Here is a 55,351-nt window from a genome sequence, read left to right as displayed (position 1 = left end):
CGCATCTTCACCGTGACCCAGGTACTGGAGCAACGCTACAACCCCACCGCACGCCAGGCCAGCGCCGTCATCATGCTGGCTTATGCACTGATGATCGGGGTCACCTCGACCCTGGCCATGGCCACCGTCCTGCAGGTGCTGCTGGACCTGCCGTTCTGGGCTTCTCTGATGCTCGGCGGCGGCGTGGTAGTGCTGTACTCGACCATCGGCGGCATGTGGTCGCTGACCCTGACCGATATCGTCCAGTTCGTGATCAAGACCGTCGGCCTGATGTTCATCCTGCTGCCAGTGTGCCTGTACAAGGCCGGTGGCTGGGACACCCTGGTGGCCAAATTGCCAGCGGCCAGCTTCCAGCTGACTACCATTGGCTGGGACACCATCATCACTTACTTCCTGATCTACTTCTTCGGCATCCTCATCGGCCAGGACATCTGGCAGCGGGTGTTCACCGCCCGTGACGAAAAGGTCTGTCAGCGTGCCGGTACCGCCGCTGGTGTGTATTGCGTGCTGTATGGCCTGGCCTGCGCTGCGATCGGCATGGCTGCGCATGTGCTGATGCCCGACCTGGCCAACCCGAACAACGCCTTTGCCGAGATGATCAAGACCACCCTGCCCGATGGCATCCGTGGCCTGCTGATGGCTGCGGCCCTGGCGGCCATGATGTCCACCGCCAGCGCCGGTCTGCTGGCTGCCTCGACCACCGTGACCGAAGACCTGCTGCCCAAGCTGCGTGGCGGCAAGCAGTCGAGCCTGGGTACCAGCCGCCTGTTCACCCTGCTCACCGGCCTGGTGGTGCTGGGCATCGCGCTGGTGGTGAATGATGTGATCAACGCCCTGACCCTGGCTTATAACCTGCTGGTCGGCGGCATGCTGATCCCGCTGATCGGGGCGATCTTCTGGAAGCGTGCGACCACCGCAGGCGCGATTGCCAGCATGTCGCTGGGCTTTGCCACCGCCCTGCTGTTCATGTTCCTGGACGGGCTGGAGGCCAATACGCCGATCTACTACAGCCTGGCAGTAGGGCTGGTGAGCTTTGTGGGCGTGAGCCTGGTGTCGCGCAAGTCGGTGGCGGCGGTGAAGCTGGCCTGACTGCTGTACCGGCCCTTTCGCTTGTAGCGGGCTTGCCCGCGCGAAAGGGCCAGTACAGGCAATAGACAATCAGCAGACACAAAAAGGCCGCTGCACCCACTCGGGTGAAGCGGCCTTTGTCGTTAATCAGCGCCGACGCGGTTGACGTTTGCGCTGCTCTTCATCAGTCGGGATCGGCACCGGCTGCAAGGGTGGTGGAATCAGCCCCAAGGCGACAGCCAGGTCATGGAGCCAGTTTGACAGTGGTTTATTCATAATGCCCCCTTGACGGGTCAGCCTCACGGCAAATCAATCCTGCGATGTTTCATACAGATCATAGCCCGATGTCCTGTATTACGCATTCCTCTGTTCCTACAGATAAGGGCGATTTTGACTCGGATCAAGCCGTGGCAGCGCATTCCGACGACTGGTTAATCGTTTCGCTTTGTTGCAGGTCGATCCATGCCTGCAGATTAGCCCCGCGCATACCTTGGCGCCACATCAGCCAGGTGACCGCCTGATCGAAAGGTGCCTGCAGCGGGTGCACCCTCACCCGATCACGCCCAGGCAGGCTGTCGAGCATCGACTGGGCCATCATCGCCACACCCGCACCCGCGATCACACAGGCCAGCATGCTCTGGTACGACTCGATCTCCATCACTCGCCCCATCGGCGTATGGGCATGGGCATACCAGGCCTCCAGGCGCATGCGGTACGAGCAACCCTGGCGGAAGGTGAACACCGCCTTGCCCGCCACGTCCTTGGCTGTGAGTACCGCCGGGTGTTCGGGGCTGGTGATCAGTACCAGTTGCTCATCGCACAGCGGCACGCCATCCAGCCCGGCAAGGCTCGGTGGCCCGTCCACAAGAGCAGCATCCAGGGTGTGGTTCAGCAGCCCTTCAAGCAACTCGCCGCTGGGTGCAGCACGCACTTGCAGGTTCACCTGCGGGTAAGCCTGGTGATAGCGCGCCAGCAACGCTGGCAGGTGGGTCGCCGCCGTGCTGTACATGGTCCCCAGCACGAAGTCCCCAGCCGGCTGACCGCCACGCACGGCGCCCAGCGCTTCGTCGCGCAAGGCGGACATACGGTTGGCATAGTCCAGCAGCACCTTGCCTGCTGGCGACAGTTGCAGGCGCTGACGTTCGCGCAGGAACAGATCGACGCCCAGCTGCTCCTCGAGTTGGCGCAGGCGCGTGGAAAGGTTTGATGGCACCCGGTGCAGGCGCTCTGCGGCGCGGGTAACCGAGCCCTCCTCGGCCACGGCCTGGAAGATACGCAGTTGGCTGAATTCCACGGCATTCTCCAAAACAGAACAACTTGATCATCATTATTCAATTTTATTGAAAAATAAACCGCCCTAACCTGCCATCTATCGCTTACCCGCGTAGGAGACCTGTCATGTCGCCACTCATTCAACTGCTCGCCAGCGCCGTGGCGCTGATGATGGCCATGGGCATCGGCCGTTTCGCCCTCACCCCGCAACTGCCGCAACTGATTGCCGAAGGCCAGTTCGACCTGACAGTCGCCGGGCTGGTCGCGGCGGCCAATTACCTGGGCTATTTCGTGGGCGCGGTGGACGCCATGTTCGCCCGCTCGCCAGGCCAGGTACGGCGGCGCCTGCATGGGGGGCTGTGGCTGTGTGTGCTGCTGACCCTGGCCTCCTGGGCTGCCAATGGCTTCTGGGGGCACCTGCTGCTGCGCTTCGGCACAGGCGTAGCCAGCGCCTGGGTGCTGGTGATGATCACCAGCCTCAGCCAGCAAGTAGCCACTGCGCACAACCGCCAACGTCTGGGAGCGCTGGTATTCGCCGGGCCCGGCCTCGGTATCGCCGTGACCGGGCTACTGGCACTGGTTGCGCATGTGCTGGGGCTTGGCTCGGCAGCCCTGTGGCTGATCTATGCCGTGGCTGCGCTGGTGATGCTGCTGGCCGTGCGGCCGTGGTTGCCACGGGCATTGCAAGCGGCACCGACTCAGTCGCCAGTACGACAAGGCCCGACGCGCAGTGTCGGCACTGGCCGCCTGGGGTTGGTGTATGGCCTGTATGGCATGGGCTACATCCTGCCGGCCACCTTTCTGTCACAGATGGCCAATCAGCAGTTTCGCGGGCAGTGGCTGGCGGACCTGTTCTGGCCGGCGTTTGGCCTGGCGGCGGCGTTGGGCGTCTTGCTGGTGAGCGTGCGCCGTGGTGGCCGCACTTCAACCTGGTTGACCGCCACCCTGTGGTTGCAAGGGCTGGGTGTGCTGGCCTGCCTGATGGGTGGGGGTATCGGGCTGGCGCTGGGTGTTGCGCTGTGTGGCGGGCCGTTCCTGGCCTGCATGCAACTGGTCATGCAACGCTCGCGCGAGTTGGCGCCACAGGCCACACAGCGCAATGCCGGGCTGCTGACCGCATGCTTTGCCTTGGGGCAGTTGAGTGGGCCGCTGCTGGCGGCGCTCAGCAGCCACTACAGCGGTGGGCTGCAACCCGCATTGATGCTGGCGGCGGGCGGGTTGGTGGTGGCTGGCGGGCTGGTCCATTTGCCGGGTGATGCACAACAAGGAAGCGCCTGTCAGGCCAAGGTTGCATCCTGAGCCGGTACAGGCAACCCATCACCCTACCAACCGCCGCAATTGTTGTTTCACCCAAGGCTCGGCACTGACCAGGATCACACCCAACAACACCATCAACGCCCCCACCACGAAATTCGCACTGAGCGGCTCATCCAGCAGCAAAACGCCAAAGGTTACCCCAAACAATGGGGTAATGAAGGAAAACACCGCGAGGTTCGACGCCAGGTATTTGCGCAGCAACCAGAACCAGGTGAGGTAGCTGATGAACGACACCACAATCCCCTGGAACAATACACTGCCCATCGCCAGCGGCGTCAGCGACACCGCGCCGATCTGCCCGCTGAGCAGGGCGATCAGCAACAGCCCGGCAAAACCGACCGCCAGCTGATAGAACAGGGTCAAGGTCGCTGGCGCCTCCGACAACCGCGAGCAGCGCACCACCACCGTGGTCGCGCCCCAGGCCAGCCCGGCGATCACGCCAAAGGCATCACCCAGCAAGGTGCGGCCGTCCATGTGCTCGAACGAAGAGCCACCGGCAAAGGCCATGGCAATGCCGCCGAAGGCCAGCAGAATGCCCAGCCACTGCAGCAGCCGCAAGCGTTCACTGGGTAGACGAAAATGCAGGCCCAAGGCGGTAAATACCGGCGCGGTATAGAGGAATACCGACATGTGCGCCGCCGAGGTCAGTTTCAGCCCTTCGGCAATGAACAGAAACTCCACCCCGAACAGCCCGCCCGCCACCAGCCCTGCGCGCCAGGTGCTGCCGACCTGCTCCCAGCCACCCCGCCAGCACAGCATCAGGCCTACCAGCACAGCGGCAATCCCATTGCGCAGTGCTGCTTGCATCACCGGCGCGATGTCGACGGCAGCGGTCTTGATCAGTACCTGCTGGCAGCCCCAGATCAGGCAAAGGCCCAGCATTACCTGGAAGGCAAAGGCGTCAGGGTTCTTGCGGACCGCGCTCATAAGCGGGCCTCTGGGGTGATCGTAGGCATGGGCAAGGCTCGGCAGCGTTCAGAAGCTACCGATTATCGGGTTTTGAACGCTGCACTTGCCAGCCTTAAAACGACCTCAAGCAATCTGTGCCTTCGCAGATACCCGCTCGAACGTCGTTTCGTCCAGCGCATCCTCCTGCTCATCCAGCACCTGGCGCGGGTGCTCGAAGCCGGGGATGCTGCTGTCGATCAGGCTCATCAAGCGCGAGCCGCGTTCGGTCAGGACGAAGTTTTCGCCATTGCCGCCGTCCTCTTCAGGTCGGCATTCAATGAATCCGCGCTCGAATAGCAGCTTTTCATACTCGCATGCACGGGTTTTCAGGTGATCCACGTCACCCACCGGCTCACCCTTGGCGGCCAGTGCAGCAGCATGCTGCTCGGCATAGGGGCGGGGCGTGAAGCTGTGACCGGCGCCGTTCTGCACTTCGTGCAGCAAGCGTTCGATCAGGTCCCAGTCGTAGGCGATGCTCATGGCTACGGGCTCCTGCTGTGGACGAAAGGGGTACACAGGTTGGGACCTGCCAAGGTTGCCAAGCGTTCCGAAGCGCTTAGCGCTGGCGTTGTTGCGCTTGCATGTACTGGCGCAGCAACTGATTGATGCGGGTCTGTTAGCCGCTGCCCTGCTCCTTGAACCAGGCGAGGACATCTGAGTCCAGTCGAATGGTCACCGTCTGCTTGGCGGGAACGTGCAGCTCGGCCTGGCGGAAAAAGTCCTGGTCCAGTTCAGGGATATCTGATGTATCGATATCCTTGTCGTCCTGTCGGGCCAGGCGGCTCCAGTCAGTTCTCGATGATTTGGTCATAGTACCTGGCCTCCCGTTTGGTGGCTTTTCTTGCAGAAATGATGCGTAACACCTCACCCCGCCTCTCCGTGTACACGACGACACCTATCAGCGCCTTTAGCCATTCAAAGAACATGGGACGACCTGTATTTACAGCTGTACATACAACACCCCCTCTTTTCTTTCGAGACTAGAGCGACGTAGCGTGCTGCTCAACAGCGCTGGAGGGACACGGGAACGTTTCAGAAACGGACTACCACCACCAAAGAAATCTTCCATCGGTCGCAAGCCCTGAACTTCCCTGCACCCACAGCCCTCCACCGGGCATCACCACCGCCGGAGGTTGGAAGGATGAAACCGCTACTGCCCATAGCCTGTGCCACTGCCCTGCTCTGCGCCCTGCCCGCTTGGGCATGCACACCTGAAGAAGCAACGCAGAAACGTGAGGAGCTGGCCGGGCTGGTTACTCAGTTGACTGAGCAGAACCCGCAAAAGGCCAAGGAGATCAATGATGAGCTTCAGGGGATGGATCTGGGGACGGCGAGCAAGGACTTGCCCGACAAGTGTCAGCTGATCGACCAGCGGATCAAGGAGTTGAAACAGGCAGAGAAAAAAGCGGAGTGATCGTTCGTCGCCTGCGCACGCCCTTCGCAGATGCGAGTTTGCGTCGCTTCTGCAAAGGGCCGGCGTGAGTCTTATTCAGCAGCAGGCTTGCGCTTCTTCAGCGGTGCCAGGCCGTCAGCACTGGCCAGAGGCGCGTTGGCCTTCGGCTTGGCAGTAGGCTTGCGCTTGGCTGCGGCTTTCTTGTCGCCGGTCTTCTTCTCGACCTTTTTCTTCTTGCTACCGGCCGCCTTGCCCGAGGCCTTGACCTTCTTCGGCCCGTTGTAGGTGCCCTTCACTTCCTTGATGACCCGGCGCTCGAACTGCTGCTTGAGGTAGCGCTCGATGCTCGACATCAGGTTCCAGTCGTTGTGGGTGATCAGCGAGATCGCCAGGCCTTCGCCACCGGCACGGCCGGTACGGCCCACACGGTGGACGTACTCGTCACCGCTGCGTGGCATGTCGAAGTTGATCACCAGGTCCAGGCCGTCGATATCCAGGCCACGGGCTGCCACGTCGGTCGCCACCAGCACTTTGGAGCTGCCCTGCTTGAAGCGCTCGATGGCCAGCTTGCGGTCCTTCTGGTCCTTTTCGCCATGCAGCACGAAGGCCTTCACGTCCTTGGCCACCAGGTGACCGTAGATGCGGTCGGCCATGGCGCGGGTGTTGGTGAAGATGATCGCCTTGTCGAAGGTTTCGTTGGCCAGCAACCACTGCGCGATCTGCTCTTTATGCTGGTCGTGGTCGGCGGTAATGATCTGCTGGCGGGTGCCTTCAGCCAGTTGCGAGACACTGTTGAGCATCAGGTGTTCAGGGTCTTTCAGCACCTTGCCGATGATGTCGCGCAGGGCCGCGCCACCGGTGGTAGCCGAGAACAGCAAGGTCTGCTCGCGGTTTTCGCACTCTTTGCACAGGCGCTCCATGTCTTCGGCAAAGCCCATGTCGAGCATGCGGTCGGCTTCGTCCAGGATCAGGACCTGCACGTGGGACAGGTCGAGGTTGCCGGCATTGAGCTGCTCGAGCAGGCGACCCGGGGTGCCGATCAGCACGTCAGGCACCTTGCGCAGCATGGCGGCCTGTTCCTTGAAGTCTTCGCCGCCAGTAACCAGGCCCGACTTGATGTAGGTGAACTGCGAGAACAGCTGCACCTGCTTGAGGGTTTGCTGGGCCAGTTCACGGGTCGGCAGCAGGATCAACGCGCGAATCTCGACACGCGGACCGCTGAGGTCGACCAGACGGTTGAGCAGTGGCAGTACGAAGGCCGCCGTCTTGCCGCTGCCGGTCTGTGCAGTCACACGCAGATCCCGCCCTTGCAGGGCCAGGGGGATGGCCGCGGCCTGCACCGGGGTTGGCTCGACAAATTTAAGCTCGGCCACGGCTTTAAGCAGGCGTTCATGCAGGGCGAATTGGGAGAACACGGAGGTAACCTCAGACAAGTGCGGGAAATTCAGTTGCATAGGGTAACGTTTTCTGCCGCCTTAGCCGAATTTCTTTTGGCAACTTTGTCGCTATCCGCGCTCTAATACGGCTTCGTTTCGCAACAAGACTGTACGCAAGCCCATGGATATCCAACGAATCTGGCGTGACTCCCTCGACCTGTGGGGCACCCTCGACCAACATCCCATGCTGCACGCCGCCATCGGTCTGGCGGTACTGCTGCTCATCTCCCTGGTAGTCGGCCGCCTGGCGCGCTTCCTGATACTGCACGGCGCGCGCCTGCTGGCCCGCCAGCCTGCGCTGAAGTGGCTGGACGACTTGCGCCACAACAAGGTGTTCCACCGCCTGGCGCAAACAACCCCGTCCCTGGTGCTGCAATTCGGCCTGAAGCTGGTGCCTGAGCTGTCCGACACCGCCCAGCACTTCCTCGGCAATGTCGCCCTGGCCTTCACCCTGCTGTTCATGACCATGGCGCTGTCATGCCTGCTGGATGCCCTGCTCGACATCTATGCCCGTACCGAACATGCCCGCACCCGCTCGATCAAAGGCTACGTGCAACTGGCCAAGATGATGTTGTGGATCTTCGCCTCGATCATCATCGTCGCCACCCTGATCGACCGCTCGCCGCTGTTGCTGCTGTCCGGCCTGGGTGCGATGTCGGCGGTGCTGCTGTTGGTGTACAAGGACACCCTGCTGTCGTTCGTCGCCAGCGTGCAGTTGACCAGCAACGACATGCTGCATGTGGGTGACTGGATCGAAATGCCGCAGGTAGGCGCCGACGGCGACGTGGTGGACATCACCTTGCACACGGTGAAAGTGCAGAACTTCGACAAGACCATCGTCTCCATCCCCACCTGGCGCCTGATGAGCGAGTCGTTCCGCAACTACCGTGGCATGCAGCAGTCCGGTGGCCGGCGCATCAAGCGCAGCCTATTCATCGACGCCGCCGGCGTGCGCTTCCTCACCCGCGAAGAAGAACAGCGCCTGAGCCAAGTGCAGCTACTGAGTGACTACCTGGCAGGCAAGCGCCAGGAACTGCAAAACTGGAACGAGGCGCTGGGGCCGGTGGCGGACCTGTCAGCCAACCGCCGCAAGCTGACCAACATCGGCACCTTCCGCGCGTTTGCCCTGGCCTATTTGAAGAACCACCCCAATATTCATCCGAACATGACCTGCATGGTGCGGCAGATGCAGACCACCGCCGAAGGCGTACCGCTGGAAATCTACTGCTTCACCACCACCACGGTGTGGGCGGATTACGAACGGATTCAGGGGGATATCTTCGACTATCTGCTGGCGGTGTTGCCAGAGTTCGGCTTGAGCCTGTATCAGCAGCCGAGTGGCAATGATATGCGCGTGGGGTTGGCCGGGCGCACGGCGGCAGAGCCGATGCCGCGTCGCATTGAAGATATGAGCGAGGCTTGAGATTACCGGGGCTGCCCTGCAGCCCCGGATCAACGGGCGCGTCAGGCCTTGCCGGCCAGCGGTGCTTGCGCGCGACCACCCAGGCGGCTCAGCCACACCGACGCCAGGATGATCCCCCCGCCGATGAACAGCCGCCCTAGCGGCTCGTGCTGGTTCCAGATCAACAGGTTCAGCAGCAGCCCTACCGGCACATGCAGGTTGTTCATCACCGCCAGCGTACCGCCAGAAACCAGGCATGCACCTTTGTTCCACCAGTACAGCCCCAGCGCCGTCGGACACAGCCCCAGGAACAACAGCACCAGCCATTGCACGTCAGTGCTCGGCAGGTGCTGAGTGTTGCCGAACAGCAAGAAAGCCGGCAGCACCACCAGCAACGCGCCGAGGTAAAAGTACCCAAAGCGCGCGTAGTGTGGCAGGTCGCTGGGATGGCGAGCGACCAGGTGACGGTACAGCACCTGGCCAGCGGCGTAGGTAAAGTTGGCCAGTTGCAGCAGCAGGAAGCCGATGAAGAACTCGCCGCTGATGCTGTCGAAGCGGATCACGGCAGCACCGGCCACGGCGACCAGCGCGGCCACCAGCGCCCAAGCGTTGAAGCGCCGGTTCAGGGCATCTTCGATCAAGGTCACGTGTAGCGGCGTGAGGATCGTGAACAGCAGCACCTCCGGTACGGTAAGCACGCGGAAACTCAGGTACAGGCAGACGTAGGTGATGCCGTACTGCAACGCGCCAATCAGCAGCATGGAACGCATGAAGCGTGGCTCGACCTGGCGCCAGCGGGTCAGCGGCAGGAACACCAGGCCGGCCAGCAGCACCCTGGCGAGCACTGCGAAATAGCTGTCGACGTGCCCGGCCAGGTACTCGCCGATCAGGCTGAAGGAAAACGCCTGGATCAGCGCGACGATTATCAGGTAGCCCATGGTTGCCTCTCGTGAATCAAGGCCGCGACCTTAGCGGGTTGCAGCGAATGAGTTCAACCATGAGGAATGTAGGGGCTGTACCGGCCTCTTCGCGGGCACGCCCGCTCCCACAGGGACCGCAATGGCCTTTGTAGGAGCGGGTTTACCCGCGAAGAGGCCGACATTGGCGACCTCAAAACCCCAGGGCATAAAAAAGCCCGGCCATACAAGCCGGGCAGGTACACCCAAAGGAGCAAAAACAGGTGTCAGGTTTGGGAATTCGTGAAGCCTCAGGCCACCGCTGCCAACTTGGCCTTGGCTTGGTTGACGCCCTTCTCGTGGAACTCGCCGCTCATGTTCAGGCCTTCGGCATGGATGAAGTCGACATCGTGGATGCCGATGAAAGCCATCACCTGGCGCAGGTACGGTTCCTGGTGGTCACTGCTGGCACCCGCATGGATGCCGCCGCGGGCAGTCAGGACAATGGCGCGCTTGCCGGTCAGCAGGCCTTGCGGGCCGGTCGGGGTGTATTTGAAGGTGATGCCGGCACGCAGCACATGGTCCAGCCAGGCTTTCAGGGTGCTGGGGATGGTGAAGTTGTACATGGGCGCAGCCATCACCAGTACGTCGGCAGCCAACAACTCATCCGTCAGTTCGTTGGAACGGGCCAGGGCCTCCAGTTCGGCGGCGCTGCGCTGTTCTTCGGGCTTCATCCAGCCACCCAGCAGGTTCGCGTCCAGGTGGGGAACCGGGCTTACTGCCAGGTCGCGCACAGTGATCTGATCGGCCGGGTGAGCGGCCTGCCATTGCTGAATGAAGTCCTTGGTCAGCTGACGGGAAACGGAATCCTGCTGGCGGGCGCTGCTTTCGATGATCAGTACGCGGGACATGGGAGTGCCTCCATCGGCAAAAAAGGGTGCGATTCGATGGAGGTGAGATTAAGGCTTGACCTATCGATAAAAAAGCGTAAAAAGTGGGTCCAATCTATCGATTAATCAGTTTATTCCGCGCTGCAGTTCAAGGCGATCCGCAGTTTGATGATTTGCCGATTGAATTTCGCGGTGACATCGACGCTTTTACCTGCCGGTACGTTCACACGGCGCACCCGCGGTGCCTCTGGGCCATTGCGGAAGGTCACCTTGCACGCCGCCGGGACCTGCCCATAGTTGTTGAGGGTGATGGCGCCAATGTCATAGGCCGTGTCATAGGCGGTGTAGTCGAGCTTGACCCCGGTCAGCTCCTTCTCCACATCGATGGGATAAGCCATGGCCCCGAGGGGCAGGCACATCAGTATTGCCGCACAACATTTCTTCATGGGCCGCTCTCCTTGAAAGAGCGCAGCTTAGGACAACAGGAGCGAAAGATGAAAGCGCCGCGCGTAACCCTTGACCAGTGGCGAACCCTGCAAGCAGTGGTCGATCACGGCGGGTTTGCCCAGGCCGCCGAGGCCTTGCACCGCTCGCAGTCATCGGTCAGCTACACCGTGGCCCGCATGCAGGAGCAGCTGGGCGTCCCGCTGTTGCGCATCGATGGCCGCAAGGCGGTGCTGACCGAGGCCGGCAATGTGCTGCTGCGCCGCTCGCGCCACCTGGTCAAGCAGGCCAGCCAGCTCGAAGACCTGGCCCACCACATGGAACAGGGCTGGGAAGCCGAGGTGCGCCTGGTGGTCGATGCCGCCTACCCCAGCGCCCGCCTGGTACGCGCGCTGGCTGCGTTCATGCCACAAAGCCGCGGCTGCCGGGTGCGCCTGCGTGAAGAAGTGCTGTCTGGCGTGGAGGAAGTGATGCACGAAGGCATCGCCGACCTGGCCATCAGCAGCTACAGCATCGGCGGCTACCTGGGCGCCGAATTGAGCGCCGTGGAGTTCATCGCCGTCGCCCACCCCGAACACAGCCTGCACCGCCTGGGACGCGAACTGACCTTCCAGGACCTGGAAAGCCAGCTGCAGGTGGTGATCCGCGACTCCGGCCGCGCCCAACCGCGCGACGTCGGCTGGCTGGGCGCCGAGCAGCGCTGGACCGTCGGCAGCCTGGGCACCGCCGCCACCTTCGTCAGCAGCGGCCTGGGCTTTGCCTGGCTGCCCCGTCACATGATCGAGCGCGAGCTGCGCGAAGGCGTGCTCAAGCCATTGCCGCTGGATCAGGGTGGCAGCCGCCACCCACTGTTCTACCTTTACTCGAGCAAAGAGAAGACCCTGGGCCCGGCCACGCAGATTCTCATCGACCTGCTGCGCAATTTCGACACCGCGCCACTGGACGTGCCCTTCGCAGCCCCCCCACAAGCCTGAGAGGACCGCGCCCATGGCCTATTTCGAACACGAAGGATGCACGCTGCATTACGAGGAATATGGCCAGGGCGAACCCTTGGTGCTGCTGCACGGCCTGGGCTCCAGCTGCCAGGACTGGGAGTTGCAGGTGCCGGTGCTCAGCGGCCACTACCGGGTGATACTCATGGACATCCGCGGCCACGGTCGCTCCGACAAACCCGCTGACGGTTACCAGATCGCCACCTTCAGTGCCGACCTGCTGGCCCTGCTCGAACACTTGCACACAGGCCCGGTGCACTTCGTCGGCCTGTCCATGGGCGGCATGGTCGGCTTCCAGTTTGCCGTCGACCACCCTCAATGGTTGCGCAGCCTGTGCATCGTCAACAGCGCCCCCGAGGTCAAGCGTCGCACCCGCAGTGACTGGCTATGGTGGTTCAAGCGCTGGAGCCTGGCGCGCGTGCTCAGTGTCGAAACCGTCGGCAAGGGGCTGGCCGAACGGCTGTTCCCCAAACCACAACAAGCAGACCTGCGGCAGAAGATGGCCCAGCGCTGGGCGCGCAACGACAAACGCGCCTACCTGAAAAGCTTCGACGCCATCGTCGACTGGGGCGTGCAGGAACGCATCGGGCAGATTCACTGTCCTACCCTGGTGATCGCCGCCGACCACGATTACACGCCGATACAACTCAAAGAGCGCTACGTCGCCCTCATACCCAACGCCAGGCTGGTCGTCGTCGACGATTCCCGGCACGCTACACCCCTCGATCAACCCGAGGTCTTCAACCAGACCCTGCTGCAGTTCCTCGCAGCCGCTTCCACCTCTCAAGGATCTTTGAGCCCATGCTGAAAAAACTCCTGCTCACCGCCTGCTCGGTCGCCTTCGCCACCAGTGTCATGGCTTCCGACAAGACCCCGCACGTCCTGCTGGACACCAGCTTCGGCCAGGTCGAAATCGAGCTGAACGCCGAGAAGGCACCGCTCAGTACCAAGAACTTCCTGCAGTACGTGGACAGCGGCTTCTACAACAACACCATCTTCCACCGCGTGATCCCGGGGTTCATGGTCCAGGGCGGCGGTTTCACTGACCAGATGGTGCAGAAGAACACCAACGACCCGATCAAGAACGAGGCCAGCAACGGCCTGCAGAACACCCGCGGCACCCTGTCGATGGCACGCACGTCCAACCCGAACTCGGCCACCAGCCAGTTCTTCATCAACGTCGCCGACAACGACTTCCTCAACCCAGGTCGCGACGCCGGTTATGCCGTGTTCGGCAAAGTGACCAAAGGCATGGAAGTGGTCGATCAGATCGTCAACTCGCCGACCACCATCAAAAAAGGCATGCGCGACGTACCGGCCGATCCGGTCTATATCAAGTCCGCCAAACGTATCGACTGACTGCAGGCTTCACAGGGATGTGAAACCGCCTGAGGGTCGGACGAACAGGAGTGTTGTCGCCCATGCTGTACCGCCGTTTCGAAAGACTGATCGATATTTTCCGCGAGGCACCGAGCGAAGCCCCCCCAAGCACGGTGTGGCCGTTCTATCTGTACTACCTGCGCCAGGTATGGCCTAGTTTTCTTGCACAGCTGGTGGTTGGCCTGTTCGCCTCGCTGATCGAGGTGGCGATGTTCAGCTACCTCAGCCGCATCATCGACCTGGCTCAGGGTACGCCCAATGCCAACTTCTTCAGCGAGCACAGCGGCGAGCTGATCTGGATGCTGGTGGTGGTCCTGCTGTTGCGGCCAGTGTTCTTCGGCCTGCATGACCTGCTGGTGCACCAGACCATCAACCCTGGCATGACCAGCCTGATCCGCTGGCAGAACCATACCTACGTGCTCAAGCAGAGCCTGAACTTCTTCCAGAGCGACTTTGCCGGGCGCATTGCCCAACGCATCATGCAGACCGGCAACTCGCTGCGCGACTCCGCCGTACAGGCCGTGGACGCGCTATGGCATGTGCTGATCTACGCCATTACGTCGCTGGTGTTGTTTGCCGAGGCCGACTGGCGCCTGATGCTGCCGCTGCTGTTGTGGATCATCGGCTACATCGCCGCGCTCTGCTACTTCGTGCCGAGGGTGAAGGAACGCTCGGTAATTTCTTCCGACGCCCGCTCCAAGCTCATGGGGCGTATCGTCGATGGCTACACCAACATCGCCACCCTAAAGCTGTTCGCCCACACCGACTACGAACAGCAATACGCTCGCGAAGCAATCCGCGAACAAACCGAGAAAACCCAGCTGGCCTCGCGGGTGGTCACCAGCATGGACGTGGTCATCACCACGCTCAATGGCCTGCTGGTGGTCACTACCACCGGCCTTGCCCTGTGGCTGTGGAGCCAGTCGCTGATCACCGTTGGCGCCATCGCCCTGGCCACTGGCCTGGTGATCCGCATCGTCAACATGTCAGGCTGGATCATGTGGGTGGTCAACGGCATTTTCGAGAACATCGGCATGGTGCAGGACGGCCTGCAGACCATCGCCCAGCCGGTCACCGTCACCGACCCGCCCAATGCGCCGGCACTGAAGGTCAGCCGCGGCGCGGTGCGTTTCGATGACGTCGACTTCCATTACGGCAAGGCCACCAATGTCATAGAAGGGCTCAACCTGGACATCCGCCCGGGCGAGAAAATCGGTTTGATCGGCCCGTCCGGGGCAGGCAAGTCGACCCTGGTCAACCTGCTGTTGCGCCTGTACGACGTGCAGGGTGGGCGCATCCTCATCGACGGCCAGGACATTGCCAAGGTGAGCCAGGCCAGCCTGCGTGCACAGATCGGCATGATCACCCAGGATACCTCGCTGCTGCACCGTTCGATCCGCGACAACTTGCTGTATGGTCGCCCAGATGCCAGCGAGGCGGAGTTGATCGAAGCCGTGCGCCGTGCCCGCGCCGACGAGTTCATCCCGCAACTGTCGGATGCCCAGGGGCGTACCGGCTTCGATGCCCATGTGGGGGAGCGCGGGGTCAAGTTGTCGGGCGGTCAGCGTCAGCGTATCGCCATTGCCCGGGTCCTGTTGAAGAATGCGCCGATCCTGATCATGGACGAGGCCACCTCAGCGCTGGACTCGGAGGTGGAGGCTGCCATCCAGGAAAGCCTGGAGACGCTGATGCAGGGCAAGACGGTGATTGCCATCGCCCACCGGCTTTCCACCATTGCCCGTATGGACCGGTTGGTAGTGCTGGACAAGGGACGAATTGCCGAAAGTGGCAGCCACAGTGAGTTGCTGGAGCAGCAAGGGCTGTATGCCCGGTTGTGGCACCACCAGACCGGGGGCTTTGTCGGGGTCGATTGACGCTTGCACCGGCCTCTTCGCGGGCTCGCCCGCTCCCACAGGATCACCACAGGCCTCAGAACTGTGCAATACCTGTGGGAGCGGGCAAGCCCGCGAAAAGGCCGGCACAGGCAACACAAAACGCTCAGTCCCGGCGGTAGGGCAACATCCCCCGCGCCTCTTCGGCATACCCCTTGACCCCTTCCCGTTCCTGCAGCAGAAAATCCTCCACCGCCCGCCGCAACCCCGGGTGCAGCAGGTAATGCCACGACCGCGTCAACACCGGCTCGAAACCGCGAATCAACTTGTGCTCCCCCTGCGCCCCGGCATCGAAACGCTGGTAACCCTCGGCAATGGCAAAGTCCATGCCCTGGTAGAAACACGTCTCGAAATGCAGCCGATCGAACTCATCCAGGCAGCCCCAATAGCGGCCAAACAGGCTGTCGCCGCCCACCAGGCTCAGGGCCATCGCCACATCACGCCCGCCCTGGCGGGCCATTACCACGCGCACCGCCTCGGGCATGCGTTCGGCCAGCAGGCTGAAGAACTCACGGGTCAGGTAAGGTGCCCGGCGGCGCACCGCATAGGTGTTGGCATAGCACAGAAAGACGAAATCCCACTGTGCCTCGTCCAGTTCATCACCGCGGTACCAGCGGAAGTCGATACCCTGCCCCGCCACCTGCTCGCGCTCCTTGCGCATCTGCTTGCGCTTGCGCGAGCTGAGGCTGTCGAGAAAGTCCTGGAAGTCGCGATACCCCCGGTTTTGCCAGTGAAACTGGCAGCCCAGGCGTTCCATCCACCCAGGCAGGCCCGCCAACTGCGCGTCCAGCGCCGGGTCGGTGAAATTGATATGCGCTCCGGAAAGCCCACCCTTGCCCAGATACTCCGGCAGGGCCTGCAGCATCAACAAACCGTCAGCCGGATCGGCCGCCAGCAGCCGTGGGCCGCTGACCGGGCTGAACGGTACAGCGCCAAGCAGTTTTGGGTAGTAGGCGATACCGGCCCGCTCACAAGCATCGGCCCAACCATGATCGAACACATACTCGCCAAATGAGTGCCACTTGCGGTACGCGGGCAACAGCGCCCGTACCTGTCCGTCACGCTCCAGCACCAGGTGCTCGGCGGCCCAGCCCGTGTTGCGCGCCACGCTGCCGCTGTCCTCCATTGCACTGAGAAAAGCATGGCGCAGGAAGGGTTGGCCGGCTGGCACAAGGGCATCCCAGGTGGCCGTCGAAAGATCACGCAGGTGGGCAAGGCTGTACAGGCTGGTCACGTTTTCGGCTCGCTGTCTGAAGACCGTCAGTATCCCCAAGGAAGGCCCGTCGCTCAAATGACGAACGCCGGGTGGGTCCTTCAATACTCAATTACTTAACAACAGTGCCACTAATCAGACATTAATCTGTCATTGGCCCCCGCAATACTTGCGCCTGTTTTCCGGAACCCTAGAACCTGTCTATTCAGGCCCTTTCCGAAGACATGCCAACGCAGGGGCAGGCGCTTGAGCCTCCCCCATTTTTTTCAGTAGGGAGAACCTTATGCGTCTTGTTTCCACACTTACCGGAGTAAGCCTCACCGGCATGATGCTGGCCCTGAGTGCCCCGGCCAGTGCTGCTGTCGACGCCAAGCTGCTCGAAATGCTCCGCGCCAATGGCTCGATCAACCAGGCGCAGTACAACGAACTGCAGGGCGACCTGGCAAAAGAAACCAAGGAAAAGGCCGACCAGAAAGCTCAGTCCGAACGCATGAGCTCCTTTGAACAAAAAGTGGCATGGGCCGCCAAGACCCAGATCAAGGGTGACGTGCGCCTGCGTTACGAAGACGTCAACGTCGACGATCCGAACAGCAGCAGCGGCAACCAGGACCGCCAGCGGGTACGTGCCCGTGTCGGTTTCTACAGCGAGATCAACCCGCAGGTCGACGCTGGGGTCCGTATCGCCACTGGCAGCAGCGCTGACCGACGTTCGACCAACCAGAGCTTCGACAACTACTTCGACAAGAAGTCGCTGTGGGTCGACCTGGCCTACCTCGACTGGCACCCGACTGCAGTCCCTAACCTGCACCTGATTGGCGGCAAGATGCAACAGCCTTGGGTGAGCATGGGCGACATCATCTGGGATAGCGACATCAACCCGGAAGGTGTGGCGGCCACTTACAAGGCTGACCTGGGCGGGGCCGAAGTGTTTGCCAGCGCCGGTCAGTACACCTTGAAGGACAACGTCGATGGTGACGGCGTCCAGTACAAGCACGATGCGCAGGTCTACCACGGCCAGTTGGGTGCCAAGTTCGCGCCGGCCGACGTGCTCAAGCTCACCGTGGGTGCCAGCATCTATGGTTACGACAACGACAAGGAAGCAGCCATCCTGCAGTCGTTCGGCAACACCACCAACGAGTTCAATCTGGTGGAAGGCTTTGGCCAGATCGACTTCACTGGCTTGGCCATTCCGTTGTCGGCCTATGGCCAGTACGTGAAGAACACCGACAGCACCGACGGGGAAGATCAGGCCTGGCTGGCTGGCCTGAAAACCAAAATGGGTGCCTGGAGCCTGGACTACAACTACCGCGATGTGCAGCGTAACGCGGTGGTCAGCCTGTTCACCGATTCGGACTTCGGCAACGGCTACACCGGTTCGCGTGGTCACAAGTTCAAGGTCGGTTACGAAATCGACAAGAACTTCTCCCTGGGTGCTGCCTACCTGATGGCCAAGACCGACCTGTCGCAGCTGCCGAACAGCAATGCTGACGTAGATACCCTGCAGGTTGATCTGGAAGCCAAGTTCTAAGCGACACCCTGCTCTGCTTCACCTGAAGCGGGAAACGCCGACCCCATCCGGCGTTTCCCGCTTCTTTTTGCCTGTGTGAAATGCGCCGGCCCCTTCGCGGGCTTGCCCGCTCCCACAGAATCACCACAGACCTTGAGAACTGTGCTGTACCTGTGGGAGCGGGCAAGCCCGCGAAGAGGCCGTAACAGGCGCCTGATGAATCAGCGCTTGCGCAGAATCACGCTACCAATCGAATACCCCGCACCAAACGAGCTCAACACGCCCAACGAGCCCTTGGCCAGGTCATCCTGGTACAGGTGGAAGGCAATCACCGACCCCGCCGAGCTGGTATTGGCGTAACGGTCCAGAATCACCGGTGCCTCTTCCTCGGCCACTTCACGCCCCAACAGTTTCTTGACGATCAGCTGATTCATGCTGAGGTTGGCCTGGTGCAGCCAGAAGCGCTTCACGTCGCCCGGTTGCAACCCGTTCTCCTGCAGGTGCTCACCGATCAGCTCGGCCACCTTCGGGCACACCTCGCGGAACACCTTGCGGCCTTCCTGGATGAACAGCTTGTCCGCAGCGCCTTCGCCCTCTTCCGCCGCACGGTTGAGGAAGCCGAAGTTGTTGCGGATGTTGTTGGAGAACTCAGTCCAGAGCTTGCTGCTGACGATGTCGAACTGGTGCGCCGAAGTGGCCTGGTCGGCACGCTCCAGCAACACGGCGGTGGCGGCATCGCCAAAAATGAAATGGCTGTCGCGGTCACGGAAGTTGAGGTGGCCGGTGCACACTTCGGGGTTGACCATCAGCACCGCCCGCGCCTGGCCCAGCGCTACGCTGTTGGCGGCGGTCTGTATGCCGAAGGTGGCCGACGAGCAGGCCACGTTCATGTCGAAGGCAAAGCCCTGGACACCCAGTGCCTGTTGCACTTCGATGGCGATCGCCGGGTAAGGGCGCTGCAAGTTGGAGCAGGCGACGATCACCCCGTCGACATCAGCCGCCGTCCGGCCTGCGCGCTCCAGGGCCTGGCGGGCAGCGGCCACGGCCATTTCACACAGCACCGACGGTTCATCGTTGCTACGCTCGGGCAGGCGCGGCTTCATGCGCTGCGGGTCGAGGATACCGGCCTTGTCCATGACAAAGCGGCTCTTGATGCCCGAGGCCTTTTCGATAAACGCCGCGTCGGAGAGCGGCGCCGCCTCGACTTCACCGCGCTCGATGGCGGCAGCGTTGTCCTGGTTGAACTGCTGCGACCAGGCATTGAAGGAAGCCACCAGCTCTTCGTTGGAAATGCTCTGGGCCGGGGTGTACAGGCCGGTGCCGCTGATCACGACGTTATGCACGGTCGTTCCTCTGGTCAAAGGCCATCGCCACAGGGCGCTGGCTGGAAACATGACAGGTTAATGGCACTTTAGTGCCAATTCAGGGGCATACGTTTACCCCCGCGCGGCGGGCTTATCCGCCAAGGGCCGCAAAGCGGCCCCAAACGCCCCAAAGTTTGCCACAAATAATGGAGGTTAGCCTTCCACCTGACTCCATTGTTTGCTCAATCGCTTGTCAGAAATCGGCACCTTGGTCCCCAACTGCTGGGCAAACAGCGACACTCGATATTCTTCCAGCCACCAGCGGTACACGGTCAGTTGCTCATCGCGCTTGCCTTCCTGGGCATGCTTGTCGGCACGGGCCTTGTACTGCGCCCACAAATTGGCCAGCTCGCCGCTCCACACCCGGTCCTTCTGTACTTGCGAGCCGAGTTTCTCGAGGCGCAATTCAACCGCCTTGAGGTAACGCGGCAACTCCTTGAACCACACCCCAGGCGTTTCGCGTACGAAGCCCGGGTACACCAGGTTGCCTAGCTGCTGCTTGATGTCGTTCAGTGCCACCGCTTGGCTCAGGTCGATCTTGCCCTTGAAGCGTTTCTGCAGACCATGCCACAGCTTCAGCACTTCCAGGGTCTGCCTTGCCAGGCGCTCGGCATGCTCGGCCCAGCTGCCGCGCTTGCGTTCAGCCAGCGCGGCCAAGGCCGCGCCATCACGTGGCAACGGTTGTTCGCCTTCAAGGATGCAACTGTCCAGGCTGGCCAGCAGAATGTCTTCGACCAGCGCTTCTACCCGCCCCATTTCACGGTACAGCAGGCCCAGCTCGGTCAGCCCCGGCAGCTTGCCGCGCAGGAACTTGGCCGGCTCGGCCAGTTGCTGCAGCAACAGCCGTTGCAAGGCGCGGCGGTGCTGAAACTCGGCTTCGGCCTGGGTCGAGAAACGCCCTTCACGCACAGTGCCGTTGTCTTCCACCAGTGCCGGGTACACGGTCATCGACAGGCCGGCGATCTTCTGCTGGGCGGTCTGCTTCACTTCGCTGAAGGCCTTGGCCTGCACCGGCTGCTCACCCTTGGCGTCACGCGGCACGGCCAGGGCAGCCTGGCTGGCGGCAGCAAAGCGCGCGGTCAGTTCCGCCAGGTCGCGGCCTTCGCCAAGGAACTTGCCCTGGCCATCGACCACTTCGATGTTCATGCGCAGGTGGCCCTCGACCTGGTTGACCGACTCGTCCCAGGCCTCGTCCGACACACGTGCACCGGTCATGCGCAGCAGTTCCTGGCCCAGGGCCTGAGGCAGCGCCCCTTGGCCGAAGGTCATGCGTGCCAGCGAAGCCTTGACGAAGTCTGGCACCGGGACAAAGTTCTTGCGCAGGGCCTTGGGCAGGTTGCGCACCAGCGCCACGCACTTGGCCTCCAGCAGGCCCGGCACCAGCCACTCCAGGCGCTCGCCCGGCAGGCTCGGCAACAGCGGTGCCGGCACCCGCACCGTCACACCATCACGGGGGTGGCCGGGCTCGAAGTGGTAGCTCAGCGGCAGGCGCAGATCGCCCACCTGCATACTGTCGGGGTACTGTGCGGCGGTCACTTCGCTGGCCTCGCGGGCCAGCACGTCCTCCTCGCGCATGATCAGCAGGTTGGCGTCCTTCTGGCTGCCCATGCGGTACCAACTGTCAAAGGTCGCCGTCTGGTGGATTTCCGCCGGCAGGCGTGCTTCGTAGAAAGCGTACAGCGTTTCTTCGTCAGCCAGGATGTCACGCCGGCGAGCCTTGGCTTCCAGCTCGTCCAGCTCTTCAAGCAGGCGTTTGTTGGCCGCCAGGCACTTGGCCCGCGACTGGATTTCGCCACCCACCAGGCCTTCACGGATAAACAGCTCGCGCGAGGTCGCCGGGTCGATCGGGCCGTAGTGCACCGGCCGACGGCCGACCAGGATCAGCCCGTAGAGCGTGATCTGCTCGTAGGCCACCACCTGCCCGCGCTTCTTCTCCCAGTGCGGCTCGAAATGGTTTTTCTTGATCAGGTGGCCGGCCAGCGGCTCGATCCAGTCCGGCTCGATCTTGGCCACCATGCGCGCATACAGCTTGGTGGTTTCGACCAGCTCGGCAGCCATGACCCACTGCGGGCGCTTGCGTCCCAGGCCCGACGATGGATGCACCCAGAAGCGCCGCTGGCGGGCGCCCTGGTAGTCGCCCTCTTCTGTCTTCTGGCCAATCTGGCTGAGCAGCCCGCTGAGGATTGCCTTGTGCATCTTCTGGTAATCGGTCGGTTCCTTGTTCACCGTCAGCTGCAGGTCACGGCAAATCAGCGCCAACTGACGATGAGCATCGCGCCACTCGCGCAGCCGCAAGTAGTTCAGGAACTGCTTGCGGCACCAGTTGCGCAGCGGGTTGGCAGTCAGCGCCTGGCGTTGTTCCTCGAAGCCGCGCCACAGGTTGACCAGCGCAGCGAAGTCCGAGTCCACGTCCTTCCACTGTGCGTGCGCCTGATCGGCGGCCTGCTGGCGTTCTGGAGGGCGTTCACGCGGGTCCTGCACCGACAGCGCGCTGGTGACGATCAGCACTTCCTGCAGGCTGCCCAGGCGCGCGCCTTCAAGCAGCATGCGGCCCAGCCGCGGGTCGATCGGCAAACGCGCCAGCTGGCGGCCAATTGGCGTCAGCTGGTTCTCGCGGTTAACCGCCGAAAGCTCCTGCAACAGGTTGAAGCCGTCGCTGATGGCTTTGCCATCCGGCGGCTCGATGAACGGGAAGGCATCGATTGCGCCCAGGCGCAGGTGCAACATCTGCAGGATCACCGCCGCCAGGTTGGTGCGCAGAATCTCCGGGTCGGTAAACGCTGGCCGGCTGTTGAAGTCCTCTTCGCTGTAGAGACGCACGCAAATGCCCGGCTCGACCCGGCCGCAACGGCCTTTACGCTGGTTGGCACTGGCCTGTGACACGGCCTCGATCGGCAGGCGCTGGACCTTGGCGCGGTAGCTGTAGCGGCTGATGCGCGCAGTACCGGTGTCAATCACATAGCGGATGCCAGGCACGGTCAGCGAGGTTTCGGCGACGTTGGTGGCCAGCACCACGCGGCGCCCGGTGTGCGGTTGGAAGATACGCTGCTGCTCGGCCGGCGACAGGCGCGCGTACAGCGGCAAAATCTCGGTATGGCGCAGTTGCGCCTTGCGCAGAATCTCGGCGGCATCACGGATTTCCCGCTCGCCCGGCAGGAAGATCAGCACATCGCCCGGGCCCTTGCCCTCGCTGCGTTCGTGCTGCGCCAGCTCGTCGAGGGTGGCAAGGATGGCCTGATCGACGGTGAGGTCGTCCTCGATCTGGTTGCCCTCTTCGTCCTGCTCGCTGGTCAGCGGGCGGTACCAGGTGTCCACCGGGAAGGTGCGCCCGGACACCTCGATGATCGGCGCACCGTCGAAGTGCCTGGAGAAGCGCTCCAGGTCGATGGTGGCCGAGGTGATGATCAGTTTCAGGTCCGGTCGGCGATGCAGCAACGTTTTCAGGTAGCCGAGCAGGAAGTCGATGTTCAGGCTGCGCTCGTGCGCTTCGTCGACGATGATCGTGTCATAGCGTTCAAGGAAGCGGTCGTGCTGGGTTTCGGCCAGGAGGATGCCGTCGGTCATCAGCTTGACCAAGGTATTGGAATCGCTCTGGTCTTCGAAACGCACCTGGTAGCCGACCAGCGCGCCCAAGGGCGTGCCCAGCTCTTCGGCGACTCGCGCGGCCACGCTACGCGCTGCGATCCTGCGTGGCTGGGTATGGGCGATCAACCCATGGCTGCCACGGCCAAGCTCAAGGCAGATCTTCGGCAGCTGGGTCGTCTTGCCAGAGCCGGTTTCGCCGGCGATCACCAACACCTGGTTTTCGGCCAAGGCCTTCTTGATTTCGTCACGCTTGGCGGCGATGGGCAGGTTGTCGTCGTAGCGTACGGTCGGCACGCTCTGCTGACGCGCGGTGACCTGAGCGCAGGAGGCCTGGACCTTCTCCACCCACTGCGCCAGTTTCGCCTCGTCGGGGCGCTTGCGCAGTTCGTGCAGTTGCCGGCGCAGGCGATGGCGGTCGGCAATCATGGCGTGGTCGAGGTTTTGCAGCAGTTTGTCGATGGCGTGGTCAGTCATGGGGCTTTTTAGTGATGCAGGTGAGCCTGCTTTTTCATGATCGGCATTCGGAAAGTCGGGCGATTGTCGCAGATTTGCGGATTCTCTGCTGCCTGCACGCTCCCACATTGACCGTGATGCTTTCAGCACGAATGTTTAGCCAAGTGCGATGTAAAGGTTGCCATTCACTGCTTTAATCAACCTTACGCCGCATGTGAGTATCAAAGGCATGACTCCCGCCCAGCCCATCGCCCCACCGTCGTCCCGCCCTTCGCTGCCGAAGGCCCGGAGCCGTGCCGGGGAAAATCCGCTGGTCCACATCATCCTCGCCTTCTGGGCCTTGTGGCACTGCCGTCACGCGCGCCCACCGGACACCTCGCTCACGCCATTGTGACCAAACCCGGCCAGCGTCTGGCCGTTTGACTCAACCGGGCCGCCTGCTTGCGCGGTGGCCCTGCGCGTCTATGAGCGAATTGATCATGCACTTTGCCCCTGTAGAGCAGGCTACCCGTTTTCTGGCCGACAACCCCGATATCGAGCTGTTCGAACTGTTCATCCTCGACGCCAACGGTGTACCACGCGGCAAGCTGTTGCACCGCGAGGAACTGCTGGCCGTGTACCAGACAGGCCGGCCACTACCCAGCACCATCCTTGGCCTGACCCTCAATGGCGACGACGTGGAAAACTCCGGCCTGGTGTGGGACGTCGGCGATATCGACTGCCGTGCCTACCCGCTTGACGGCAGCCTGGTGCGCCTGCCCTGGCGCCGGGTGCCAACCGCTGCAGTGCAGGTGAGCATGCACCCCAGCGAGGGGCTGCCGGCCAGCATCGCTGACCCACGCCATGTGCTGCTGCGCACCATCGAAGCGCTGAAGGCTGACGGTTATCACCCGGTGATGGCCTGCGAGCTGGAGTTCTACCTGCTTGACCAGCAGCGTGATGCCCAAGGCCGCCCACAACCGGCACTGGACAACGATGGCGGCCGCCCCCGCAGCACCCAGGTCTATGGCCTGCGCGAACTGGAGCAGATCGAACCGTTCCTCGCCGACCTGTACGCTGCCTGCAAGGCCCAAGGCATCCCGGCGCGCACGGCCATTTCCGAGTACGCCCCGGGCCAGGTGGAAATCACCCTGGAGCATGGCGATGCGCTGCAGGCGATGGACCAGGCGGTGCGCTACAAGCGCCTGGTAAAAGGTGTGGCCCATGCCCACGGCATGCAGGCCTGCTTCATGGCCAAGCCATTCGCCCAACTGGCCGGCACCGGCATGCACATGCACCTGAGCCTGGCCGACAGCGCCGGCAACAACCTGTTCGCCAGCGAAGACAAGGCCGGCACCCCGCTGCTGCGCCAGGCCGTGGCCGGCATGCTGCGCCACCTGCGCGACTCGCTGCTGCTGTTCTGCCCCAACGCCAACTCCTTCCGCCGCTTCCAGGCCAACAGCTATGCGCCCCTGGCACCAACCTGGGGCGTGGACAACCGCACCGTGAGCCTGCGCGTGCCAGGTGGCCCGGCCAACAGTCGGCATGTGGAGCACCGCATCTGTGGCGCGGATGCCAACCCTTACCTGGCTGCTGCGGCGATCCTTGCTGCCAGCCACTGGGGCATCCGCGAACAGCTTGACCCAGGCGCGCCCGTTGAAGGCAACGGCTATGCCCAGGCCACCGAACACCTGCCCACTGACTGGCTGACCGCACTCGACGCCCTGCAACATTCCGATTGGGCCCGTGAAGCATTGGGCGAAGACTTCCTTGGCGTGTACCTGAAGGTCAAGCGCGCCGAGTACCGCCAGTTCATGGCTGAAGTCAGCGAACAGGACTGGCGCTGGTACCTGCACCAGGCCTGAGCCCCTACAAAACAAGGAACACCCATGAACGCAGCATTGAACAACGGCCCGGCGCAGCGCGCGCCGTCCTACTACAGCGCCACCCTCAACGACCAAACTGCGTACCCGCAACTCAAGGGCACGGTGCAGGTGGATGTGGCGATCATCGGCGGTGGCTTTACGGGCGTGGCCACGGCGGTTGAACTGGCCGAGCGCGGCCTGAAGGTCGCCATCGTCGAAACCAACCGTATCGGCTGGGGCGCCAGCGGTCGCAACGGCGGCCAGGTCACCGGCAGCCTGTCGGGCGACGAGGCCATGCGCTCGCAGATGCGCAACCACCTGGGCGCCGAAGTTGACGACTTCATCTGGCACTTGCGCTGGCGCGGGCACCAGGTGATCGAGCAGCGCGTGGCGCGCTATGGCATCGATTGCGACCTCAAGCGTGGCCACCTGCATGCAGCCATGAAGCCTTCGCACATGAACGAACTGCGTGCGTTCGAGGCCGAAGCACAGCGCCGCGGCATGGGCGAGCAGGTGCAACTGCTCGATCGCGCTGCAGTGGCCGAGCATCTGCAAAGCCCGCTTTATCTGGGTGCGTTGAAGAACCTGCGCAACCTGCACCTGCACCCACTCAACCTGTGCCTGGGCGAAGCCCGTGCCGCACATGGCCTGGGTGCACTGATATTCGAAAATTCCGAAGTGCTGGACATCGTCCATGGCCCGCGCCCGGCGGTGGTTACCGCGCATGGCCGGGTGGAGGCACGCCAGGTGATGTTGGCCGGCGATGTGTATCACAAGCTGGAAAAGCGCCAGCTCAAGGGCAAGATCTTCCCGGCCATGGGCGGTATCGTCACCACCGCGCCGCTGGGTGAACTGGCCGAGCAGATCAACCCGCAGGACCTGGCGGTGTACGACTGCCGCTTCGTCCTCGACTACTACCGCCTGACGGCCGACAAGCGCCTGCTGTTCGGCGGCGGCGCCAACTACTCAGGCAAGGATTCACGCGACATCGAAGGCGAATTGCGCCCCTGCATCGAACGCACCTTCCCGGCATTGAAGGGGGTGCCGATCGAGTTCCAGTGGAGCTGCGCCATGGGCATCGTGGTCAACCGCATCCCGCAGCTGGGCAAGCTGTCGGACAACGTGTGGTACTGCCAGGGTTACTCGGGGCATGGCATCGCCACCAGCCACATCATGGGTGAGATCATGGCCGAAGCGTTGACCGGGACGCTGGAGAAATTCGACACCTTCGCCCAGTGCAAGCATGTGCGGGTGCCGATGGGGGACTTGCTGGGGAACCCGCTGCTGGCGGCGGGGATGTGGTATTACCAGATGCTCGAGAAGCTGCGCTGAGTTGCGCGGATGTAGGAGCGGGTTTACCCGCGAAAGGGCCGGCCCTGCTGACCGATCTCCACCCGCCGTTCACCGTTGTCGCCACTACCGTATTCGCGGGTAAACCCGCTCCTACAGGGGCTCACAACGTCTGAAGACGGCGCCGCCCCTAGCCATTGATGCATCGCCGCCGAAATCCCAGGGCCGCGTCGCGGCCCTTTCGCGACACGAGGCCGCCCCCACACTGAGCGTGCAGGCTGGTGGTCAGGCGATCTTCTTCAAGCCTTGCTTCTTGAGCTCTTCATCACGCAGTTCGCGGCGCAGGATCTTGCCCACGTTGGTGGTCGGCAGCGAATCGCGGAACTCGATGTGGCGCGGTACCTTGTAGCCGGTAACGTTGGCACGCATGTGCTCCATCACCTGCTCCTTGGTCACGGTCATGCCCGGCTTGACCACGATGAAGACCTTGATCACTTCACCCGACTTCTCGTCCGGCACACCGATGGCTGCGCACTGCAGCACGCCCGGCAAGGCAGCCAACACGTCTTCCAGCTCGTTGGGGTACACGTTGAAGCCCGAGACCAGGATCATGTCTTTCTTGCGGTCGACGATGCGCATGTAGCCGTCCGCCTGGATCACGGCGATGTCGCCGGTCTTCAACCAGCCTTCGCTGTCGAGAATCTCGGCCGTGGCGTCTTCACGCTGCCAGTAGCCCTTCATCACCTGCGGGCCCTTGACACACAGCTCGCCCACTTCGCCAAGCGGCAACTCATTGCCGGCATCGTCGATGACCTTGCACAGGGTCGACGGCACCGGAATACCGATGGTGCCCACCTGGTTCGCTTCCGACGGGTTCACCGCCGCCACCGGGCTGGTTTCGGTCATGCCGTAGCCTTCGCAGATGGCGCAACCGGTAACGGCCTTCCAGCGCTCGGCCACGCTTAGCTGCAAGGCCATACCGCCCGACAGGGTGATTTTCAGCGCCGAGAAATCCAGGGCTCGGAACGCCTCGTTGTTGCACAGGGCAACGAACAGGGTGTTGAGGCCCACAAAGCCGCTGAACTTCCACTTGCCCAGTTCCTTGACCATCGCCGGCAAGTCTCGCGGGTTGCTGATCAGCACGTTGTGGTTGCCGATCAGCATCATCGCCATGCAATGGAAGGTAAACGCATAGATGTGGTAAAGCGGCAGCGGGGTGATGAGGATTTCGCAGCCTTCGTGCAGGTTGGCGCCCATCAGTGCGCGGCACTGCAGCATGTTGGCCACCAGGTTGCGGTGGGTCAGCATGGCGCCTTTGGCCACGCCGGTGGTACCGCCGGTGTACTGCAGCACCGCCACGTCGTTGGCCTGCGGGTTGGCTTCGGTCACTGGCTGGCCCTTGCCCAGCGCCAGGGCGTCATTGAAACGCACGGCCTGCGGCAGGTTGTAGGCCGGCACCATCTTCTTCACGTACTTGATCACGCTGTTGATCAGCAGGCGCTTGAGTGGTGGCAGCAGGTCGGCCACTTCGGTGACGATAACGTGCCTGACCTGGGTTTTGGGCACCACTTTTTCGGCCAGGTGGGCCATGTTGGCCAGGCACACCAAGGCCTTGGCACCCGAGTCGTTGAACTGGTGTTCCATCTCCCGCGCGGTGTACAGCGGGTTGGTGTTGACCACGATCAGCCCGGCACGCATGGCACCGAAGACCGCGACCGGGTATTGCAGGACATTGGGCAGTTGCACGGCAATGCGGTCACCCGGCTTGAGGTCGGTATGCTGCTGCAGCCAGGCGGCAAACGCCCCCGACAACGCATACAACTCGCCATAAGTGATAGTCTTGCCCAGGTTGCTAAAGGCCGGTTTGTCGGCAAAGCGTTGGCAGGATTGCTTGAGTACTGCCTGGATATTGGGGAATTCGTCAGGATTGATTTCCGCCGTAATCCCGGCTGGGTACTTATCCTTCCAAAAATTTTCGATCATGGAAGCCCACTCCTTCAGCAACAGCGAAGTTCGATTCACGCGTCGATGCGCTTATTATTGATATGAGATGACGGTTCGTTGCAAACCGGATCATCTGGAAGCGGGCCGAGAGTAACAGCTTTGTCTGGGGTCGCCTAGAGGCCAAAACAGGCCTTATGGTCACAAAAATGACTCAATGAACAATACAGGTCATTTTTAGAGTAATTATCCAAAATGTCGCAGATAAGGCTGTATAGAGCCTGTTAGAGCGGTTTAAGGCATTCGCGGGTAAACCCGCTCCTACATTGGGCGGTGCAGGAGCGGGTTTACCCGCGAAGAAGCCATCCCGGTATCACGCTATATCGCGCAACTCCCGCCGCAAAATCTTGCCCACCGGCGTCATGGGCAACGATTCGCGCAGCACGATGTGCTTGGGTACTTTGTAGCCGGTGAAGTTGGCCTTGCAGTAGGCCTTCAGCTCATCAACGCTCAGCCCCCCCTCGCGCGGCACCACGAACAGCTTGACCGCCTCGCCGGAACGCTCGTCCGGCACACCGATAGCCGCACAGTTGGCGACCTTGGGATGCCCCATCACCACATCCTCGATTTCGTTGGGGTACACGTTGAAGCCCGAGACGATGATCATGTCCTTCTTGCGGTCGACAATGCGGGTGAAGCCGTCCGGGTCGATCACCGCGATATCACCGGTCTTGAACCAGCCTTCTGCATCCAGTGCCTGGGCCGTTGCCTCGGGCTGCTGCCAGTACCCCTTCATGACCTGCGGGCCTTTGATGCAAAGCTCGCCCCGCTCGCCCAGCGGCAGTTCGTTGCCATCATCATCGATGACCTTGAACGCGGTACCCGCCACGGGGATGCCCACGGTACCCAGACGCGCCAGCTGGCCGTAGGGGTTGGTGCTGGCCACCGGCGAGGTTTCTGTCAGGCCGTAGCCTTCAACGATGCGGCACCCGGTAAGGTCTTCCCAGCGCTCGGCGGTGGCCTTGACCAGCGCTGTGCCACCAGAGTTGGTGACCTTCAGCGCCGAGAAGTCCAGCTGACGGAAGCCCGGGTGGTCCATCAGTGCGACAAACAGGGTATTGAGGCCCAGCAAGGCAGAGAAACGCCACTTGCCCAGCTCCTTGATGAAGCCGGGAATATCCCGCGGGTTGGTAATCAGCACGTTATGGTTGCCGGTGACCATCATGCACATGCAATTCGCGGTGAAGGCATAGATGTGGTACAGCGGCAGCGGCGCGATCATCACTTCCTGGCCGTCCTTCAGCAGCTTCTGCCCATCGGGGCCGTGCTGCGAGAAGCAGGCCAGCACCTGCAGCATGTTGGCCACCAGGTTGCCATGGGTGAGCATGGCGCCCTTGGCCAGGCCGGTGGTGCCGCCGGTGTACTGCAGCACCGCGATGTCATCGAGGTTCAGCGACACCGGTTTGGGCGACAGCCCGCGGCCCTCGCGCAGCACCTGCTTGAACGGCACCGCCTGGGGCAACCGGTAGGCCGGCACCATCTTCTTCAACTTGTCGACCACGGTGTTGACCAGCCAGCCCTTGGCGGCCGGCAGCAGGTCGCCCATCTTTGCCTCGATCAGGTACTCGATACCGGTATCGGGCAGCACCTCCTGCACGCGCTTGCCGAACATGTTCAGGTACACCAGCGCACGCGCGCCACTGTCCTTGAACTGGTGGCGCATCTCGCGCTCGGTGTACAGCGGGTTGGTATTGACCACGATCAGCCCGGCGCGCATGGCACCGAAGACGGCGATGGGGTACTGCAGCACATTGGGCATCTGTACGGCGATGCGCTCACCCGGTTTGAGGTCGGTGTGCTGCTGCAACCAGGCAGCGAAGGCTGCCGAATGGCGCTCCAGTTCCGCGTAGCTGAGGGTCACGCCCAGGTTGCTGAACGCCGGGCGGTCGGCAAAGCGCTTGCAGGAGCGCTCGAACACCTCGACGACCGAGGCGTAGGCATTGATGTCGATGGTGGAAGGCACGCCTGCCGGGCGCTTGTCATTCCAGAAGTCGGCTTGCATTTATTATTGTTCCTCTGCCTGGACCTGCACTGCGTCCTTTAGTCCTTTACCTGACCGCCTGCTGGCGAAAAGGCGTTGATTCGACGTTAGCAGGTAAACCCAAGGTGGCATATACGCCAAGTGCCGCCATTAACATTGTGAATCTTATTTGTGCCCCTCCTGCAATCCGGCCGGTTGTGCATACACTGTTCGGGTAACCGCGCGCACAAGGACCCGCCATGCCCCACGACGCCTTCTGGCTGCCCGCCAGTGAGCACTGCAGCCTGTACGTACACCAATGGCTGCCGGCCACACCGGTAAAGGCCGTGGTGCTGCTGGCCCATGGCATGGCCGAGCATGCCGGGCGCTACCAGCGCCTGGGCCAGGCTCTGAGCGAGGCCGGCTTTGCCCTGTTCGCTGCCGATCAGCGTGGCCACGGGCGCACGGCCGAACTGGGCAACCTCGGCCTGTTCGCCCGCCATCATGGCTGGAATGCCGTGGTCAATGACCTGGGGTGTGTGGCCCAGCACATCGGCCAGCAGTTCCCGTGCACGCCGCTGTTCCTGTTCGGCCACAGCATGGGCAGCTACATCGCCCAGGCGTACCTGCTGCATCACAGTGGCAGCCTGCACGGGGCGATCCTCAGCGGTTCCAACTACCAACCGGCCCTGCTGTACCGCTTTGCGCGGCTGATTGCCCGGCTGGAGTCCTGGCGCCAGGGGCCACTGGGCAAGAGTGCACTGATCGAATGGTTGTCCTTCGGTTCGTTCAACAACGCCTTCAAGCCCAACCGCACGGCCTTCGACTGGCTCAGCCGCGACCCCGGCGAGGTCGATCAGTACGTGAATGACCCGTTGTGCGGCTTTCGCTGCACCAACCAGTTGTGGCTCGATCTGCTGCAAGGCTTGGCGCAGATCAGTCAGCCGGGTAACCTCGCGCAGATCGATCCCAACCTGCCGATGCTGGTGATTGGCGGTGAATGTGATCCGGTCAGTGCCGGCAAGCGTCTCACCCATCTGGCCGACGCCCTGCGCGCGACCGGCAACCGACATGTACAGCTGCGCATCTATCCTGAGGCGCGGCATGAAGTACTCAACGAAACCAACCGTGGCGAGGTCATCGCCGATATTCTCGGCTGGCTGGAACAGGCGCTGGCCCTTGGCCGCCCTGCGCGCAGTGAATGATAGCCGCCCTCGCCCAACGCTTAAGGAAGCATCGATGTCCCAGGTCACCAACACGCCTTACGAAGCCCTCGAAGTCGGCCAGAAGGCCGAGTACAAGAAGTCCGTTGAAGAACGCGACATCCAACTGTTCGCTGCGATGTCCGGTGACCACAACCCGGTTCACCTGGATGCCGAGTTCGCCGCCAAGAGCATGTTCCGCGAACGTATTGCCCATGGCATGTTCAGCGGCGCGCTGATCAGTGCGGCAGTGGCCTGCACCCTGCCTGGCCCTGGCACCATCTACCTGGGCCAGCAGATGAGCTTCCAGAAACCGGTGAAAATCGGCGACACCCTGACCGTGCGCCTGGAAATCCTCGAGAAGCTGCCCAAGTTCAAGGTGCGCATCGCCACCAACGTCTACAACCAGAACGACGAGCTGGTGGTCGCGGGTGAGGCCGAGATCCTGGCGCCGCGCAAGCAGCAGACCGTCGAGCTGGTGTCGCCGCCGAATTTTGTGGCGAGCTGAATTGTGATGCAGCCAGCACCTACTTCAAGGCTGCTCTCCTGGGTAACCCGCTAATTCGTTGATTTAGCGGGCATCCTGTGGGATATGGGCTGGCCCGCAAAGAGCCGGTACCCCCACATCATTCGATAGCCTGCAAACGCCGCTCGATATGCCGCCGCTCAGGCGCCTGTCGGGTCAAGGCCAGCGCCTGCTGCCAGGCCGCTCGCGCCTCTTCTACCTGCCCCAGCTGGCAATGCAACTCGGCGCGCGCCGCATGTGCCAGGTGATAGTCCAGCAACTCCCCCCGCGCCAGAATCCCTTCGACTTCCCGCAAGCCAACCTCCGGCCCATCCCGCTTCGCCAGCGCCACCGCCCGGTTAAGCGCCACCACCGCTGATGGCCAATACCGCTGCAACACGTCATACAGCCCGACGATTTCTCCCCAGTCCGTCTCTTCAGCCGTCGCCGCTTCGGCATGCACGGCAGCAATCGCCGCCTGGACGGTATAGGCCCCGAATGCACGGCTCTGCAGGGCCTGGCGCACCAGAGCACAGCCCTCGGCAATGAACTGCCGGTCCCACAAGCTACGATCCTGCTGCTCCAGAACCACCAAATCGCCTTGGCCATCGATGCGCGCCCGCTGCCGGGACGCCTGCAGCAACATCAACGCCAGCAGGCCGACCGCCTCCGGGTCGGGCAGCAACTGCACCAGCAACCGCGCCAGGCGAATGGCTTCATCGCTCAGCGCCTGCTGCAGCAGTGTCTCGCCCGATGACGCCGAATAGCCCTCGTTGAACACCAGGTAGATCACCCGCAACACGCTTTCCAGGCGCTCGGGCAGCTCATTCAGCTCCGGTACCTGGTACGGTATGCCCGCGTCACGGATCTTGGCCTTGGCGCGCACGATACGTTGGGCGATGGTGGCCGGGCTTTGCAGAAAGGCCCGGGCGATCTGCTCGGTGGTCAGGTCGCAGACTTCGCGAAGCGTCAATGGCACCTGAGCGTCGGCCGACAAGGCCGGATGGCAACAGGTGAAGATCAGCCGCAGGCGGTCATCCGCCAGCAGCTCTTCTTCACTGGGGTCCTGCGCCTGACCCTCCAGCAGCATGCTCAAGTCCGCCTGGGAGCGGTCGAAGCGGACGCGCCGGCGCAGCGCGTCGATGGCCTTGAAGCGCCCGACAGAAACCAGCCACGCTCGCGGGTTGGCGGGAATACCGTCGCGTTGCCAGCGTTCGACGGCAATGAAGAAGGCATCATGCATGGCCTCCTCGGCCAGGTCGAAATCACCCAGCAAGCGGATCAGTGTCGCCAGTATGCGCCGCGACTCCTGCCGGTACACAGCCTCGACTTCGGCACGCACCTGGGCCAGTGCGGCCATCAGTCGGGCATCCGCTGGGTCACCACCTCCACCAGGCGGTCCAGGCTTTCTCCCCAGCCCTGGTGGAAGCCCATTTCTTCATGGGCCCGACAGTCGGTGGCATTCCAGTGCCAGGCACGGGCGGTGTAGCGGGTTTTGCCCTGTTCCTCGTCAAAGCTGATCACGGCAGTCATGAAGGCCTTGTCCGACGGTACCCAACCGGGGCCGAAGGCATCGGTGAACACCAGCCGGCGTGGCGCGGCAATTTCCAGAAAGACGCCCTGGTTGGGGTACTCGCAGCCATCCGGCGCGCGCATCAGGGTGCGAAACAGGCCACCGGCCCACAGTTGCATCTCACACTCCGGGGTGGTCATGCCGTGCGGCCCCCACCACTGCATCAGCCACTGGGGTTCGGTCCAGGCGCGAAATACCTTGGCCGGTGGTGCGTCGATCAGGCGGCTGATGGACAACTCGTGTTGCGCCTGGACAATGGGTGCAAGGCTCATGCTGATGGTTCTCCTTGGCTGTCAGGGTTGCAGCTCGCGCACTGGTCGCACCTCGACACTGCCAACCCGCGCGGCAGGGATGCCCTTGGCGATATTCAGCGCTTCGTTGAGGTCGCGGGCCTCCACCAGGTAAAAGCCCGCCAGTTGCTCCTTGGTTTCGGCGAACGGGCCGTCGGTCAGGCTCATGTGTCCGTTGCGCATGCGTACCGTGGTGGCCGTCTGCACCGGCTTAAGCGCCTCGGCCGCCAGCATGCGCCCGGAACCGTGAATGGCTTCGGCGTAGGCCATGCATTCGGCGTCTGCCGGGCTGTCGGGCAGGCTGTGCAACAGCCCCTCGTCACAATAGACCAGGCACAGGTATTTCATGGTCGCCTCCAGGGTATTGGCAAAGTGCGTTTGGCGATAACGGCTCAGGGCTTGAGATCGAACAGCGCTTTTTGCGTTTCCATGTCGAAAGGCGCCGACCAGTGTTCGTGGATTACCTGCCACTGGCCGCCTTGACGACGATAGCCCACCGTGGCGCGCATGAAGCCGCACTGGCTTTCGTCGTCGCCTGGACCGCAGCGGTTCAGCCAATGGGCCAGGGCCAGATCGCCTGCGGCGTGCACGGTGAGTTGGGCAAGTTCGAACACCATGGGGCCGGTGCACATGCCCATGCACATTTCCCAGTGCGCCGTGTAGGCCGACTTGCCTTTGAATTGCAGAGCCTGGATGGCATCGAAGGCGACGATATCGTCGGCGTAGGGTTCGATGATGCGCGGGATGTCGCGATCGCGCACGGCTTGCATCCAGCGCTCGATCAATTGGCGGATTTCGGATTCGGCTGCAGTGCTCATCGGGGTACCTCCGACAGATCATAGGGGTTGGGGCACGGTGTGAAGCGTGCCTTCAGCTATGGTCGAACGGTAAGCGGAGGATTCGACAGGCGGGGAAATTATTCTGTATTGGCGGAGCACCCGGGAGATCGCGTCAGGGCCAGCAAGTGCCCGCCACAGCGTTTTCAGCCCCTGTGGCGGGCACCGCCAGTCAACCCTGCTGGCAACCTTCACCCATGGCCCGGTACTGAATGGTGTGCACCTGGCCCTGATGGTCTTCATAGGTCATGGTCGCAGGTACCACTTCGCAGACATTGGGGATGGTCGACAGGTTGATCACCCGCTTGATGTCCAGGTTCATCGAGTAGTCGTACTGCTGAGCCACAGGCTCGCTGGAGACGGGTTTGGCCTCATCGGCGAGGGCGAACGAGGACATACCGACCAATGCAAGAATCAGTAATGGTTTCATGTGGTTTTGCCTTTTGAGCGTTCAAGCTGATCGATTGACTTCTATTGCCGTATCCGGCGCGGAGAAGTTGTCATCTAGGGTCTAGATGGCACGAAGTACCGATCCCGCTTCGTACTGCCAGGGGGGATGAACAAAATTCTACTCCCGGTCAGCAATAGTTGAACCCCGTAGTCGGATATTCACCCTTGCCGGTTTTGCAACAATCTGCGACAAAGTGGCCGCAAATCATCAGGCCAGAGCCTCTGGCCTCGTTTCAGGGTAGGACTCACCATTTCTGAACAATTGTCCTGTTCGACGCTTTCGGACACAGAACGCCGTTTGCTCGACCACTTCTACCGCCAGCACAGCTCACGCATGCGCGCTGCAAGCGACGCCGAACTGTGGGTAGCACGGGCCCCTGGCATCATCGCCGGGCTGAGCCTGAGTGCGGTGGGTGAGGGATTCTGGCTGACGGGCCTGTTCGTCGCCCCGCAGCGGCGCAACCAAGGGGTGGCTGCGCGATTGGTCGAGGCCGCGCTGGCGCAGGTTGACGGGCCCGTCTGGCTGTTCTGTCATCCCGACCTGACGCCCTTCTACCAGCGCCTGGGTTTTGACCTGGCCCAACAGCTGCCAGAAGCCCTGGCCAGCCGCCTGCTACGCTATCAGCGCAACAAACGCCTGGTAGCCCTGCAGCGAGGTCAGTCCTCGCTGACCTCGAGCCCAGGGAACAGCACCTCGGTATAGCCGAACTTGGCAAAGTCCTGAATGCGCGAGGGGTATAGCCGGCCGATCAAGTGGTCGCACTCGTGTTGCACCACCCGTGCATGGAAGCCATCGGCAAAGCGGTTGATCGGGCTGCCCTGTGGGTCGATCCCTTGGTAGCAGATATGCTTGAAGCGCGGCACCACGCCGCGCAAGCCAGGCACCGACAGACAACCCTCCCAGCCGTCCTCGACCTCGCTGGAGGTCGGGGTGATGACCGGATTCAGCAGAATGGTCTGCGGCACCGCCTCGGCATCGGGGTATCGCTCGCTGCGCTCGAAGCCGAAGATCACCAACTGCAGGTCGATGCCGACCTGCGGGGCGGCCAGGCCCACACCGCCGACGTGACGCATGGTTTCGAACATGTCGTCGATCAGTTGCTGCAGTTCGGCACTGCCAAGCATGTGCTCGGGCACTGGCGGAGCGATGCGCAGCAGGCGTTCGTCGCCCATCTTGAGAATGTCACGGATCATCAGGGGTTCGGCTCGACGCTATGAGGCTTGCTCGGGTTCGGGTGCTCGTGACCCAGTACAGTCAAGGTTTCCTTGGGTTTTTCCCCGTCGAAGTCTTTCTCGCCCGGGTTCTTGCCTTCGGCTGACATGTGCTCGATCACCGCATTCATTTCGGCGCCGAGCAGCAGCACGGCAGCCGAAATATAGAAATACAGCAACAGCACGATGATTGCACCAATGCTGCCGTACATGGCGTTGTAATCGGCAAAGGTCTTCACGTAGTAGGCAAAGCCCAGTGAGGCCACGATCCACACCACAACCGCCAGCACCGAGCCCGGGGTGATGAAGCGAAACTGCTGTTTCACATCAGGCATCACGTAATAGATCAGGGCTACTGCCACCATCAGCAGAATGATGATCACCGGCCAGCGCAGGATGGTCCACAGTGTGACGATGAACTCCTGCATGCCGATCTGGGCAGCTATCCATTCCATCACCTGCGGGCCCAGCACCATCAGCGCTGCGGCCGCCAGCAGCATGCCAGCCAGGCCCACGGTGTAGAAAATGGAAAGCGGGATACGCTTCCACACCGGGCGACCTTCGGGCACATCGTAAGCGGCGTTCATGGCGCTCATCATCAGGCGCACGCCGGCGGAGGCGGTCCACAGGGCGATCACGATACCCACCGACAGCAGCCCACCCTTGGATTGCTGCAACTGGTCGATCACCGGATTCACCTGCTCCAGCGCCTGGGGTGGCAACACCAGTTCCGATTGCAGACGCAGCCAGGAGAAAAAGTCCGGCAAGTGCAGAAAACCGATCAGGGCAATCAGGAACAGCAGGAAGGGGAATAGCGAGAACAGCGCCTGGTAGGCCAGCGCTGAGGCATAGGTGGACATCTCGTCGTCGAGGAATTCCTTGACGGTGCGAACCAGCACGCGGTGCAGGGGCAAGCCGCGCAGGTCGGGGAAAATCATAGCGTCTCCTTTCGCCGCTTGATCGTTACACAGGCAAGTCTAATAGACCGTGCCCGAGCTGTGCTGCTCCCGGCCGTGGTTGAAGAATTTGCTTACGAATAAGTGCCGGCCTCTTCGCGGGTTCACCCGAGAAGAGGCCGGCACCGCCTCAAGTCAAGGTTTCTTCACCGCATCCTTCACATTGCCCTTGACCTGCTGCGCCTCGCCTTTGAGCTCCTGCGCCTTGCCTTCGGCCCGCAGCTTGTCGTTGTCGGTCACCTTGCCAACACCCTGTTTCACGTTGCCGATCGCTTCGTTGGCCAAGCCTTTCGCTTTGTCTTTAGTACCGCTCATGGCAAAACTCCTGCAAATGGAGACACGTGAACCGTGTCGACAGAAGGTTGACCCAACGCCTGGGCCAGGAGTTTCAACGGATTTCCCGGCCAGAAGCCGAACGGTAAAACGGCAGGCGAATACCGCCCAAGCCCGCGAAGAGGCCGGCACTGGCACCGCAAGTCACAAACCTTGCTCCGCCCCGTGCCACCCCTCACAATGCAGGCCTTCATAGCGTCAACGCGCAGGAACCTGCATGAAACTCGACAAACCCGCCGCCATCGCCCGGCGCAACGAAGCACTGGCCCGGCCGGTGCTGACCAGCAGCAATACTCTGTTCGCCACTCTGGACAGCAAACGCAACCTGTGGTGGTTCGAAGTGCCAGTGGCACTGCTGGGCAAGGGCCAGGCCGACTGGGTCAACCTGCTGCTGCACACGCCGGAAAGCGATGAGCTGCAGCACCTGAAGGTGCCCACCAATTTCCTCAAGGCTCACCTAGAGCAAATGGAAGTGCGCAAGCCTGGCAAGCGCCGCTCCACCATCAGCCTGGCCCTCAGCGCCGACCGTGACTCGCTGCTGCGCGACACCCGTCCGGGTGGCGAGCAGCTGGACTTCCGCAACTTCGTACAGGCGTAAGGCCGTCAGGCTTTCTCGATGCGATCGTCATGGATGACGATCAGGCCCTGCTTGAACAACCCGCCAATGGCCTTCTTGAAGTTGCCCTTGCTGACGTTGAACAGCTTACTGATCAACGCAGGGTCACTCTTGTCGCACACCCCCAACACCCCGCCTTCGGCTTCCAGGCGCGCCATGATCTGCTCTTGCAGGGTGTCCGCCAGGGCGGCGCCTACCGGCTGCAGGCTCAGTGAAATCTTGCCGTCCTGGCGCACTTCCTTGATGAAGCCCTTCTCGTGCATGCCCGAGCGCAAGAACTTGAACACCTCGTTCTTGTGGATCAGGCCCCAGTGGCGGTTGTTGATGATGGCCTTGAAGCCCATCGGCGTTTCGCCGGCCACCAGCAGCTCGACCGGCTGGCCAACCTTGTAGTCGGCTGGGGTGACATCGAGGTAGCGGTCCAGGCGCGACGTGGCAGTGATCCGGCGGGTGCGCTTGTCGAGGTACACGTGCACCACGCAGTAATCACCGATCTTCAGTGGCCGAGCCTCTTCCGAGTACGGCATCAGCAAGTCCTTGGACAGGCCCCAGTCCAGGAAGATACCGGCACCGTTGATGTCCTTGACCTTCAGGCTGGCGAACTCGCCAACCTGCACCTTGGGCTTCTCGGTGGTGGCGATCAGCTGGTCTTCGCTGTCCAGGTAGATGAACACGTTCAACCAGTCATCGACCTCGGTCTCGGCGTTTTTCGGGATGTAGCGCCCGGGCAGCAGGATCTCGCCATCGGCGCCGCCGTCCAGGTACAGACCGAAGTCCACGTGTTTCACGATTTGCAAACTGTTGTAACGCCCAAGCAGAGCCATTTCCGATGATCCTCAAGACAAGGCGGCTATTCTACACCTGAAGCCACCACATGGCCCGACCACTCATGCAGTGGAACCGCCAGGCCGCACTTGCATCTACCTTCTGGCCAGCCTGAGGAAGGAACAGCACATGCCGCTACGCCTGCCCAAAGCCCTGCTTATCGCCATCGGATTCGCCCTGGCCTTGGCCGCCTGCAGCCGCATCGACCTGGCCTATCGCAACCTCGACCGCCTGGTGCCGTGGTCGCTGAGCGACTACCTGGACATGAACCGCGAGCAAAGGGCGCTGCTGGATGATCGGTTGCGCGAGCACCTGGCCTGGCATTGCAAGACTCAACTGCCCGGCTACCTCGACTGGCTCGACCGGCTACGTGACATGGTCGCCGACGACCAGGTCACCGACCAGGCCCTGCAGCAAAGCACCCGCGAGGTCCGTGAAGCGATTGGTCGGGTGGCCGAGGAAATCACCCCTTCGGCCACCGAACTGCTGCGCGGCATGAGCGACAACCAGGTAGCGCAAATGCGGGAGGCCTTCCGCGAAGACATCAGTGAACGGCAGAAGCAGTATGTGGATACGCCATTGCCCAAGCAGATGGCCCGCCGTAGCGAGCGCATGGAAAAACGCCTGAAGCCATGGTTTGGCGAGTTGACGGCGGTACAGAAGCAACGCATCCAGGCCTGGTCTCAAGCGCTGGGTGACCAGAACCGTGAATGGATCGCCAACCGTGCCCACTGGCAGCAGCAACTGCTGTTGGCAATGAACCAGCGCAACGACTCCAGCTTCGAACCGCGCCTGGCGACCTTGTTGCAACGCAAGGAGAGTTTGTGGACACCCGAATACCGGGCGGCGTATCGGAATAGCGAGCAGCAGGCACGCAGCCTGCTGGTGGACCTGGTGCGGCAGAGCACCCCGCAGCAACGGAGGTTCCTGCAGGAACGGTTGGGCAAGGTGCGTACCCATTTGAGCGAGATGAAGTGTTTGAAGGAGTGACAGGCCTGTTCGCGCTGATTCACCGGGCCTTGCGCCGATACGGAAACACATCGATCACTTTCCCTTCACGTATCGCCGCCTGCAGCCCCTTCCAGTAATCCGCGTCATACAGTTCCCCATGCAAGCGGCTGAACAACCGCCGCTGGCCCATATCGGCAAACAGAAACGGCGGAAACTCTTCGGGAAACACATCATGCGGGCCGATCGAGTACCACGGCTCGCCCGACATTTCGTCCTCCGGGTAACGCGGTGGCGGGATGTGGCGGAAATTCACCTCGGTCAGGAAGCTGATTTCGTCATAGTCGTAGAACACGACCCGGCCATGGCGGGTCACGCCGAAGTTCTTCAGCAGCATGTCGCCGGGGAAGATATTCGCCGCCGCCAGTTGCTTGATGGCCAGGCCGTAGTCCTCCAGTGCCTCCAGCACCTGGCCCTCGGTGGCATGTTCCAGGTACAGGTTCAACGGCGTCATGCGCCGCTCGGTCCAACAGTGGCGGATCAGCACTGTGTCGCCCTCCAGCGCCACCGTCGACGGCGCCACCTCCAGCAACTCGGCCAGGCAATCCGGCTCGAACTTGCTGCGCGGAAAGCGAAAATCGGCAAACTCCTGGGTGTCGGCCATACGCCCCACCCGGTCGACACTCTTCACCAGCCGGTACTTGTCGATCACCGTGGCGCGGTCCACGGTTTTCGATGGCGAGAAGCGGTCCTTGATGATCTTGAACACCGTATTGAAGCCGGGCAAGGTGAACACGCTCATGACCATGCCCCGTACCCCTGGCGCCATGACAAAGCGGTCATCACTGCTGGCCAGGTGGTTGATCAGCGCGCGGTAGAACTCCGACTTGCCCTGCTTGTAGAACCCGATCGAGGTGTATAGCTCGGCAATGTGCTTGCCCGGCAGGATGCGCTTGAGGAAATTGACGAACTCGGCGGGCACCGGGACATCGGCCATGAAGTAAGAGCGGGTAAACGAAAAGATGATCGACACCTCGGCCTCGTCGGTAATCAGCGCATCGGCCTCGATGCCGTGGCCCTCGCGGTGCAGCAAGGGAATCACCAACGGCCACTGCTCATCGCTGTTGTACAGGCGGCCGACCAGATAGGCCCCCTTGTTGCGGTAAAGCACGGGTACAAACAGCTCCACGGCCAGCGTCGGGTCCTTGCACACCCAGTCGGGCAGGCATTCGCGCAGTTGTTCTTCCAGCCGCGCCAGGTCGCCTTCCAGGTCGCCATAGGGCATGTCGAACGGGTAATCGGCGAACACCGCGCGCAGCAAGTTCCTGAGACTGCCGTCAAGCCGATAGGTACGGGTTTGCGCGGCGCGCTCGCGGCCGCGCATGGAAGGCCGGGTAGTGTGGATGAACATGCAGCCATCGCTGATCAGGTCATGGCTGAACAGGCTGCAAAACAGCGAGTTGTACCAAGTCTCTGCCAGCTCGTCGTCCAGGCGTGGGTCGATCAGGTGGATATAGGCGTTTTTCACCAGCGGCCACTGTTCCACATCCAGCAGCACCTCTGCGGCAAAGGCCTGGCGCAGCCAACCGTTGACTTCGGCGACTTTCTCTTCGTAGAGATTGATGCGGGCAGCGGCGGCCTGCTGGATATCCTGCCAGCACGCCTGCTCGAAGCGCTGGCGAGCACCAAGGGTGATGCGCTGGAAATGATCGCGGTAGTCGTCGAAGCCGGCGAGGATCATCCGGGCGATTTCGACAGCGGGCCAGGGCTGGGACATGCGTGGGGCCTCGGAGCTGGGATTGAGTACAGAGCTTAGCCGCCCTTGGCTTCATGGGTTACTGCCATTGAAGGCCCGAGCTGTAGTTGCAGCTGCCTTGCCCAGAGCCCCGCAGCCCAAGAGGAATTACACAGCAAGAAAGCACAAGAATCCCCCCGCCCCCTGGCGTACACTCGCGCCCCTGCCTTACCTCCGGAGACCGTTGTGAGCCCCATCGCCCTAGCCCGCCTGCTGACCCTTGCCGCCGTCTGGGGAGCGAGTTTCCTGTTCATGCGCATCATCGCCCCCGAACTGGGCACGGTGCCGACCGCGTTCTTCCGGGTCTCCATCGCCTGTCTGGGCCTGATCGTGATACTGGCCGCCGCCCGTGTGCGCTGGGACTTCCAGGGCAAGCTCGGTGCGTGCCTGGTGCTGGGCATGATCAACTCCGGCATCCCCGCCACCTTCTACTCGGTGGCGGCCCAGGTGCTGCCGGCCGGCTATTCGGCGATCTTCAACGCCACCACCCCGTTGATGGGCGTGCTGGTCGGCGTACTGTTCTTCCGCGAGCCAATGACCCTGGCCAAACTCTGCGGCATCTTCCTTGGCCTGTTCGGCGTCGGCATCCTTAGCGGCGCCGGCCCGGTGGCACTGGACATGGCCCTGCTGCAAGGCGCCCTCGCCTGCCTGGCGGCCACCACCTGCTACGGCTTTGCCGGGTTCCTCGCCCGCCGCTGGATCAGCGGCCTGGACAGCCGCCTTTCCGCACTGGGCAGCATGCTCGGCGCCACGCTGATGCTGACCCCGCTGTTCAGCTGGAGCGCGCTCACCCAACCGCCCGCCAGCTGGGGGGGCTGGGAGGTGTGGTTGTCGTTGCTGGGGCTGGGGCTGCTGTGCACCGCCTTTGCCTACATCCTGTACTTCCGCCTGCTCGAAGAAATCGGCCCGGTAAAAGCCAGCACCGTAACGTTCCTGATCCCGGTATTCGGCGTATTGTGGGGGGCATGGCTGCTGAATGAGCCATTGTCGATGGCGCATCTATACGGCGGCCTGCTGATTGGCCTGGCCTTGTGGCTGGTGCTGCGCCCGGCGCGCAGCTGAAGCGGGGTACTGCATGAACAGCGCGTACAAAAAGGTCCTGTTCCGCCTGGAACAGGACGAGAACGGCTACCCACCGGCCTCGGTCGAGGGCCTGTGGGCCAAGGCCGTGGAAGGCGGCTATGCCATCGACAACATACCCTTCCATGTCTATGGCATCGCCCCGGGCGACGTGATCGACACCCGCGAGGAAGCAGGCGAAACCTGGTTCGCAGAACTGCGCCACAGCAGCGGCAGCTCGGTGTTCCGGGTGGTCGTCAAACCACCGGAAACCCTCGACCAGGTACGCGCAGCATTGCTGGATTTCGGCTGCGCCTGTGAAACCGAACAAGCAGTGAAGATGTTGGCGGTCGAGGTCCCGCCGCAACGCTCGCTCGATACCCTGCTCTACTACCTGCTCACCCAGCGCGAAGCCGGCCTGCTGGACTTCGAGGAAGGCGTGTTGCGCCACGCCATCCCCGAAGAGTTCCGCTAGGGCCTACGCTTCGGCCAGGCGCGCGGCGGGCTTGCGAAACACGAACAGCAGCCCAACCACGATCAGCCCCATGCCCAGCAGGCTGAGTGGTGCCAGGCGGTTACCGAAGATCAGCAAGTCCATCACCGCAGTCACCGCCGGCACCAGGTAGAACAGGCTGGTGACATTGACCAGGTTGCCCTTGGCGATCAGCCGGTACAGCAGCAAGGTTGCCAGCAGCGAGACCACCAGGCCCATCCACAGCAGCGCACCGACGAAGCTGCCGGTCCACTCGACATGAAGCGGTTGCAGAGGTGCGAACAGCGCGCACATGGCAAAGCCGGCCAGGTACTGCAGCGGCAGTGTGCCCATGGGGTTGTCGGTAATGCGCTTCTGCAGGATCGAGCCAAAGGTCATGCTGACCAGCGCCAGCAGGGCGAACAGCATGCCCGCCAGCGATACCCCGCCCAGGTTGATGCCCTGGTAGACCACCATGATCAAGCCGCCCAACCCCAAACCCAGGCCGAACAAACGGCTCCAGGAACGCTGGCGTTCCATCAGCACCACGGTGAGGATCGGTTGTACCCCCATCACCGTGGCCATGACGCCCGGGGTGACATGGGTATCAAGCGCCAACAGATAGAAAATCTGATAGGCACCGAGCAGCACACACCCTGTACCAAGGGCGCGCAGAATGCTCCCGCGAGTACGCGGCCAGCGCAGCCCTAGCAACGGGCCGATCAGCAACAGGCCAGCCAGGGCCAGCGCCGAGCGCAACAGCAGGAAGGCGAACGGGCTGGCATGCGCCAGGCCGAGCTTGGAGACAATCGCCCCGCTGCTCCACAGCAGGACGAACAGGCAGGTAGTGGCCGCAGAGGCCACGGACGTTTTGGTAAAGACAGACATGAATTGCCACCTGATAGTAGGCAGATAAGCCAAACGGACGGCGTGCGCTTCAACGTGAGCAGTGGCCGACCGTGTTCAGTAGGTTGCGCGTGTGAAGGGGTACGGCACGAAGCCGATCAGCCCAGCACGACCACGCAATGAGGCGGAGCTACGCCGCCTACGACGCCACTGACAGGTGGTGGGGAGTGACAGATCATGACCGGCTGCTGGCTACCACGCACGACCATGCCCGCGACTGGCGCGATGGCAAAGCGTGTGGTGGAAGGGATGGCGGGCATGACAGGGTTCTTTGCAGAAGTGAATGTTCTGGAATATAGCGAGTGATTCTTCGCAGCACAACCCCGCCTCCACGCGCGCGCCCTCGTCCTTGAAGGATGAGGCGCACCTGTGGCAGCGGGCTTGCCCCGCAAAGCGGCCGGTTAGACCAGAAAAAATCAGAACAACCAGCGATACAACAGATACGCCACCACCACCGCCAGTACCGGCCGCAGCACGCGGTAAGCCTTGGGGTTGGCACGTTTGAACTGCTTCACATGGCTGCTGATCCTGTTGCTGAAGCGCTTGCTCCAGGCGTACGCCTGGTTGATCCCGCCCACGCGCTCGTCGTCGGTGTTCTGCGGCGCGGTGGCGCGGCCGAGGAAGGCACTGACCTTACGGTTGATGCGCGTCATCAGCGGGCTACTCAGCGGGCGCTCGATGTCGCAGAACAGGATCACGCGGGTTACGTCGGTTTCGTTCTTGACCCAGTGCACATAGGTTTCATCGAACATCACGTCTTCGCCATCACGCCAGGCGTACTGCTCACCGTCCACATAGATGCGGCATGCGTCGGAGTTCGGCGTGGACAGCCCCAGGTGATAACGCAGCGAACCGGCGAACGGGTCGCGGTGCGGGTTCAGATGGCTGCCGCCGGGTAGCAGGGCAAACATTGCGCCCTTGACATTGGGGATGCGGCTGACCAGCTCGACAGTGCGCGGGCACAGGGTTTGCGCCGAAGGCAGCGGTTTGTCGTACCACTTCAGGTAAAAGCGCTTCCAGCCCTTCTTGAAGAACGAACCGAAGCCGGCGTCGTTATCTTTCTCAGCGGCACGGATATAGCCTTCGTCGAACAGGCGCATGGCCTCTTCGCGGATTTCCTGCCAGTTGTCCTTCAACACGTCCAGCTCCGGGAAGCGCTGACGGTCCAGATAGGGCTTGGACGGCACGCCGGAAAACAGGTACATCAACGCGTTGTAGGGGGCGAACAGCGCCGAATGGTTGACGAACTGGCGCAACACCGGCAGGCGGGCCTTGCCGCGCAAATGCACGAACAGCACGCTGCCGAAAAACACCAGCAAGACACCCGCCTTGGCTGCAAAGGAAAAGGTCATGCTTTCACTCCTTGAGGAAGAGTCAGGGCTGCGCTGCCTGCTCTCCAGAAAATCATCCTGCCATCATAAACTGATCCCGCCGCGGTAAAAACAACCCGGGCGGGATCGCATTCATGAAGATTTTGCAATAAACCAGTCCGCCGATCGTTGCGCCGGATCAGCGGCAAGGCCGATTACTGCTGGGTTTCCTGCTCGCTGAACATGTCGCTGAACAGCATGCTCGACAAGTATCGCTCGCCCGAATCGGGCAGGATTACGACGATGGTCTTACCCTGCATTTCCGGTTTTTCGGCCAGACGCACCGCTGCCGCCATTGCCGCACCGCAGGAAATACCACAAAGGATGCCCTCTTCCTGCATCAGGCGAATCGCCATGGCCTTGGACTCTTCGTCGGTCACCGTCTCCACTTGGTCGACAATCGACAGGTCGAGGTTTTTCGGCACGAAACCGGCGCCGATGCCCTGGATTTTGTGCGGGCTTGGCTTGAGTTCTTCGCCGGCCAGGGTCTGGCTGATCAGTGGCGATGCCACGGGTTCCACTGCCACCGACAGGATGGCCTTGCCCTGGGTATGTTTGATGTAGCGCGACACGCCGGTGATGGTCCCGCCAGTGCCCACGCCTGCCACCAGCACGTCGATGGCGCCGTCCGTGTCGTTCCAGATCTCAGGGCCGGTGGTTTTCTCGTGAATGGCCGGGTTGGCCGGGTTTTCGAACTGGCCCGGCAGGAAGTACTGCTCCGGGTCGGAGGCGACGATTTCGTTGGCCTTCTCGATCGCGCCCTTCATGCCCTTGGCCGGATCGGTCAATACCAGCTCGGCGCCCAGTGCCTTCAGCACCTTGCGGCGCTCCAGGCTCATCGAGGCGGGCATGGTCAGCATCAGCTTGTAGCCGCGGGCGGCGGCAACGAAGGCCAGGCCGATACCGGTGTTGCCCGAGGTGGGCTCGACGATGGTCATGCCCGGTTTGAGCCTGCCGCTGCTCTCGGCGTCCCAGACCATGTTCGCGCCGATGCGGCACTTGACCGAGTACCCGGGGTTGCGCCCTTCGATCTTGGCCAGGATGGTCACACCGCGCGGGGCGATGCGGTTGATCTGCACCAGCGGCGTGTTACCGATGGAGTGGGCGTTGTCTGCAAAGATACGGCTCATGGCAGGGGTCCTTGGCATGAAAAAGCAGGGAAATGCCTCAAGGGTAAGCCTGCGGCGGTGGCCCGTAAAGCCTGTTCGAACTCAGCCCGCCACGTTGCGGTCAACCGCACATCCCGCCTTGGAGACAGCCTCATGAAAGCCCGCTATCGCTGGCCGCTGGTCGGCCTGGCCAGCCTGATCGTGCTGCTGGTGGCGCTGCACCTGGCCCTGCCCTACCTGGTGCGCGACTACCTAAACGACAAGCTGGCCGACATGGGTGACTACCGCGGCCAGGTAGCCGATGTGGACCTGGCCTGGTGGCGCGGTGCCTATCAGATCAATGGGCTGAAAATCGTCAAGACCACCGGCAAGGTGCCCGTACCGTTTCTCGACGCCCCACTGATCGACCTTTCGGTGAGCTGGCGTTCGTTGTGGTACGACAAGGCAGTAGTGGCGGAGGTGACCTTCGTGCACCCCGAGCTGAACTTTGTCGACGGTGGTAGCAAACAGGCATCGCAGACCGGCCAAGGTACCGACTGGCGCCAGCAGCTGGAAAAACTCCTGCCCATCACCCTCAACGAAGTGCGTATCGACAACGGCGTGCTGACGTTCCGCAACTTCAATTCCAAGCCACCGGTCGACCTCAAGGCCACCCGGTTGAACGCCAGCATCCACAACTTGACCAACGTGCGCGACCAGCAAGGCCGTCGCGATGCAAGTTTCGAAGGGACGGCGCTCATCGCGGGGGATGCGAAGGTAGAAAGCCGTGCCACCTTCGACCCTTTCAGTGATTTCGACGACTTCGAATTCAGGCTTCGCGCCACCGGCATCGAGCTGCGCAAACTGAATGACTTTGCCAGCGCCTACGGCAAATTCGACTTCAATGCCGGGCACGGAGACGTGGTCATCGAGGCCCAGGCAGAAAACGGCCGGCTGAACGGCTATATAAAACCGCTGCTGCGCGATGTCGACGTGTTCGACTGGCAACAGGACGTCGAGGAAAAGGACAAGGGTTTCTTCCGCTCGGTGTGGGAGGCCCTGGTGGGGGCGACCGAAACGGTGCTGAAGAACCAGCCGAAAAACCAGTTCGCCACCCGGGTGGAACTCAGCGGCAGTGTGCGCCAACAGGATATCAGTGCCTTCGAAGCGTTCTTGCAGATCCTGCGCAATGGGTTTGTCCAGGCATTCAATGCGCGCTATGAGCAACCAGCGCCGAAGTCTGACTGAGACAGCGTGACGGGGCATTCAGGGACTGAATACCCGGTCTGCGTTTGCAGCCGCCTGGCCCCGCGTTATAGTCGGAAACAAATCCAGATCATGTGCTGCCTGTTCGGGCCTCTTCGCGGGTAAACCCGCTCCTACAACCTTATTAGGCGCGGGTTTATCCGCGAAGAGGCCCGCAAAGCCCTAAACAGAGGACAACCCCCCATGAAGTTCGAAGGCACCCGCGACTACGTCGCCACAGACGACCTGAAACTGGCGGTAAACGCGGCCATTACCCTCGAACGCCCGCTGTTGGTCAAGGGCGAACCGGGCACCGGCAAAACCATGCTCGCCGAGCAGTTGGCGGCTTCGTTCGGGGCGCGCCTGATCACCTGGCACATCAAATCCACCACCAAGGCCCACCAGGGGCTGTACGAGTACGACGCGGTCAGCCGCCTGCGCGACTCGCAGCTGGGCGTGGACAAGGTGCACGATGTGCGCAACTACCTGAAAAAGGGCAAGCTCTGGGAGGCCTTCGAGGCCGACGAGCGGGTCATCCTGCTGATCGACGAAATCGACAAGGCCGATATCGAATTCCCCAACGACCTGCTGCAAGAACTCGACAAGATGGAGTTCTACGTCTACGAAATCGACGAGACCATCAAGGCCAAACAGCGTCCGATCATCATCATTACCTCGAACAACGAAAAAGAGCTGCCGGACGCCTTCCTGCGCCGCTGCTTCTTCCACTACATCGCCTTCCCCGACCGCACTACCCTGCAGCAGATTGTCGACGTGCACTACCCGAACATCAGCCAGTCGCTGGTCAGCGAGGCGCTGGATGTGTTCTTCGACGTGCGCAAGGTGCCGGGCCTGAAGAAAAAGCCGTCCACCTCCGAGCTGGTCGACTGGCTCAAGCTGCTGATGGCCGACAACATCGGTGAAGCGGTGCTGCGCGAACGCGACCCGACCAAGGCCATCCCGCCGCTGGCCGGTGCGCTGGTAAAAAACGAGCAGGATGTACAACTGCTCGAGCGCCTGGCCTTCATGAGCCGGCGCGGCAACCGCTGACAGGAGCAGGGCCATGCTGCTCAATCTGTTCAATGAGATGCGTGCCGCCAAGGTGCCGGTTTCGGTGCGTGAACTGCTCGACCTGCACCAGGCCTTGCAAAAGCGCGTGGTGTTCGCCGACATGGACGAGTTCTACTACCTCGCCCGCGCCATCCTGGTGAAGGACGAACGCCACTTCGACAAGTTCGACCGTGCCTTCGCAGCCTACTTCAAGGGCCTGGAAAATCTCGACCGGCACATCGAGGCGCTGATCCCCGAAGACTGGCTGCGCAAGGAATTCGAGCGCTCGCTGACCGATGAAGAACGCGCGCAGATCCAGTCGCTGGGCGGCCTGGACAAGCTTATCGAGGCATTCAAGCAGCGCCTCGAAGAGCAAAAGGAACGCCACGCTGGCGGCAACAAGTGGATTGGCACCGGCGGCACCAGCCCATTCGGCTCGGGTGGTTTCAACCCCGAGGGCATCCGCGTCGGTGACGCCGGCAAGCGTCAGGGCAAGGCGGTAAAAGTCTGGGACCAACGCGAGTACAAGAACCTCGACGACCAGGTCGAGCTTGGCACCCGCAACATCAAGCTGGCCCTGCGCCGGCTGCGCAAGTTCGCCCGCGAAGGCGCCGCCGAAGAGCTCGACATCGATGGCACCATCGACCACACCGCGCGTGATGCCGGGCTGCTGAACATCCAGATGCGCCCCGAGCGGCGCAACACCGTGAAGCTGCTGTTGCTGTTCGACATTGGCGGTTCGATGGATGCCCACGTCAAAGTCTGCGAAGAGCTCTTCTCGGCCTGCAAGACCGAGTTCAAGCACCTGGAGTATTACTACTTCCACAATTGCGTTTATGAGTCGGTGTGGAAGAACAACCTGCGCCGCACGTCCGAACGTTTTTCCACCTTCGACCTGCTGCACAAGTACGGCGATGACTACAAGGTGGTGTTCGTCGGTGACGCGGCCATGGCGCCCTACGAGATCACCCAGCCCGGTGGCAGCGTGGAGCACTGGAACGAAGAAGCCGGGTATGTGTGGATCCAGCGTTTCATGGAAAAATTCAGGAAGGTCATCTGGATCAACCCATACCCCAAGCAGGCCTGGGAGTACACCGCTTCGACCCATCTGGTGCGCGACCTGATCGAGGACAAGATGTATCCGCTGACCCTGCAAGGGTTGGAGGACGGGATGCGCTACCTGTCCAAGTGAGGTTGCCTGCTCCAACATCGCCGCCAAGGCATGCACAGCACGTGTGTAGGAGCGGGTTTACCCGCGAAGAGGCCGCCCGCTCTACCGCCAACGGTGCAGGTAATCCTGCTGCTCTCGCCAGGCCTCGTCCTGCACCACCGCCCTGAACCGCACCACCGTCCCCGGCATGCACTGCGCCAGTTGCGCCAGCGCCAGCGGCGTCAGCGCGCCCAGCCGCGGGTACCCACCAATGGTCTGCCGGTCATTGAGCAACACGATCGGCTGCCCGTCCGGCGGCACCTGTACCGCCCCCAGCGGGATCCCTTCGGAGATCATCGGCGCCCCTTGGTACACCAGCTGCGGCCCCAACAACCGGATGCCCATGCGGTCAGCCCGGCTATCCAGCGTCCACTCCCGGTTGAATGCCTCGAACAGGCTGGTACCGCTGAATTCACCGATCTGCGCGCCCATCACCAGGTCCAGCACCGGCTTTTGGGCGAACTGCGGGCACAACGCTTGCGGCACTTCGCGCAGGGGGGCATTGCTACTGGTAAAAGCCAATGCCTGGTGTTTAGCCAGCGCAGCACCCTGGCCATCGATGCCACCCAGTGCTTCACGTACCACGGTGGCACAACTGCCCAGCACATCCTCGCCCAGAAACCCACCCGGTGCCGCCAGATACGCCCGCACACCCACTTTGGGCTGCTTCAGGGTCAAGCGCTGCCCCTTGGCCAGGGCAAAGCTGCGCCATGGCGCCAGGGGCTGATCATCGACACACGCATCCAGGTCGGCACCGGCCAGGGCCAGCACGCAATCCTGTTCGGCCACCACGCAAAAACCACCCAGCGCCACCTCGACCACCGGCGCCCCCAACGGGTTGCCCAACAGCCAGTTGGCCCAGTGCATCGCCACCCAGTCCAGCGCCCCGCCCTGGGTCACGCCAAGGTGGCGCACGCCGAAGCGCCCGGCATCCTGTAACTGGCACAACGGCGTACTGGCCTCGATCATCAACTGCTTCATCCCTGCGCCTCCACATCACCACCCATGGCCAGGAATTCGCTGCGCGAAACCGGCACGAAGCGCACCCGATCACCGGGTTGCAAAAGGCTGTAACCCTCACGCTCACGGTCGAACAACCGCACCGGGGTGCGCCCGATCAGGTTCCAGCCACCCGGCGATACTGCCGGGTAGGCCGCCGTCTGGCGTTCGGCAATACCCACGCTGCCCGCCGCCACGCGCTTGCGCGGGGTACTCAGACGAGGGCTGGCCAGGCGCTCGTCGACCAGGCCCATGAAGCCGAAACCCGGCGCGAAGCCCAGGGCAAACACCGGGTAATCGCGTTCGCCGTGCAAGCGAACAATCTCCGCTTCACTCAAGCCGCTGCGAGCTGCCAGCACAGGCAGCTCGGGGCCGACACTGGCGTCGTACCACACCGGGATTTCGTGTCGGCGGCCGCCACTGCCGGTGTCAGGCTGCAAGCCGTCCAGCGCCTGAGCGATTCGCGCCCTGGCCTCGCCTGGCGGCAGGGCAAACTGCACCATCAGCGTGGTATAGGACGGCACCAGGTCCAGCAAATGCTCGCCGAACGCCGCGCTCAAGCGCCGGCTGGCGGCGAGCATCCATGGCATGTTGGCCTCATCGATACGGTCGAACAGGCGTACCATCAGGCTGTCGATGGCGACCACTTCGATTCGCGGCTTCATCACACCTCCAGCCCATCGAGGGCCTGGCGAATCTGCCGCACCGCCGCCACCGAACTGTCGTTGTCGCCATGCACGCAGAGGGTGCGGGCGGCAAGCTGCAAGGCGCTGCCATCGTCAGCCAACAGCGTTTCGCCTCGGGCCAGACGCACCGCCTGCTCCACCACCCGCGCCGGGTCGTGATGCACCGCGCCCGGCAGGCGCCGCGACAGCAGATGGCCGCTGGCGGTGTATGCGCGGTCTGCGAACGCCTCGAACCACAGCGGCACGCCGATTTCATCGCCCAGTGCCTGGGCGGCACGGTTGTCGGCGGTGGCCATCAGCATCAATGGCAGGTTGCTGTCATAGGCCGCTACGGCCTCCAGCACGGTACGCAGCTTGAGCGGGTCGGCCATCATGTCGTTGTACAGCGCGCCATGGGGCTTCACATAGGCCACGCGACCACCCAGCACTTTGCAGATGCCATCCAGCGCACCGATCTGATAATGCAGCAGGTCACGGATTTCTTCCGGGCTGCAGGCCATGGAACGGCGGCCGAAGCCGACCAGGTCCGGGTAGGCCGGATGAGCGCCGATAGTCACCCCGTGCTCCAGCGCCAGGGCCACGGTACGGCGCATGATACCGGGGTCGCCGGCGTGGTAGCCGCAGGCGATGTTGGCGCAATCGATGTAAGGCATGACCTCGGCATCCAGGCCCATGCGCCAGCTGCCAAAACTCTCGCCCATGTCGCAATTGAGTAGCAGGCGTTCCACCACGCGGTCTCCCTTGTCGTTGTGCATATACCTACCTTACCGCGCCTGCAGCTGTTTGCCGCGGGTTTCCGGCAAGCTCAAGGCCGCCACGATCACAATGCCGTAGGACACAGCAGAAAACACGCCGATACCCAGGCCCAGCGGAACATTCTGGCCGAGCATGCCGATCATTAACGGGAACAGCGCGGCAATGACCTTGCCGATGTTGTAGCAGAAGCCCTGCCCCGAACCCCGGATGCGCGTTGGGAACAGTTCGGTCAGAAACGCGCCCATGCCACTGAAGATACCCGAGGCGAAGAAGCCCAACGGGAGGCCCAGCCACAGCATCACGCCATCGCTGACCGGCATCTGCGTGTACAACAGCACAATGACGAAAGAGCCCACGGCGAACAGGATGAAGTTCTTCTTGCGCCCCAGCAGGTCGGACAGATAAGCGCTGACCACATAGCCCACGTACGAGCCGACGATCACCATGGCCAGATAACCACCCGTGCCCAGCACACTCAGGCCGCGTTCGTTCTTCAGGAAGGTTGGCAGCCACGAGGTGATGGCGTAGTAACCGCCGAGCGCGCCGGTGGTCAGCAGGGATGCCCGCACGGTGGTCCAGAGCATGCCCGGGGCGAAGATTTCGTAGAAGCGCGAGGGTGCCTCGGCGTTTTCCACTGCCTTGGCCTTACGATAGACCTCAGGGTCCTTGACCAGGCGGCGAACGAAGATCACGAAGATTGCCGGTACCAGCCCCAGCAGGAACAACGCACGCCAGGCCTGCTCTGCCGGCAGCCAAGAGAACAGCAGCGCATAGAGGATGGCCGTGAGGCCCCAGCCGATTGCCCAGCCGGACTGCACCATGCCCACCGCCTTGCCGCGGTCCTGGGCGCGGATCACCTCGCCGATCAACACCGCACCGGCGGTCCACTCGCCACCGAAGCCAAAGCCCATCAAGGTTCGGGCAATCAACAGTTGCTCGTAGTTCTGAGCGAAGCCGCACAGGAAGGTGAAGAAGGCGAACCACAACACCGTCAGTTGCAGGGTACGCACCCGCCCGATGCGGTCGGAGAGGATACCCGCCACCCAGCCTCCTACAGCCGAGGCGATCAGCGTGCTGGTGTGGATCAACCCGGCTTCGGTGGTGGTGATACCCCACAGCATGATCAGCGTAGGGATGACGAAACTGAGCATCTGTGTGTCCATGCCGTCCAGGCCATAGCCAATCTTGCAGCTCCAGAAGGTACGTCGTTGCTGTTTGTCGATGTCGCGGTACCAGGCGAAAGGCCCGGACGAAGGGAGGGTACTGACCTGCTGCTGCACGCCGGTGGGGTTCATGGATGCCTCGGCTTGTTGGTATTGTTTTATGGGCGACATGAAGCGTCGCGGCCTGGGCGCCATTGTTCAGAGGCCGCCTCGCCTGCGTCCAACGAAAAAAACCGCCGGTCTGGAACAAGAAAAACTGATCATGAACCTTCGCTTCCTCGAAACCTTCGTCTGGGTCGCCCGGCTCAAGAGCTTCCGCCTGACGGCAGAAAAGCTGTTCACCACCCAGGCTTCGGTATCCAGCCGCATTGCCGCACTGGAGGCCGACCTGGGCGTGAAGCTGCTGCTGCGCGACTCCCGCGGCGTCAGCCTGACCCCGGAAGGCAGCAAGGTACTGGAATACGCCGAACGCATGCTGGAAACCGCCAAGGCCATGAAGCAATCGCTGGACAGCGACCGGGCCAAGGTCGGGCGCATTCGCATCGGGGTGATGGATACTGTGATCCACACCTGGATGAGCGCGCTGGTGGCGGAGCTGACCGAGCGCTACCCGCAGGTGGAAATCGAACTGGTGGCCGACACCGCGCTGAACTTGCGCGAGCAGCTGCAGAAGGGCTTTCTTGACGTGATCTTGCAGACCGACTTGCTGCGCGAGCAATCGATCCGCAGCCTCGACCTGGCACGCTACCCAATGGGCTGGGTGGTGGCCGCAGGCGCCCACCAGCACCGGGACTATGCGTCGCTGGCCGAACTTGGGCGCGAGCGCATCATCACCTTCTCGAAGAATTCACGGCCGCACCAGGAGGTGCTGAGCTTGCTGCAGGCTGCGGGGGCAGAGGCACCACGGTTGAATTGTGTGAACTCGGTGGCGGCGATTACCCGGCTGTTGCGCGACGGCTTTGGCATTGGCGCGCTACCGCCGGCGCTGGTGGATGCCGAGTTGGGCCGGGGCGAGCTGGTGCTGCTGGAAGGGTTGCAGCCGCCGCCGAGCCTTGAGCTGGTGGTGGCGTGGCAGACCGGGGTGGCGTTGGTCGATGAGGTGGTTGGGGTTTGCCGGCAGGTGTTGGCGCGGTATGCGCGGGATGTGGGTGGGCAGCGGATCGTGCTGGTCTGACCAACAGTCTCCGCCTGTACCGGCCCTTTCGCGGGCTTGCCCGCTCCCACAGGATCATCACAGGCCTGGCGGGCTAGGTTGTACC

General features: G+C 62.4%; 54 protein-coding genes and 1 pseudogene (1 of these 55 cut by a window edge). 22 read left to right on the top strand and 33 right to left on the bottom strand.

From position 1 onward, the window contains the following. Positions 1–1,089 carry the 3' portion of a sodium:solute symporter gene (locus N5D53_RS17415; RefSeq protein ID WP_020191244.1) on the top strand. The gene continues 291 nt to the left of window position 1, outside the view, so the window shows 1,089 of its 1,380 coding nt (coding positions 292–1,380); the start codon falls outside the window, past its left edge; it ends in the stop codon at positions 1,087–1,089. 126 nt (positions 1,090–1,215) lie between these two features. Here the strand turns inward: N5D53_RS17415 and N5D53_RS17410 are convergent, their stop codons facing one another. Then, on the bottom strand, positions 1,216–1,344 hold the full coding sequence (locus N5D53_RS17410; protein WP_009683677.1) for a PA1414 family protein: 129 nt from the start codon (positions 1,342–1,344) through the stop codon (positions 1,216–1,218). A 124-nt stretch (positions 1,345–1,468) separates the two neighbouring features. Beyond that, positions 1,469–2,362, bottom strand: coding sequence for a LysR family transcriptional regulator (locus tag N5D53_RS17405; RefSeq protein WP_064492106.1), 894 nt, complete (start codon positions 2,360–2,362; stop codon positions 1,469–1,471). Positions 2,363–2,466: 104 nt separating this feature from the next. On the opposite strand from N5D53_RS17405, the gene N5D53_RS17400 reads away from it, so the two are divergent. Continuing rightward, positions 2,467–3,639, top strand: coding sequence for an MFS transporter (locus N5D53_RS17400; protein ID WP_190869611.1), 1,173 nt, complete (start codon positions 2,467–2,469; stop codon positions 3,637–3,639). Positions 3,640–3,657: 18 nt separating this feature from the next. On the opposite strand, the gene N5D53_RS17395 is transcribed toward N5D53_RS17400, so the two are convergent. The 4 genes and pseudogenes from N5D53_RS17395 to N5D53_RS17380 form a co-directional block, all read right to left on the bottom strand. Further along, on the bottom strand, positions 3,658–4,584 hold the full coding sequence (locus N5D53_RS17395; RefSeq protein ID WP_010955209.1) for a DMT family transporter: 927 nt from the start codon (positions 4,582–4,584) through the stop codon (positions 3,658–3,660). Between the two features lie 105 nt (positions 4,585–4,689). Further along, entirely contained in the window at positions 4,690–5,085 is a 396-nt protein-coding gene (locus N5D53_RS17390; RefSeq protein ID WP_014590069.1) for a hypothetical protein, read from the bottom strand. 136 nt (positions 5,086–5,221) lie between these two features. Continuing rightward, a complete protein-coding gene (locus N5D53_RS17385; protein WP_190869612.1) occupies positions 5,222–5,416 on the bottom strand; it encodes a BrnA antitoxin family protein in 195 nt (64 codons plus the stop codon). Further along, positions 5,394–5,519 (bottom strand): annotated as a pseudogene (locus N5D53_RS17380) (BrnT family toxin); the annotation flags it as partial. The pseudogene N5D53_RS17380 and the gene N5D53_RS17385, both read right to left, overlap by 23 nt. A gap of 227 nt (positions 5,520–5,746) precedes the next feature. Here N5D53_RS17380 and N5D53_RS17375 point away from each other — a divergent pair. After that, positions 5,747–6,019 (top strand): hypothetical protein, encoded by a 273-nt coding sequence (locus tag N5D53_RS17375; RefSeq protein ID WP_012051554.1) that lies wholly within the window; start codon positions 5,747–5,749, stop codon positions 6,017–6,019. A gap of 71 nt (positions 6,020–6,090) precedes the next feature. Here N5D53_RS17375 and N5D53_RS17370 read toward each other — a convergent pair whose 3' ends face one another. After that, positions 6,091–7,452 (bottom strand): DEAD/DEAH box helicase, encoded by a 1,362-nt coding sequence (locus tag N5D53_RS17370; RefSeq protein ID WP_012051553.1) that lies wholly within the window; start codon positions 7,450–7,452, stop codon positions 6,091–6,093. Between the two features lie 103 nt (positions 7,453–7,555). Here N5D53_RS17370 and N5D53_RS17365 point away from each other — a divergent pair, with 103 nt between their 5' ends. Continuing rightward, complete coding sequence (locus N5D53_RS17365) at positions 7,556–8,857, top strand: mechanosensitive ion channel family protein (RefSeq protein ID WP_190869613.1); 1,302 nt, start codon at positions 7,556–7,558, stop codon at positions 8,855–8,857. A 41-nt stretch (positions 8,858–8,898) separates the two neighbouring features. Here the strand turns inward: N5D53_RS17365 and N5D53_RS17360 are convergent, their stop codons facing one another. The 3 genes from N5D53_RS17360 to N5D53_RS17350 all read right to left on the bottom strand — a co-directional run bounded on the left by N5D53_RS17360 (position 8,899) and on the right by N5D53_RS17350 (position 11,068). Continuing rightward, positions 8,899–9,774: a carboxylate/amino acid/amine transporter gene (locus tag N5D53_RS17360; RefSeq protein ID WP_003254607.1), complete on the bottom strand. Its 876-nt coding sequence runs from the start codon at positions 9,772–9,774 to the stop codon at positions 8,899–8,901. Positions 9,775–10,043: 269 nt separating this feature from the next. Continuing rightward, positions 10,044–10,643 (bottom strand): FMN-dependent NADH-azoreductase, encoded by a 600-nt coding sequence (locus tag N5D53_RS17355; RefSeq protein WP_003254608.1) that lies wholly within the window; start codon positions 10,641–10,643, stop codon positions 10,044–10,046. Positions 10,644–10,753: 110 nt separating this feature from the next. Next, positions 10,754–11,068: a hypothetical protein gene (locus N5D53_RS17350; protein ID WP_012051530.1), complete on the bottom strand. Its 315-nt coding sequence runs from the start codon at positions 11,066–11,068 to the stop codon at positions 10,754–10,756. 48 nt (positions 11,069–11,116) lie between these two features. Between N5D53_RS17350 and N5D53_RS17345 the strand changes: the two genes are divergently transcribed. From N5D53_RS17345 to N5D53_RS17330, 4 genes are all read left to right on the top strand, one after another. Further along, a complete protein-coding gene (locus tag N5D53_RS17345) occupies positions 11,117–12,040 on the top strand; it encodes a LysR family transcriptional regulator (RefSeq protein ID WP_003254610.1) in 924 nt (307 codons plus the stop codon). 13 nt (positions 12,041–12,053) lie between these two features. Beyond that, a complete protein-coding gene (locus N5D53_RS17340) occupies positions 12,054–12,866 on the top strand; it encodes an alpha/beta hydrolase (protein WP_020191623.1) in 813 nt (270 codons plus the stop codon). After that, positions 12,860–13,417, top strand: a complete 558-nt coding sequence (locus tag N5D53_RS17335) for a peptidylprolyl isomerase A (RefSeq protein ID WP_010955216.1) — start codon at positions 12,860–12,862, stop codon at positions 13,415–13,417. The genes N5D53_RS17340 and N5D53_RS17335 overlap by 7 nt, the downstream gene beginning before the upstream one ends. A 62-nt stretch (positions 13,418–13,479) precedes the next feature. Further along, positions 13,480–15,312: an ABC transporter ATP-binding protein gene (locus N5D53_RS17330; RefSeq protein WP_279840560.1), complete on the top strand. Its 1,833-nt coding sequence runs from the start codon at positions 13,480–13,482 to the stop codon at positions 15,310–15,312. 124 nt (positions 15,313–15,436) lie between these two features. Here the strand turns inward: N5D53_RS17330 and N5D53_RS17325 are convergent, their stop codons facing one another. Further along, entirely contained in the window at positions 15,437–16,564 is a 1,128-nt protein-coding gene (locus tag N5D53_RS17325; protein WP_129932890.1) for a GNAT family N-acetyltransferase, read from the bottom strand. A 262-nt stretch (positions 16,565–16,826) separates the two neighbouring features. Between N5D53_RS17325 and N5D53_RS17320 the strand changes: the two genes are divergently transcribed. After that, a complete protein-coding gene (locus N5D53_RS17320; protein ID WP_003254615.1) occupies positions 16,827–18,071 on the top strand; it encodes a putative porin in 1,245 nt (414 codons plus the stop codon). A gap of 200 nt (positions 18,072–18,271) precedes the next feature. Here the strand turns inward: N5D53_RS17320 and N5D53_RS17315 are convergent, their stop codons facing one another. Both N5D53_RS17315 and hrpA read right to left on the bottom strand, forming a co-directional pair. Beyond that, positions 18,272–19,393, bottom strand: coding sequence for a beta-ketoacyl-ACP synthase III (locus N5D53_RS17315; protein ID WP_049587008.1), 1,122 nt, complete (start codon positions 19,391–19,393; stop codon positions 18,272–18,274). Between the two features lie 174 nt (positions 19,394–19,567). Further along, complete coding sequence (hrpA, locus tag N5D53_RS17310; RefSeq protein ID WP_014590059.1) at positions 19,568–23,473, bottom strand: ATP-dependent RNA helicase HrpA; 3,906 nt, start codon at positions 23,471–23,473, stop codon at positions 19,568–19,570. A 458-nt stretch (positions 23,474–23,931) separates the two neighbouring features. Here hrpA and N5D53_RS17305 point away from each other — a divergent pair, with 458 nt between their 5' ends. Both N5D53_RS17305 and N5D53_RS17300 read left to right on the top strand, forming a co-directional pair. Continuing rightward, entirely contained in the window at positions 23,932–25,296 is a 1,365-nt protein-coding gene (locus tag N5D53_RS17305) for a glutamine synthetase family protein (protein WP_010955221.1), read from the top strand. Positions 25,297–25,320: 24 nt separating this feature from the next. After that, positions 25,321–26,628, top strand: a complete 1,308-nt coding sequence (locus tag N5D53_RS17300; protein ID WP_104961004.1) for an FAD-binding oxidoreductase — start codon at positions 25,321–25,323, stop codon at positions 26,626–26,628. 243 nt (positions 26,629–26,871) lie between these two features. Here the strand turns inward: N5D53_RS17300 and fadD1 are convergent, their stop codons facing one another. Beyond that, positions 26,872–28,569: a long-chain-fatty-acid--CoA ligase FadD1 gene (gene fadD1 / locus N5D53_RS17295; RefSeq protein WP_003254620.1), complete on the bottom strand. Its 1,698-nt coding sequence runs from the start codon at positions 28,567–28,569 to the stop codon at positions 26,872–26,874. A 331-nt stretch (positions 28,570–28,900) separates the two neighbouring features. Then, entirely contained in the window at positions 28,901–30,589 is a 1,689-nt protein-coding gene (gene fadD2, locus N5D53_RS17290; protein ID WP_010955224.1) for a long-chain-fatty-acid--CoA ligase FadD2, read from the bottom strand. Between the two features lie 218 nt (positions 30,590–30,807). Here fadD2 and N5D53_RS17285 point away from each other — a divergent pair, with 218 nt between their 5' ends. Continuing rightward, positions 30,808–31,752 carry an alpha/beta hydrolase gene (locus tag N5D53_RS17285; protein ID WP_104961003.1) on the top strand — a complete coding sequence of 315 codons (945 nt, stop codon included), beginning with the start codon at positions 30,808–30,810 and terminating at the stop codon, positions 31,750–31,752. 34 nt (positions 31,753–31,786) lie between these two features. After that, on the top strand, positions 31,787–32,257 hold the full coding sequence (locus tag N5D53_RS17280; protein WP_003254624.1) for a MaoC family dehydratase: 471 nt from the start codon (positions 31,787–31,789) through the stop codon (positions 32,255–32,257). 118 nt (positions 32,258–32,375) lie between these two features. Here the strand turns inward: N5D53_RS17280 and N5D53_RS17275 are convergent, their stop codons facing one another. The 5 genes from N5D53_RS17275 to N5D53_RS17255 form a co-directional block, all read right to left on the bottom strand. Next, positions 32,376–33,614: an RNA polymerase sigma factor gene (locus N5D53_RS17275; protein ID WP_266024664.1), complete on the bottom strand. Its 1,239-nt coding sequence runs from the start codon at positions 33,612–33,614 to the stop codon at positions 32,376–32,378. After that, positions 33,614–34,099: an SRPBCC family protein gene (locus N5D53_RS17270; protein WP_104961002.1), complete on the bottom strand. Its 486-nt coding sequence runs from the start codon at positions 34,097–34,099 to the stop codon at positions 33,614–33,616. Before N5D53_RS17270 ends, N5D53_RS17275 begins: the two co-directional genes overlap by 1 nt. A 21-nt stretch (positions 34,100–34,120) precedes the next feature. Continuing rightward, on the bottom strand, positions 34,121–34,465 hold the full coding sequence (locus N5D53_RS17265) for a YciI family protein (protein ID WP_010955228.1): 345 nt from the start codon (positions 34,463–34,465) through the stop codon (positions 34,121–34,123). A 44-nt stretch (positions 34,466–34,509) separates the two neighbouring features. Next, positions 34,510–34,935: a nuclear transport factor 2 family protein gene (locus N5D53_RS17260; protein WP_020190619.1), complete on the bottom strand. Its 426-nt coding sequence runs from the start codon at positions 34,933–34,935 to the stop codon at positions 34,510–34,512. Between the two features lie 190 nt (positions 34,936–35,125). Continuing rightward, complete coding sequence (locus N5D53_RS17255; RefSeq protein ID WP_003254632.1) at positions 35,126–35,383, bottom strand: DUF2790 domain-containing protein; 258 nt, start codon at positions 35,381–35,383, stop codon at positions 35,126–35,128. 318 nt (positions 35,384–35,701) lie between these two features. On the opposite strand from N5D53_RS17255, the gene N5D53_RS17250 reads away from it, so the two are divergent. Continuing rightward, the gene (locus N5D53_RS17250; RefSeq protein ID WP_104961001.1) at positions 35,702–36,106 is read left to right on the top strand and encodes a GNAT family N-acetyltransferase; all 405 of its coding nucleotides are present in this window, start codon (positions 35,702–35,704) and stop codon (positions 36,104–36,106) included. Here N5D53_RS17250 and def read toward each other — a convergent pair. The 3 genes from def to N5D53_RS17235 form a co-directional block, all read right to left on the bottom strand. Beyond that, a complete protein-coding gene (gene def, locus N5D53_RS17245) occupies positions 36,061–36,597 on the bottom strand; it encodes a peptide deformylase (RefSeq protein ID WP_010955231.1) in 537 nt (178 codons plus the stop codon). The two genes, N5D53_RS17250 and def, sit on opposite strands and share 46 nt — an antisense overlap. Next, a complete protein-coding gene (locus N5D53_RS17240) occupies positions 36,597–37,553 on the bottom strand; it encodes a YihY/virulence factor BrkB family protein (RefSeq protein ID WP_003254637.1) in 957 nt (318 codons plus the stop codon). The genes def and N5D53_RS17240 overlap by 1 nt, the downstream gene beginning before the upstream one ends. Positions 37,554–37,706: 153 nt before the next feature. Further along, positions 37,707–37,886 (bottom strand): CsbD family protein, encoded by a 180-nt coding sequence (locus N5D53_RS17235; protein ID WP_012051514.1) that lies wholly within the window; start codon positions 37,884–37,886, stop codon positions 37,707–37,709. A gap of 235 nt (positions 37,887–38,121) precedes the next feature. Between N5D53_RS17235 and N5D53_RS17230 the strand changes: the two genes are divergently transcribed. Further along, positions 38,122–38,502, top strand: coding sequence for a hypothetical protein (locus N5D53_RS17230; RefSeq protein WP_014590048.1), 381 nt, complete (start codon positions 38,122–38,124; stop codon positions 38,500–38,502). 5 nt (positions 38,503–38,507) lie between these two features. On the opposite strand, the gene N5D53_RS17225 is transcribed toward N5D53_RS17230, so the two are convergent. Beyond that, positions 38,508–39,344, bottom strand: a complete 837-nt coding sequence (locus tag N5D53_RS17225; protein ID WP_010955234.1) for a S1-like domain-containing RNA-binding protein — start codon at positions 39,342–39,344, stop codon at positions 38,508–38,510. 130 nt (positions 39,345–39,474) lie between these two features. Between N5D53_RS17225 and N5D53_RS17220 the strand changes: the two genes are divergently transcribed. Continuing rightward, positions 39,475–40,335 (top strand): DUF6279 family lipoprotein, encoded by an 861-nt coding sequence (locus tag N5D53_RS17220; RefSeq protein WP_129933494.1) that lies wholly within the window; start codon positions 39,475–39,477, stop codon positions 40,333–40,335. Positions 40,336–40,354: 19 nt separating this feature from the next. Here N5D53_RS17220 and aceK read toward each other — a convergent pair whose 3' ends face one another. Next, positions 40,355–42,070, bottom strand: a complete 1,716-nt coding sequence (aceK, locus tag N5D53_RS17215) for a bifunctional isocitrate dehydrogenase kinase/phosphatase (RefSeq protein WP_279840559.1) — start codon at positions 42,068–42,070, stop codon at positions 40,355–40,357. Positions 42,071–42,274: 204 nt separating this feature from the next. On the opposite strand from aceK, the gene N5D53_RS17210 reads away from it, so the two are divergent. Both N5D53_RS17210 and N5D53_RS17205 read left to right on the top strand, forming a co-directional pair. Further along, the gene (locus tag N5D53_RS17210; RefSeq protein WP_279840558.1) at positions 42,275–43,150 is read left to right on the top strand and encodes a DMT family transporter; all 876 of its coding nucleotides are present in this window, start codon (positions 42,275–42,277) and stop codon (positions 43,148–43,150) included. Positions 43,151–43,163: 13 nt separating this feature from the next. Then, positions 43,164–43,622, top strand: coding sequence for a DUF4265 domain-containing protein (locus tag N5D53_RS17205; RefSeq protein ID WP_019436818.1), 459 nt, complete (start codon positions 43,164–43,166; stop codon positions 43,620–43,622). A gap of 3 nt (positions 43,623–43,625) precedes the next feature. On the opposite strand, the gene N5D53_RS17200 is transcribed toward N5D53_RS17205, so the two are convergent. From N5D53_RS17200 to cysK, 4 genes are all read right to left on the bottom strand, one after another. Beyond that, a complete protein-coding gene (locus N5D53_RS17200) occupies positions 43,626–44,507 on the bottom strand; it encodes a DMT family transporter (RefSeq protein ID WP_003254651.1) in 882 nt (293 codons plus the stop codon). Positions 44,508–44,623: 116 nt separating this feature from the next. Further along, complete coding sequence (locus N5D53_RS17195; RefSeq protein WP_154070663.1) at positions 44,624–44,785, bottom strand: hypothetical protein; 162 nt, start codon at positions 44,783–44,785, stop codon at positions 44,624–44,626. Between the two features lie 156 nt (positions 44,786–44,941). Continuing rightward, entirely contained in the window at positions 44,942–45,877 is a 936-nt protein-coding gene (locus N5D53_RS17190) for an aspartyl/asparaginyl beta-hydroxylase domain-containing protein (RefSeq protein WP_010955240.1), read from the bottom strand. A gap of 173 nt (positions 45,878–46,050) precedes the next feature. Next, the gene (cysK, locus tag N5D53_RS17185) at positions 46,051–47,025 is read right to left on the bottom strand and encodes a cysteine synthase A (RefSeq protein ID WP_104960996.1); all 975 of its coding nucleotides are present in this window, start codon (positions 47,023–47,025) and stop codon (positions 46,051–46,053) included. Positions 47,026–47,157: 132 nt separating this feature from the next. Between cysK and N5D53_RS17180 the strand changes: the two genes are divergently transcribed. From N5D53_RS17180 to N5D53_RS17170, 3 genes are all read left to right on the top strand, one after another. Continuing rightward, positions 47,158–48,231 carry a DUF748 domain-containing protein gene (locus tag N5D53_RS17180; RefSeq protein WP_019436816.1) on the top strand — a complete coding sequence of 358 codons (1,074 nt, stop codon included), beginning with the start codon at positions 47,158–47,160 and terminating at the stop codon, positions 48,229–48,231. 201 nt (positions 48,232–48,432) lie between these two features. Further along, complete coding sequence (locus tag N5D53_RS17175; protein ID WP_003254658.1) at positions 48,433–49,278, top strand: MoxR family ATPase; 846 nt, start codon at positions 48,433–48,435, stop codon at positions 49,276–49,278. 13 nt (positions 49,279–49,291) lie between these two features. Next, positions 49,292–50,470, top strand: coding sequence for a VWA domain-containing protein (locus N5D53_RS17170; protein ID WP_104886552.1), 1,179 nt, complete (start codon positions 49,292–49,294; stop codon positions 50,468–50,470). Positions 50,471–50,551: 81 nt separating this feature from the next. On the opposite strand, the gene N5D53_RS17165 is transcribed toward N5D53_RS17170, so the two are convergent. From N5D53_RS17165 to N5D53_RS17150, 4 genes are read right to left on the bottom strand one after another with little or no spacing between them, the layout of a single operon-like run. Continuing rightward, positions 50,552–51,469 carry a biotin-dependent carboxyltransferase family protein gene (locus N5D53_RS17165; protein WP_279840557.1) on the bottom strand — a complete coding sequence of 306 codons (918 nt, stop codon included), beginning with the start codon at positions 51,467–51,469 and terminating at the stop codon, positions 50,552–50,554. Next, positions 51,466–52,152, bottom strand: coding sequence for a 5-oxoprolinase subunit PxpB (gene pxpB, locus N5D53_RS17160; RefSeq protein ID WP_104960993.1), 687 nt, complete (start codon positions 52,150–52,152; stop codon positions 51,466–51,468). The genes N5D53_RS17165 and pxpB overlap by 4 nt, the downstream gene beginning before the upstream one ends. After that, positions 52,152–52,928 carry a 5-oxoprolinase subunit PxpA gene (locus tag N5D53_RS17155; RefSeq protein ID WP_020192992.1) on the bottom strand — a complete coding sequence of 259 codons (777 nt, stop codon included), beginning with the start codon at positions 52,926–52,928 and terminating at the stop codon, positions 52,152–52,154. Before N5D53_RS17155 ends, pxpB begins: the two co-directional genes overlap by 1 nt. Before the next feature lie 9 nt (positions 52,929–52,937). After that, positions 52,938–54,224 (bottom strand): MFS transporter, encoded by a 1,287-nt coding sequence (locus N5D53_RS17150; protein WP_064491833.1) that lies wholly within the window; start codon positions 54,222–54,224, stop codon positions 52,938–52,940. A gap of 130 nt (positions 54,225–54,354) precedes the next feature. Here N5D53_RS17150 and N5D53_RS17145 point away from each other — a divergent pair, with 130 nt between their 5' ends. Then, positions 54,355–55,266 carry a LysR family transcriptional regulator gene (locus tag N5D53_RS17145; protein WP_010955248.1) on the top strand — a complete coding sequence of 304 codons (912 nt, stop codon included), beginning with the start codon at positions 54,355–54,357 and terminating at the stop codon, positions 55,264–55,266. Positions 55,267–55,351 lie beyond the last annotated feature (85 nt).

The organism is Pseudomonas sp. GD03862 (assembly GCF_029840855.1).
GTDB lineage: Bacteria > Pseudomonadota > Gammaproteobacteria > Pseudomonadales > Pseudomonadaceae > Aquipseudomonas > Aquipseudomonas alloputida.
Note: the sequence above shows the minus strand (reverse complement) of the source record. Positions and strands in the feature narration are given on the sequence as shown.

What these genes read in the sequence shown, in the direction of transcription:
- N5D53_RS17410 (WP_009683677.1), bottom strand. Translation starts at nt 1,344, where the DNA reads ATGAATAAACCACTGTCAAACTGGCTCCATGACCTGGCTGTCGCCTTG.
- N5D53_RS17400 (WP_190869611.1), top strand. Translation starts at nt 2,467, where the DNA reads ATGTCGCCACTCATTCAACTGCTCGCCAGCGCCGTGGCGCTGATGATG.
- N5D53_RS17395 (WP_010955209.1), bottom strand. Translation starts at nt 4,584, where the DNA reads ATGAGCGCGGTCCGCAAGAACCCTGACGCCTTTGCCTTCCAGGTAATG.
- N5D53_RS17390 (WP_014590069.1), bottom strand. Translation starts at nt 5,085, where the DNA reads ATGAGCATCGCCTACGACTGGGACCTGATCGAACGCTTGCTGCACGAA.
- N5D53_RS17385 (WP_190869612.1), bottom strand. Translation starts at nt 5,416, where the DNA reads ATGACCAAATCATCGAGAACTGACTGGAGCCGCCTGGCCCGACAGGAC.
- N5D53_RS17375 (WP_012051554.1), top strand. Translation starts at nt 5,747, where the DNA reads ATGAAACCGCTACTGCCCATAGCCTGTGCCACTGCCCTGCTCTGCGCC.
- N5D53_RS17370 (WP_012051553.1), bottom strand. Translation starts at nt 7,452, where the DNA reads ATGCAACTGAATTTCCCGCACTTGTCTGAGGTTACCTCCGTGTTCTCC.
- N5D53_RS17365 (WP_190869613.1), top strand. Translation starts at nt 7,556, where the DNA reads ATGGATATCCAACGAATCTGGCGTGACTCCCTCGACCTGTGGGGCACC.
- N5D53_RS17360 (WP_003254607.1), bottom strand. Translation starts at nt 9,774, where the DNA reads ATGGGCTACCTGATAATCGTCGCGCTGATCCAGGCGTTTTCCTTCAGC.
- N5D53_RS17355 (WP_003254608.1), bottom strand. Translation starts at nt 10,643, where the DNA reads ATGTCCCGCGTACTGATCATCGAAAGCAGCGCCCGCCAGCAGGATTCC.
- N5D53_RS17350 (WP_012051530.1), bottom strand. Translation starts at nt 11,068, where the DNA reads ATGAAGAAATGTTGTGCGGCAATACTGATGTGCCTGCCCCTCGGGGCC.
- N5D53_RS17345 (WP_003254610.1), top strand. Translation starts at nt 11,117, where the DNA reads ATGAAAGCGCCGCGCGTAACCCTTGACCAGTGGCGAACCCTGCAAGCA.
- N5D53_RS17340 (WP_020191623.1), top strand. Translation starts at nt 12,054, where the DNA reads ATGGCCTATTTCGAACACGAAGGATGCACGCTGCATTACGAGGAATAT.
- N5D53_RS17335 (WP_010955216.1), top strand. Translation starts at nt 12,860, where the DNA reads ATGCTGAAAAAACTCCTGCTCACCGCCTGCTCGGTCGCCTTCGCCACC.
- N5D53_RS17330 (WP_279840560.1), top strand. Translation starts at nt 13,480, where the DNA reads ATGCTGTACCGCCGTTTCGAAAGACTGATCGATATTTTCCGCGAGGCA.
- N5D53_RS17320 (WP_003254615.1), top strand. Translation starts at nt 16,827, where the DNA reads ATGCGTCTTGTTTCCACACTTACCGGAGTAAGCCTCACCGGCATGATG.
- hrpA (WP_014590059.1), bottom strand. Translation starts at nt 23,473, where the DNA reads ATGACTGACCACGCCATCGACAAACTGCTGCAAAACCTCGACCACGCC.
- N5D53_RS17305 (WP_010955221.1), top strand. Translation starts at nt 23,932, where the DNA reads ATGCACTTTGCCCCTGTAGAGCAGGCTACCCGTTTTCTGGCCGACAAC.
- N5D53_RS17300 (WP_104961004.1), top strand. Translation starts at nt 25,321, where the DNA reads ATGAACGCAGCATTGAACAACGGCCCGGCGCAGCGCGCGCCGTCCTAC.
- fadD1 (WP_003254620.1), bottom strand. Translation starts at nt 28,569, where the DNA reads ATGATCGAAAATTTTTGGAAGGATAAGTACCCAGCCGGGATTACGGCG.
- fadD2 (WP_010955224.1), bottom strand. Translation starts at nt 30,589, where the DNA reads ATGCAAGCCGACTTCTGGAATGACAAGCGCCCGGCAGGCGTGCCTTCC.
- N5D53_RS17285 (WP_104961003.1), top strand. Translation starts at nt 30,808, where the DNA reads ATGCCCCACGACGCCTTCTGGCTGCCCGCCAGTGAGCACTGCAGCCTG.
- N5D53_RS17280 (WP_003254624.1), top strand. Translation starts at nt 31,787, where the DNA reads ATGTCCCAGGTCACCAACACGCCTTACGAAGCCCTCGAAGTCGGCCAG.
- N5D53_RS17275 (WP_266024664.1), bottom strand. Translation starts at nt 33,614, where the DNA reads ATGGCCGCACTGGCCCAGGTGCGTGCCGAAGTCGAGGCTGTGTACCGG.
- N5D53_RS17270 (WP_104961002.1), bottom strand. Translation starts at nt 34,099, where the DNA reads ATGAGCCTTGCACCCATTGTCCAGGCGCAACACGAGTTGTCCATCAGC.
- N5D53_RS17265 (WP_010955228.1), bottom strand. Translation starts at nt 34,465, where the DNA reads ATGAAATACCTGTGCCTGGTCTATTGTGACGAGGGGCTGTTGCACAGC.
- N5D53_RS17260 (WP_020190619.1), bottom strand. Translation starts at nt 34,935, where the DNA reads ATGAGCACTGCAGCCGAATCCGAAATCCGCCAATTGATCGAGCGCTGG.
- N5D53_RS17255 (WP_003254632.1), bottom strand. Translation starts at nt 35,383, where the DNA reads ATGAAACCATTACTGATTCTTGCATTGGTCGGTATGTCCTCGTTCGCC.
- def (WP_010955231.1), bottom strand. Translation starts at nt 36,597, where the DNA reads ATGATCCGTGACATTCTCAAGATGGGCGACGAACGCCTGCTGCGCATC.
- N5D53_RS17240 (WP_003254637.1), bottom strand. Translation starts at nt 37,553, where the DNA reads ATGATTTTCCCCGACCTGCGCGGCTTGCCCCTGCACCGCGTGCTGGTT.
- N5D53_RS17235 (WP_012051514.1), bottom strand. Translation starts at nt 37,886, where the DNA reads ATGAGCGGTACTAAAGACAAAGCGAAAGGCTTGGCCAACGAAGCGATC.
- N5D53_RS17230 (WP_014590048.1), top strand. Translation starts at nt 38,122, where the DNA reads ATGAAACTCGACAAACCCGCCGCCATCGCCCGGCGCAACGAAGCACTG.
- N5D53_RS17225 (WP_010955234.1), bottom strand. Translation starts at nt 39,344, where the DNA reads ATGGCTCTGCTTGGGCGTTACAACAGTTTGCAAATCGTGAAACACGTG.
- N5D53_RS17220 (WP_129933494.1), top strand. Translation starts at nt 39,475, where the DNA reads ATGCCGCTACGCCTGCCCAAAGCCCTGCTTATCGCCATCGGATTCGCC.
- aceK (WP_279840559.1), bottom strand. Translation starts at nt 42,070, where the DNA reads ATGTCCCAGCCCTGGCCCGCTGTCGAAATCGCCCGGATGATCCTCGCC.
- N5D53_RS17205 (WP_019436818.1), top strand. Translation starts at nt 43,164, where the DNA reads ATGAACAGCGCGTACAAAAAGGTCCTGTTCCGCCTGGAACAGGACGAG.
- N5D53_RS17200 (WP_003254651.1), bottom strand. Translation starts at nt 44,507, where the DNA reads ATGTCTGTCTTTACCAAAACGTCCGTGGCCTCTGCGGCCACTACCTGC.
- N5D53_RS17195 (WP_154070663.1), bottom strand. Translation starts at nt 44,785, where the DNA reads ATGCCCGCCATCCCTTCCACCACACGCTTTGCCATCGCGCCAGTCGCG.
- N5D53_RS17190 (WP_010955240.1), bottom strand. Translation starts at nt 45,877, where the DNA reads ATGACCTTTTCCTTTGCAGCCAAGGCGGGTGTCTTGCTGGTGTTTTTC.
- cysK (WP_104960996.1), bottom strand. Translation starts at nt 47,025, where the DNA reads ATGAGCCGTATCTTTGCAGACAACGCCCACTCCATCGGTAACACGCCG.
- N5D53_RS17180 (WP_019436816.1), top strand. Translation starts at nt 47,158, where the DNA reads ATGAAAGCCCGCTATCGCTGGCCGCTGGTCGGCCTGGCCAGCCTGATC.
- N5D53_RS17175 (WP_003254658.1), top strand. Translation starts at nt 48,433, where the DNA reads ATGAAGTTCGAAGGCACCCGCGACTACGTCGCCACAGACGACCTGAAA.
- N5D53_RS17170 (WP_104886552.1), top strand. Translation starts at nt 49,292, where the DNA reads ATGCTGCTCAATCTGTTCAATGAGATGCGTGCCGCCAAGGTGCCGGTT.
- N5D53_RS17165 (WP_279840557.1), bottom strand. Translation starts at nt 51,469, where the DNA reads ATGAAGCAGTTGATGATCGAGGCCAGTACGCCGTTGTGCCAGTTACAG.
- pxpB (WP_104960993.1), bottom strand. Translation starts at nt 52,152, where the DNA reads ATGAAGCCGCGAATCGAAGTGGTCGCCATCGACAGCCTGATGGTACGC.
- N5D53_RS17155 (WP_020192992.1), bottom strand. Translation starts at nt 52,928, where the DNA reads ATGCACAACGACAAGGGAGACCGCGTGGTGGAACGCCTGCTACTCAAT.
- N5D53_RS17150 (WP_064491833.1), bottom strand. Translation starts at nt 54,224, where the DNA reads ATGAACCCCACCGGCGTGCAGCAGCAGGTCAGTACCCTCCCTTCGTCC.
- N5D53_RS17145 (WP_010955248.1), top strand. Translation starts at nt 54,355, where the DNA reads ATGAACCTTCGCTTCCTCGAAACCTTCGTCTGGGTCGCCCGGCTCAAG.